We start from the raw sequence: 56,716 nt of genomic DNA, 5'->3' as shown, positions 1-56,716 counted from the left end.
AAGTACCTGAAGAAGCTCGGCATCACCGCGGTCGAGCTGCTGCCCGTCCACCACTTCGTCAACGACGGCCACCTGGCCGAGCAGGGCCTGAACAACTACTGGGGCTACAACACGCTGGGCTTCTTCGCGCCGCACGCCCGCTACAGCTCGGTCGGCGAGGCAGGCGGGCAGGTGAACGAGTTCAAGCAGATGGTCAAGGATCTGCACGCGGCCGGCATCGAGGTCATCCTCGACGTCGTCTACAACCACACCTGCGAGGGCAACGAGCGCGGCCCCACGCTCTCGTTCAAAGGCATCGATAACACCACCTACTACCGCACCGTCACCGGCAACCCCCGCTTCTACATGGACTACACCGGCACCGGCAACACGCTGAACGTCTACAACCCGCAGGTGCTCAAGCTGCTGATGGACTCGCTGCGCTACTGGGTGACCGAGATGCATGTCGACGGCTTCCGCTTCGACCTCGCCGCCACGCTCGCGCGCCAGTTGCACGATGTCTCGAAGCTCTCTTCCTTCTTCGACACCATCCACCAGGACCCGACGCTTGCCGACGTAAAACTTATTGCCGAACCGTGGGACGTCGGCGAGGGCGGCTATCAGGTCGGTCAGTTCCCCGTCCTCTGGGCAGAGTGGAACGGCAAGTACCGCGACACCGTACGCAAGTTCTGGAAGGGCGACGCCGGTCAGCTTTCGGACTTCGCGTACCGGCTTACCGGCTCTTCGGACCTTTACCAGTACGACGGCCGCAAGCCCTACGCGAGCATCAACTTCGTCACCGCGCACGATGGATTCACCCTGTGCGACCTCGTCAGCTACGACCACAAGCACAACGAGGCCAACGGCGAGAACAACCAGGACGGCACGGACAATAACGACTCCTGGAACATGGGCGCCGAAGGCCCGACCGACGACCCCGCCATCAACGAACTGCGCGAGCGCCAGACCCGCAACTTCCTCGCCACGCTGATGCTCTCGCAGGGCGTGCCGATGCTCTCGGGCGGCGACGAGGTGGCGCGCTCGCAGATGGGAAACAACAATACCTACTGCCAGGACAACGAACTCAACTGGTACGACTGGAATCTGGATGCGCCGCGCAAACGCCTGATGGAGTTTACCGGCAAGCTCATCCAGTTGCGCCGCGCCCACCCCAACCTGCACCGTCGCAAGTTCTTCCAGGACCGCACCATCCGCGGCTCCATCGTGCGCGACATCGCATGGTGCAACACGAACGGCGACGAGTTTCAGGAGGGCAACTGGAACGCCGAGTGGAACCGCTCGCTCGGCCTGATGCTGAACGGCAAGACCCTGAACGCCAGCGACGACGACGGCAACCCGCTCATCGACGACTCGTTCCTGATCCTCATCAACTCCTGGCACGAGGGCGTGGAGTTCACCCTGCCCGAACCGCCCGACGGCACACCCTGGCGGCACATCATGAACACCGCCAACATCGAAGACCCCTTCGCCGAAGCGCCGCTCGACAAGAAGATCATCGTCGGCGGCCGGTCGCTGGTGCTGTTGAGCGACGGTACGCAGACGGGCTAGGGCCGGAGCGGTTGCCGTTGCTTTTTTGCCTTTGTCGTTGATTTTCCTGTTTCGCCCTGCACGAAGTGGCGCCGCTTCTCGTCCTTTGGCGTCGGAGCCTCTACCAACTCGATTCTCCTTATGCAAGAATCAATAGGTGGATACCCCGACGCCGAACGCCCCCGAAGAACTCCTGCCCGAGACTGAAACCACCGAATCCTTTGCCGACCTGCTGCGCGAGAACGACCTCGCGCGCGCCAGCGCTGTCGACCGCTCCGGCGGCAACAAACAGATCGACGCCACCGTCGTCGCCGTCACCGCCGACGCCGTCTACCTCGACATCGGCTACAAGACCGAGGGCGTGCTGCCCCTGACCGCCTTCGCCGCGACCGAAAAGGCCGTCGAGCCGGGCGACAAGGTGCGCGTCACGGTCAAGGGCGGCATCGAGGACGGTTACTACCAGCTCACCCGCCAGCGCGTCGCGACGCCCAAGGACTACAGCTCGCTCGAAGAGGCCTTCGCGGCCAAGGGAACTGTCCTCGGCACCGTCACCGGCGTCGTCAAGGGCGGCCTGACGGTCGACATCGGCATGCGCGCCTTTCTGCCTGCCTCCCGCACCGGCACGCGCGATACGGCGGAGCTTGAAAAGCTCGTCGGCCAGGAGATTCGCGTCCGTATCACCTCGCTCGACCTGGACGACACCGGCGCGGGCAAGAACGACGCCGTCGTCGACCGCCGGTCTGTCCTGGAAGAGGAGGCGAAGGCCGCTGGCGACCTTCGGTTTGCAGAGCTGGCCGAGGGACAGATCGTCTCCGGCACCGTCCGCTCGCTCACCGACTTCGGCGCCTTCGTGGACCTGGGCGGCGCGGACGCCCTGCTGCACATCTCGGACATCGCCTGGAATCGCATCGCGAATCCGGCCGACGTTCTCTCCGTCGGCGACCAGCTCGAAGTCAAGATTCTCAAGATCGACAGCGCGAACCCGGAGAAGCGGCGCATCGCCGTCGGCCTGAAGCAGTTGCAGCCACACCCGTGGGAGACCGTCTCCGAGCGCTTCCAGCTCGGCCAGAAGGTCTCGGGCACGGTCACGCGCGACGCCGACTTCGGCGCCTTCGTCGAGCTTGCGCCCGGCATCGAAGGCCTCATCCACATCTCCGAGATGGCCTGGGGCAAGAAGGTTCGCAAGCCGTCGGACATCGTCAAGGTCGGCGACACGGTCGAGGCCATCATCCTCGGCATCGACCTCGACGCGAAGCGCATCTCGCTCGGCCTGAAGCAGGCGCTGGGCGACCCGTGGGCTGAGATGGTCAAGACCGTCGGCGTCGGCTCGGTCGTCGAAGGAACCATCTCCAGCATGACCAAGTTCGGCGCCTTCCTCGAAGTCGCCGAGGGCATTCAGTGCATGATCCACATCTCGGAGATCACCGCCGAGAAGCGCCTCAACCACCCCTCGGACGTGCTGCGCGTCGGCGAAAAGGTGAAGGCCCAGGTGCTCGAGATCGACAAGGAACGCCGCCAGATGCGCCTTTCGATCAAGCAGCTCATCCCCACCGGCCACGATGAGTTCATCGCGGAGCACAAGGTCGGCGATCTGGTCACGGGACGCATCATCGACATCGACGCCGCAGCCAACACGGCTCGCGTCGAACTCGGCGAAGGCATCCTGGCGCCCTGCGCCCTGCCCGCTACCGCAGCGCCCGCAGCCGAAGCCGCACCCGCCGCAGGCCCGGTCGACTTCTCCGCGCTCGGCTCGCTCTTCGCCAATAAGTGGAAGACCGACGTCAGCGCCAAGCCCGCCAAGGCCAAGGCGCCAACCAAACCGGCAGCCAGCAGCGACGCCCCCTACCCCGGCCAGATCCGCAGCTTCAAGCTGGTCGAACTCGAAGCCGAAGGCAAGAAGATCAGACTCGAACTGGCGTAAAAGCCGCCGCAACCAAAGCCCACGTTCACCTCGCGCTTCCGCTCGGTGAACGTGGGCTTTTGTCTGCGCATCTGTTTGGGCGCTAGGCCCACATCGAGATCGGCTCGCCGCTCTCTTCTCCCTCAACCGCCGCGGCTTTGGCGTGCTGCCGGCGCGAATGTTGATCGGGGGCGCCCTCGTTCCCCCCCGATACCCGGAACTCATCCTCTTCCAGCAAGACCGGCTGGCCGAGCAGCTTGCGCCGCACCTCGGCTGCGCGTTGCGCGTTGGCGGCTTTTTCCGCGGCCAGCGCGGAGTAGAGACTCAACTGATTCGCGTTCATTGGCGCGATGTGATGACCGTGCATAAACACCTCCAAGGGGGCCCGGGAGTAAGCTGCCAGCTCAAGCAACAGGTTCGTTCACGCCGTGCCCGAGCTGGCCGAGGTAGCCACCGGAGAGACGCCAGTGGCCTGCAGATTCAGCAAAAGGGTCGCCAGATAATCGGACAACGAGGTGAGATCAGTGCTCGTGCTGTCCGAACTCGTACCGCTGCCCGTCGAAGTTGTGGAGCTGGCCGACGACAAGCTGGCGGTGTCGGCGACCGTGTGATTCGCCGCCTTCGCCGTCGCCGCCGCGCTTTCGAGCGTGCTCAGAAAGCTCTCCACATCCTTCTGCGCCGCGCCGATATCGTTCGAGCCGAGGTCTTTGGTCAATGCCGTCAACAGCTTCCCCAACGGACTGCTCGCGTCCGAAGTTCCGCTCGCCGCGCTCGTGCCCAGATCCTTGGTCAGCGTCGTCAGGTCCTTCTGCGCAGCAGTCGTATCGCCGGCCGAGATGTCGAGTATGAGCTGAGCGAGATCCTTTGCCGCCGTCTGCTGATTGACCGCCTGCGTCGACGCGCCGAAGGTGGTTGCAAGTGAAGCCAATGCGCTGATCGCTGAACCCATCGTGATCCCCCATGCACGGCGCTGCGCCGTGCGCTCTGGGCACCAAAGTTGCAATCGACGCGCCAAACGAAAATATCGCCGACTTAGAGTTCTCTCACCCGGTTACTCCTCGCGCAGAACCTCGAGCGGCTTCTGACCCAGGATGCGGTGGCTCGCCAGCCATCCCGTACCAACCGTCAACACCGCCGTCAACAGCAGGCCGGCGAAGCTGAGTCCCCACTCCACCCCGTCCGGCACCGAGAGCGATTTGAGCAGGAAGTGGACAATCACGTCCGCGAAGAAGATGCCCACCACGCCCGCGACCAGCCCTAGCACCGCGAACTCGATCGAAAACACCGTGGCGATCCGGGTCCGCGTCGCGCCCAGCGTCTTCAGCACCACCACCTCTCGCATGCGGCGGTAGCGCGTGCCCGCGATGCTCGACGCCAGGATGACCACGCCCGCGAAGATCGAGAACGCCGCCAGAAACTGCACCACGTAGATGATCTGGATCACGACCGAACGGATCGTCTCGAGCGCCTGCGCGACATTGATGACGGTCACGGTGGGGTAGGCGGCGTAGAGCGCGCGCTGCAGCAGCGCGACCTTCGCCGGATCGGCATGGACGCCGCCGTACCAGACCACCGGCAGCCCGGCCAGCGTCTTCTCCGGCAGGTAGAACTCCGCGCGGCTGAACGCATGCTGGCCGTCGGACTTCGTAATCGCCGCCACCGTCGCGGTGAACTCGCGATCCTGCGCCGCGAAGCTGACGGTCGAGCCGACGTGTAACCCCAGCCGCTCGGCCGGGCGCTCCGCCACCGCGACCAGCGGATGCGCGGCGCCGTCGGCGGCCTGCGCGTCCGTCCACCAAGCGCCCTTCGCGATCGTCGTGCCCGGAGGCGGCGCGGCGGCCCAGGTCAGTTGCACCGTCTGCAGCATGCGTTTGGGGAAGTTCTTCAGCTTCAGCTCGCTCGCCGGCACGCCGTCCACCGCCGCGATCCGCGAGGTCGCCACCGGCAGCAGCTCCGGCGGCGCCGTGATCTCGGGCGAGGCCGCGAGCAGCTTTCGCATCCCGTCGATCTCGTCGTGCGCAATGTCGACCAGGAAGACATTCGGCAGGTTCGGCCGCGACGTAATCGCAAGCGACGTAACGACCGCATGCTGCATCAGGAAGACCATCATGATCTGCATCACGCCCATGCCCAGCGCGGCCAGCAGCGCCGCCGAGGGATTGCCCGGCCGATATAGATTCGCCAACCCATGCCGCACCGCCGACGGCAGATGCAGCCGCGTACGCGAGAGAAAGAATCGCAGCGTCCGCAGCACGACGAACGACGCGGCCAGCAATACGCCCAGCACTCCGGCCAGCCCGACGGCAAACCACTTGCCGACGACGGGCGAGTCCGACACCCGCAGCGCGATCAACGTAAGCCCCAGCAGGATGAATGCGAACGCCACGATCTGCGCGATACTGTCCCAGATCTTTTTCGCGAGCCCGGCAAGGAACGGACCATCCTCTTCGTCCATCGCGCGACGCAGAATCAGGATCGGCCGTACGTCGCGGATGTCGAGCAGCGGCGGCAGCGTGAAGAGCAGCGTCGTCAGAATGCCCGCGCCCAGACCCGCCGCGATCGCGCGCGGATCGATGTGCAGGTCGGGCGCCACGTTGATCAGGTTCTTCAGCAGGTACGGAAACGCCATCTGCACGCCCACGCCCATCACCACGCCGATCAGCCCGCCAAGCGTGCCCAGCAGCAGCGTCTGCAGCAGGTAGATCTTCACGATCTGGCCGGACTGCGCGCCCAGCGACTTCATGATCGCGATCGTATCCAGCCGCTGCGCCAGGTGCGCCCGCATCGCCATCGCGACGCCCACCGCGCCCAGCACCAGCGCGACCAGCGACATCAGCGAGAGCAGACTCGTCGCCTGGTCCAGCCCCTGCGTCAGCGCCGGGTTGGTCTCGCGATAGTCGATCACCTGCGCCTCCGGCAGCAGCGCCACCAGCCGCGTCTTCAACTCAGCCACGGCGTCGTCCGAGATGGGCGAACCGTTCTTCGGCGCGGGCACCTTGAACAGATAGCGCTCGGTCGCATGATTACCCGGCGCCAGCAGCCCCGTGCTCTCGAGCGCCGTCCGCGACATCAGCACGCGCGGACCCGCGGCGAAGCTGCCCGAGAGCCGGTCCGGCTCGTTGGTCACCACCGACGCAATGCGAAAGCTCGTGTTGCCGATCCTGATCTGATCGCCGCGCTGCAGCTTCAGCCGCACCAGCAGGTCGTCCGCCACGGCGACGTTATCGCCTTGAAGCACGTCGGTCAGCTTCGCCGCCGGCTCCAGATCGACCTCGCCATAGAACGGATACTTCGCCGCATCGACGGCCTTCACCGACACCAGCAGCGGATCCATCGTCTTGACCGCGGAGGCCATCGAGAGCTGCTCGGTCACGAGCGTCACCTCGACGCCTTCAGCCTGAATAGCGGCGAGCCCCTTCGCCTCCTCAGGCGTCGGTTCGCCCTGCATGCGCGCCGAAAGATCGGCCGCCATGATCGACCGCGCGCGCGTCAGCAGCGTCCCGCGAAAGGACGACGAGAAGCCCCGCACGCCGGTCAGCGCAGCCACGCCGATAGCCACCGAGAGGATGACGAAGAAGAACTTGCCCCGCGAAGAACGCATCTCGCGGGCGGCAATCCGGGCGGCGGTTCGATACGAAAGACTGGCCATGCATCTCGCTTTATAGTTGCCGTTGCTCTTGAGTTTGTCGTTGCCCTTTTGTTTGTCATTCCCGCAGGGAATCCGCTTCTGTCGTTCGCCTGTACCCACCACAGAAGCCTGTCATCCTGAGCGAAGCGAAGGAACCGCTTCTCGCCCGAGGCGGCACGGCCCTCACCCACTCAGATAAGTCTCATCCGAGGGTTGCACCACGGGCGCCTCATTCAACTCATCCGACACCACGAGACCATCCCGCAGCACAATCCGCCGATCCGCAAACGTAGCCAGCACGGGATCGTGCGTCACCAGCACCAGCGTCGTCCCTTCGATCTTGTTCAGATTGAGGAGCAGATCCAAAACAGCCTTGCCATTGACGGTATCGAGATTCCCCGTGGGCTCATCCGCCAGCACGATCGGCGGACGCAGCACGAACGCCCTTGCCAGCGCCACGCGCTGCTGCTCGCCGCCCGAGAGCTGCACTGGATAATGATCCAGCCTGTCCCCCAGCCCCACGCTGACCAGCAGCTGCTTCGCCCGCGCCAGCCCATCGCTCTCCGGCGCGTCGGAGTTCAGCTCATACGGCAGCAGCACGTTTTCGAGCGCCGTCAGCGTCGGGATCAGTTGATACGACTGAAAGACGAACCCAAGCGTCTTCCCGCGCACCTGCGCCAGCTTGTCCTCCGCCAGGTAGCTGATGGCGACGCCGTTCAGATGCACGTCGCCCGCCGACGGCGTGTCGAGCCCCGCCAGCAGCCCCAGCAGCGTACTCTTTCCCGAACCCGACGAACCCATGATCGCCGCGAACTGGCCCTTCGGCACGCTGAAGTCGATGCCCTTCAGAATGTCCACCGTGCGGCTTCCATTGCGGATCGACTTCCGCAGACCCACCACCGAGATCATCGTCTCACTCACGCGCAACACTCCCCTGGCGGTAGACGCCACTTACGATCCGATGCGCCCGATGCAGCTTGGACGCGGCACATTTGCTATGGTCATGGAATGCGTTCGATTTCAGCTCTCATTCTAGCGGCAAGTCTCCTCGCCCTCACCGGCTGCAAGACGGATCAGGCCTCCCACGAGTCCTCGCAGATGGATGCCCGGGCGTCTACGGCTCCCTCGCAGCCCGCCACAGCGGCAAGAGAGGCGGACACCCGGCCGCTCGTCGTCTGCTTCGGCGACTCGCTCACCGCGGGTTACGGCGCCGACCCCGGCCAGTCCTACCCGGACTATCTCCAGAAAGACCTCGACGCCCAGGGCTACCGCTACCGCGTCGTCAACGAGGGCGTCAGCGGCGCCACTACCAAGGACGGCATCGACCGCGTCGCAGGCATCGCGGCGATGCACGCCGCTGTCGTCGTCGTGGAGTTCGGCGGCAACGACGGCCTGCGCGGCCTCAAGACCGAGATCACCCGCGCCAACCTCGCGCAGATCATCCAGACGCTGCAGGCCTCGGGCACGAAGGTCGTCCTTGCCGGCATCAGCCTGCCGCCGGACTTCGGCGCGGACTACGTCAATGCCTTCACCGCCAACTACCCCGCGCTGGCGAAGCAGTTCAAGACGCCGCTGCTGCCCTTCCTGCTGAAGGACGTCTACGGCGTCCCCGGCATGATGCAGGCCGACAGAACCCACGCCACGAACAAAGGCAACGAGATCGTCGCGAAAAATGTGCTGCAGATGCTGTCGCCGCAGTTGGAGAAAAGCAGGGAGTAGGGCTCAGGGAATAACCGTGCCTGCGGCTGGCCTCATTCTCTATTCCCTACGTCCCTGTTCCCTGCTACCCCATCACCACCACCGGCTGCATCAGCGTCCCGGCCACGCGCTTCGCCACCGCGATCATCTCCGTCGGCCCGGTGAACACCTTCACCAGCGGCGCGGCTGAAAACTCCGGCAGGTTCACCTGCATGCCGTTGCGAATGCGCCCCGCCGTCTGCTCGTCGCAGGTCACCGAGGGCATATCCGGCAGCAGCGTTCTGGGATGTGGCATCAGTTGCTCAAACGCCCCATCGGTCGAGGCCTGCTTCAGCGCGTCGACCGTCACCGCCTGGTCGAGCGTAAACAGCCCCGCGCGCGTCCGCCGCAGACTCGAAAGATGCGCGCCGCACCCAGCCATCTCGCCCAGCTCATGCGCGACCGAGCGCACATACCCGCCCGCCGAGACGTGCATCGTGAAGCTCGCCGTATCGCCAGCGAGCGAGAGCACCTGAAAGTTGTGGATGAAGATCCGCGCGGGCTTCACCGGCACGGGCAGCCCCGCGCGCGCCAGTTGATGCGCCGGCACGCCGTTCAGCTTTTTGGCCGAAAAGACCGGCGGCATCTGGTCCATCGCGCCGGCGAAGTGCTTCGCCAGCTCCTGCAGTTCGTCCAGCGTGCGCGTCAAAGGTTGAGCCTCGCCCGCGGGCTTGCCCTCTGCGTCGAAGGTATCGGTCGCAAAGCCGAAGCGAATGTGCCCGGTGTAAATCTTTTCGTTCTGCCCGAAGTACTGCGCCAGCCGCGTGTACTTGCCCAGCAGCAGCGGCAACACGCCGGTCGCCATGGGGTCCAGCGTGCCCAGGTGCCCGATGGACTTCTCTCCGGCGGCCCGGCGAACCAGTGAAACAACGTCGTGCGAGGTCATGCCCGCAGGTTTATCGACTACCAAAAGACCATTCATAAGCAGGTACTAGCGTACAGGGAATGGGGACGGAAAACAGGGAACGGGAACGAAGGCGGAGGGAATGAAGCCATTCCCAGTCCCCAATTCCTCTTCCCTGCCTCTCTAGTCCCTGCCTCTCCGCACCAGCGACAGAAACTCATTTCGCGTCTGTAACTGAGTCTTGAAGACCCCGAGCATCGCTGAGGTGACGGTCGCCGAGTGCTGCTTCTCGACACCGCGCATCATCATGCACAGGTGGCTCGCCTCCATGATGACGGCCACGCCCTGTGGCTGAATCGCCTCTTCGATCGCGTCTGCCACCTGCCGGGTCAGGCGTTCCTGTACCTGAAGCCGCCGCGCGAAGACGTCCACCAGCCGCGCCACCTTGCTCAACCCGATCACCTTGCCCTTCGGGACATACGCCACATGCGCCTTGCCGAAGAACGGCAGCAGATGATGCTCGCACATGGAGTAGAACTCGATGTCCTTCACGATCACCATCTCGTCGTAGTCCACGTCGAAGAGCGCGTTGTGCAGCACCTCGGTCACGTCCATGGTGTAGCCGCGCGTCAGGTAGGCCATGGACTTCTCCATGCGCTCCGGCGTGCCCAGCAGCCCGTCGCGCGTGGGATCCTCGCCGATCCGGCTCAACAGTTCGCGGTACAGATCCTGCGTCGTTGCGGATTCGAGCGTCAGCTCCGGTGGTGCGCTTGCGATTGCCATTGTCTGCAGCCCTTCCCTACCTTGTTTGTCATCCTTCGCAAAGCGGAGGATCGGCTTCTGTCTTCGTCCTTACAACTCTATCCGCCGAACACAAACGAATTATTCCCCGTCTCCTCCACCACCACGCGCTCCAGCCGCGCAAACGGAAAATCCTGAAAAATCCGGTTCACCTCGATAGTCAGATTCTCCGTCGTCGGCACCAGCGTTAGGAAGGGCTCGAGCGTATTCAGATTCATGTGATCGAAACGCGCCAGCAGATGCTCCCGTGCGAACGCATCCAGATCGCCCAGGTTGCAGACCATGCCCGTGGCCGGATCGATCTCGCCGGCCAAAGTCACCGCGACGACATAGTTGTGACCATGCCCATGCGGGTTATTGCACTTGCCGAAGACAGCCTGATTCTCCTCAGCCGTATAAGCATCCGAGTGCAGCCGATGCGAGGCGCTGAAGTGATACCGCCGGGTCAGGTGCGCTTTCATGCGAACTCCCCATAGAAGTCCGCGAATAAGTCCGCCATCTCGTACACCCGCACGCGATGCAGCCGCGAGTTCGGAATCTTCCCGTCGAGCCGGCGCCAGATCGCCACCGCGATGTTCTCCGTCGTCGGAATCGCCGTGGCGAACTCCGGCACTTCGAGGTTCAGATGGCGATGATCGTAGACGCTCACCACCTCGCGCTCGAGGATCGCCTTCAACTCCTTCAGGTCGACGACGAAGCCCGAGACCGGGTCGATCTCGCCCGCAACCGTCACCTCGATCGTGTAGTTGTGCCCATGCCCGTTACGGTTCGCGCACTTGCCGAAGATGCGCTCGTTCTCCTCGGGCGACAGCGTGTCGTTCCAGTAGTAGTGCGCGGCAGAGAACTCGGCTTTACGGGTCAAAAAGATCATTGGACTCTCAAACGATTGGATGAGCCGAAGCCCGTGAGGTTGCAGGCCGCGTCACTCCGGCCGAAGATTCCACCAGCCCAGCCCAAAGCCAAGCACGAACGCCACCACCAGCGGCGCCAGCAGCACCGGCGTATGCACCAGGTCCGCCCCGATGCGCACCTGCCCGCCCACCTTCGCCACCCGGTTGAAGAGATAGAAGATCATCCCGAAGGCCACGATCATCACGGTCATCGTTCCCGCCGCCACCGATTGCAGAAATCGCATACGCCCTCACTCGGTCCCTCTGTGTTGTCATCCTTCGCGCAGCGGAGGATCTGCTCCTGCTTTTCTTGTCTGTCGTCCTCGAAGAGGATCTGCTTCTGTCTCTGCCTCGAAGCTGCTCACCGCCCAGTCGGATAGCTTCTGCCCTTCCACTCGACAGCCTTCTTCACCTTCACCTGCACATAACTCTGCACCAGCAGATAGATCATCAGCGGCATCCCCAGCACCGACAAGGCCACATCCCCCGCGGGAAAGTTCGACTTCGCCGCTCGCGTGTAGAAGCCCCACATCCCGCGCAGCCAGACGATCCAGATCGCCACCCTCTGCCAGCTATTGGGAAGGACCGGCCCCAGCGCCAGCAACGGCAGCGCGACCATCAACAGCAGCATCAGCGTAAATGACGCCGCCATCACCAGCGGAAACGGAAACAGCAGCGCCAGGTTCTTCGTCCAGCCCTCGATCATCTCCCCGGTCGTCCGGTACATCCGGGTCGAGAGCGCGTCCGGCGCGTAGCGGAAGCGTATCTCGCGCTTCGCCCGCTTGATCCTCCGCGCCAGTTCGACATCTTCGAGCACCTGCATGCCCACCGCGCGATGCCCGCCGACGGCGAAGTAAGCCTCCTCCGTCACCATCAGGAACTGTCCGTTCGCCGCCGCGATCGAGCTGTTCGGGTCGTTCACCTTCTTCATCGGATACGCCTTCGACAGCTCCGCGAAGACCAGCGGCATCACCACCCGCTGCGCAAGCCCCGTCGTCAGTTGCCGCGGCGAGTACGAGAGCAGGCTCGCCTCATACTTCACCAGTTCGCGCCGGGCGCGCGAGAGATCGCCCATCTCGTGGATCGTGTCCGCATCGGTAAACAGCAGCACCGACCCATGCGCCGCCTGCGCGCCCGCCCAGCAGGCGTTGTTCTTGCCGGTGAATCCGCCGCGTTCCCCCGTCAGCAGCTCCGGCGCGGCCAGCACCGTCACCCCGGCGAAGCCCTCCGCGATGGCGCGCGTCCGGTCGGTCGAGTGGTCGTCCACGACGATCAGCTCCCACTCCGTCCCCAGCGCAAACCCCGGCTCCGACTGCGCGACCAGCGATTGCAGGCACGCCGCCAGCGACTCCTCTTCGTTGCGCGCCGGCACAATCACCGTCAGCTCCAGCGCCGGCCCGCCCGTCTCCAGTTCCAACTCTTCCGCGTTATCGCTCACAGCTTCGTATTATAGGAAGTGGGAGCAAACCGTGCCGAAAGCATTCCGAACCCTGTTCGCCGCATTGACATTTCTCACCCTCGCCGCCGGTTGCGACCGCGGCGACCACCCCGGCCTCATCGGCTCCCCCGCGCCTCAGTTCACCCTCGCCGACGGAAGCCGCTCGGTCGACCTCGCCAAACTGCGCGGGCACGTCGTCATCGTCAACTTCTGGGCCACCTGGTGCCTGCCCTGCGTCGACGAGCTGCCCAGCCTGCTCGCGCTCCAGCGCCAGATGCCGAACGTCGACATCGTCGCCATCAGCCAGGACGAGGACCCTGTCGTCTACAAAAACTTCCTCGACCAGTACCACGTCGACCTGCTCAGCCTGCGCGATCCTTCGGGCCGCATCCCCGCGCTCTACGGCACGGCCAAGATTCCCGAGAGCTACATCATCGACAGGACCGGCGTCGTTCGGCGCAAGTTCGTCTCGTCCCAGAAATGGACCAGCTCCGAGATCGTCGACTACATCAACAAGCTCTAAATAACCCAGGAAGTTTGTCATCCTGAACGAAGCGAAGGATCTGCATCTGTCTTTGCTGTTGCTGCTAAAATCAAAGCCATGACGCCAGTCGATGTTCTCTACCGCTACGGCAAACTCCCGTCCGAAGCCGCCATGCTCGCCCTCGCCAAGGTTCGCGATGTCTACGGCATCCGCCGCATCGACTTTCTTGAGGTCGAGAAGACCGTCCGCATCGAGTACGACGCCACCCGCCTGTCGGAGCCTGTGGTGCACCAGTTGCTGCGCCGCGCCGGCCTCGATATCGTCGAGAACGTGCCGCTCATCGTTCCCCCGCCACCGCCGCCGCCGGTCGAGGCTCCCGCCGCCTAGCGCCGGCAGTGGAAAACTTGGGCTTGCCCTGAGGGAAAAAGTTCGATAATCTAAATCAGTTGCAACAAAGCAATGTGCGCCCGTAGCTCAGCTGGATAGAGCATTTGGCTACGAACCAAAGGGTCGGAGGTTCGAATCCTTCCGGGCGCACCATCATCGAGATTCTCTACACAATTTCTTAGACAAAAAGAAAAGAAGACCGGCGGAAGATGTGAGCACACCATCTTCCGCCGGTCTTCTTTTCTACCTTGAAGCGCATGCGAGATCTCCAGCCGCCCGTCGCGCCATACGATGCAGGCGCTCGAAAGTCCGTCTCCCACACGTTTGACACGTTGAGCGCCTCTGCGCATGCCGCACATTCCATTGATCTTGGCGAGCTTTCCGATGCAAACCGTGTGTCACTTGCCAACGGCGACCGATAGCCCCAGAGTGATGACTGGAGAACCAGCGCATGCAGCCACTCACACGACGCAGCTTCCTGACCGGCATCGCCGCCACCACCGGATCGCTCGCTCTGCGTAGCCCTGCCCAGACCGGCCCCACCTCGAAATCCGCCTACAACCTCGTCGCCAGGGTCGACCGCGAACGAATCGTCGCCGCGGCGCGGCAGTATCTCAAGGAGAAACCCATCACCGTTACCGCCTCCCATAGCCCGCGCAGTGAGGGCGGTCCGCACGATTACTTCTCCGAGGGCGACTACTGGTGGCCCGACCCGAAGAATCCCGCCGGCCCCTACATCCGCCGCGACGGCTTCTCCAATCCCGCCAACTTCAACGACCACCGCGAGGCGCTGATCCGCCTCAGCGTCCAGGCGCCGACGCTCGCCGCAGCCTGGCGGCTCACCCACGACCCGCGCTACCTCCGGCACTTCGCGCTCCATCTGCACGCCTGGTTCGTCGATCCAGCCACGCGGATGAACCCGAACCTCGAGTACGCCCAGGCCATCACCGGCGTCACCAGGGGCCGCGGCATCGGCGTCATCGATACCCTGCAGCTTGTCGATGTCGTGCGTGCGCTCCGCGTCGTCGACACGCTTGGCGGTCTGCCAAAAGACGAGATCGAACCCATCCGCGCCTGGTTCGCCGGCTACGTCGACTGGATGGCGACCTCGAAGAACGGCAAGGAAGAAGAAGAGGCGAAGAACAACCACGGCACATGCTGGGTGCTCCAGATGGCGGAGTTCTCGCAGTTTGCCCGCCGCCCGGATATGACCACCCTCTGTCGCGAGCGGTTCAAGACGCTGCTCGTCCCCGGCCAGATCGCCGCCGACGGCAGCCTGCCGCAGGAGCTTGCCCGCACCAAGCCCTATAGCTACAGCCTCTTCGACGCGGACGTCTTCGCCGGCCTCTGCCAGTCGCTGTCCACATCCTCCGAAGACCTATGGCAGTTCAAAGGTCCGAACGGCGCCGGAGTGGCCACGGCTATCGCCTTCCTCTACCCGGCCATCGCGGACAAGGCGAAGTGGTCCTACCCGAGGGACGTCGAATACTTCGACGACTTCCCCTCGCGCCGCCCCTGCCTGCTCTTTGCCGGCGAGGCCGCCCACCGGCCCGAGTACCTCGCCACCTGGCAGCGTCTCGACGCCAGCCCGACCGTGCTGGAGGTCATCCGCAACCTGCCCATCCGCCAGCCGTTGCTCTGGGTCGACCCCGTGCTGAGCGCGTAGGCTCCGAAAACTTCACTCCGCCCAAACGGCATCCTGCTTCCGGGAGGCCGTTTCCTCCGCGAGACAGCGCCCGCCGCGCCCGGTTCGCTGGCGGCAGGTGTGGCGAAGAGACCACAGTTTCCGCTGCCAGTCCGGAGCTTGAAAAACGGTTTGTCACAAGACCATAACTCCATACCTTGCAATGGTTTGAGGTAGCCACCGGGTGGCAAACCGTGTGTCACTTGTCAGGGCACTTTTCAGGGCGCAGTGTGGGTGGCGTTTTGAGATAAGAGTATTTCGCAACGTGAACCCAGCCAACTCCAATACGGGATTCAACCGCAGAGACTTTCTCCGGCTCTCCACCGCTGGTGCGACGGCGCTCGCCACGGGGTTTGCTGCTGGGCCCGCCTTCGCCGAACCGGCGGCTGCCCGTCCCGCCGCGCCCAGCCTGTACGCCGATCTGCTGCGAAGCTGGTGCGACGGCCTGATCGCCCACCAGGTGACGAACGTCTCCGATCCGGCGTCGCACGGTGCGTTCCTCTGCCCGTCCTGCGCGATGATCCACGGGCGCTGCGGCGACGCAGTCTATCCTCTGCTGGCGGCAGCACGCGCAACCGGTCAGACCAAATACGTGCAGGCGGCGATCTTTGCACACGACTGGTCGGAACGGCAGGTCAGCCAGCCGGACGGAAGCTGGATCAACGACGTCATGCTCAGCTCGTGGAAAGGGATCACCGTCTTCCGCGCCATCGCGCTGGCGGAGGCGCTGGCGCACCACGGCGACCTGCTCGACGCCGCCACCCGCGCGCGCTGGACCGGCCGCCTCGCCGCGGCGATGAAGTTCCTCGACGGCTTCATCTCCATCGAGACCGGCAACATCAACTACCCGGTCACGGCGTCGCTCAGCTTCGCGCTCGCCGGACAGCTTCTCGAAGAACAACACTACCTCGATCGCGGTCACGAACTCGCCCACGCCAGCCTCGACTACTTCACCCCCGGCGGCCTGCTCTACGGCGAAGGCCATCCGTTCACCAAGCCGAGCGCCAAGGGCTACCGCCCGGTCGACCTCGGCTACAACGTCGAGGAGTCGCTCCCCGCGCTCGCCCTCTACTCCATCGTCACGGGAGACCAGACGATCCGCGCGCGCGCCGTCTCGGCCCTGCGCGCGCACCTGGAGTTCATGCTGCCGGATGGCGCCTGGGACAACTCCTGGGGCACGCGCAACTACAAGTGGTCCTGGTGGGGCAGTCGCACCAGCGACGGCTGCCAGCCCGGCTATGTCCTGCTCTCGAAGGAGGATCCGGCGTTCCTTGAGGCCGCCCGCCGCAACACCGAGCTGATGGCCGCCTGCACCCACGACGGCCTGCTCTACGGCGGCCCGGACTACTTCACGCACGGCGATCTGCCCTGCATCCACCACACCTTCACCCACGCCAAGGCGCTTGCGACGGTGCTCGACCGGGCGGACGTCAACCTCCTCGCGAGGGATAAATATGTAGCCATTCCGAGGGATGCGGCGTTCGGCCTTAGGTCGTATAAGGAGATCGGCATGCATCTCGCCTCCATCGGAGACTGGCGCGCCACCCTCACCGACTACGACTGGGAGTACACCGAACCCGGCAGCACCAAGGCTGGCGGACACGCCACCGGCGGAGCCTTGACCATGCTCTACCACCAACGCCTCGGGCCCGTCCTCGTCGCCAGCATGACCGAGTACCAGATCGTCGAGATCTCCAACCAGCAGGCCTTTCGCGGCGGACCGCACATGGACTTGACCGCGCGCATCGAGATGCCGGGCAAACCGGCCTTCACCAGTGTCAACGACCGCTCCGCCACGCTCACCGCCAGGGCCACGCCGTCGCGGATCGACTTCGAGGCGACCGGTCGTCTCCTGACCGCGGCCCACGCCGCGCCACCCCAGGGCGACGTCCAATATCAGCTCGCGTATGCGCTGACGGCGGATGCCGTCGAGATCGCCGCGGAGATCCCGGACGCGCCTGGCGCACGCTATATCCTGCCCATCGTCTCGCGCACCGGCGAGCGGGTCGAGCGGATCGACTCGGGAACCGTACGGATACGCCGGCGGACGGGCAGCCTGGTCGTCCACACCGATGCGCCCAATGGATTCCATGCCTTCTCGGACGAACGGACCTTCAACTTGGTTCCCGGCTTCGAGTGCCTGCCTCTCGTCATCACTTTTGAGCAAGGCAGGCGGATCAAAGTTCAACTTCGGTGTCAGGATGGTTGAGACGCCACAACACTACAACCTGTAACAGGAAACACCCGGCGCCAGACCGGTGACCGCAATGGAAGTATCTTCAGGAGGCAGTAGATGAACAGCAGGTTCGGCACTAAAATCTTCACCGCAGCGCTCATAACCGCCAGCGCGGCCGGAGCGCACGCGCAACTCACGACGGCCACGATGTTCGGCAGCGTCACGGACTCCACCGGCGCGGCCATTCCCAACGCGAACGTGGTCCTCACTCAGACGCTGACCAACTTCAGCCGCACCATCGTCACCAACGGTCAGGGCGAGTACCGCGCCGAGTTCCTGCCCATCGGACCCTACACCGTCAAGATCGACGCCGCTGGCTTCAAGCAGGAGCTGCGCTCGGGCATCGTGCTCAACGGCGCCCAGCAGGTCTCGCTCGACTACAAGCTCGAGGTTGGCAGCACCGACACCTCCGTCACGGTGACCGAGGAAGTCCCGCTCGTCAACATCGGCAACTCGACCATGAGCCGCACCATCGACAACCGCGAGGTCGACAACCTGCCTCTGGTCAACCGCGACACCTACACCCTGCTGAACCTCGTTCCCGGCGTCCAGAACGTTACGCAGGAGAACTCCATCGGCGTGCCCATGGAGCATGTGATCATCAACGGCGCGTCCGACAACATGGTCGGCCAGGTGAGCTACTACCTCGACGGCGGCCTGAACATGACCGGCGTCCGCAACACCGGCAACGTCATCCCCAACCCCGACGCGATCGAGCAGTTCACCCTCGAGACCAACAACTTCTCGGCCGTCTACGGCCGCACCGGCGCGGGCGTCATGTCGGTCCTTACCAAGTCCGGCACCAACACCGTACACGGCTCCGTCTTCGAGTTCCACCAGGAGACGAACTTCAACTCCAACGCGTATCAGCAGACCACGCGCACCCCGTACCATATCAACCGCTTCGGCGCGACCGTCGGCGGCCCGATCATGAAGGACAAGATCTTCCTCTTCGGCAGCTACGGCGGCCTGCGGCAGATCACCCCGCAGAACTTCAAGACCGTCGTCCCGGACGCTCTGCAACGCGCCGGAAACTTCTCCGAAAACCTGCCCACCACGGCGCCGGCCACCGGTCTGGGCGCATGCGCCACCACGTTGAACGCGACCGATAAAGCCACCACCGCCTTTGGCGGCAAGTTCTTCGTCTGCGACCCGGTCACCCACCAGCCAGTCGCCGGCAACCGCCTCGACCTCGATCCGAACTTCGTGCCCGACCCCGTCGCGGCGGCCGTCCTTGCCCAGAACGTCCCCATGCCGACGCCCAACACCGGCAACAATAACAACTACTACATCGGCAACATCGGCCTGAGAAACCAGACCGACGAGTACCTCATCAAGGGCGACTTCCAGATCTTTCCGAAGCATCGCGTCACGCTGGACTACTTCCAGTCCATCGGCACGCAGAACAGCCTTCCCTCCGGCTCGAACCTTCCCGGCTGGGCCATCAACAACTACGTCTACCGCCAGCAGAACGCCAACATCTCGGACGTCTGGACGGTAACGCCGAGCTCGGTCAACCAGCTTTGGATCAGCTACTCCCGCATGCTCGCCGGCCGCGTCAGCACACCGGCAAAGTCGCTAGCAGCCTACGGCTCGGACATCTCCGTGCAGGGCACGCCGTCCTTGCCGGACATCAGCGTCGCCGGCTTCTTCCACCTCGCCAACGCCATCAGCGGCCCGGTCGCGGGCGATAACGTCTACGGCCTGCGGGACGTCTTCAGCACCACCAAGGGAAAACACACGATCAACATCGGCGCGGAGGTCTACCTCGAACGGGATCGCCTCGAGACGCTGCTGAACAACTACGGAACCTTCTCCTTCGCCAACACGACCGTCCCCAACACCGCCGCCGGCCAGTCCACCTATATCAAGACCGGCAACGGCATGGCCGATATGCTGATCGGCCACCCCAACACCATGGGACAGGATTCGCCCGACGACGCCAACGAACTCTACTGGAACTACGGCTTCTTCCTGCAGGACGACTACCGCGTCATCCCCAACCTGACCTTCAACCTCGGCATCCGCTACGACGTCCAGACCGCGCCGGTCGACAACCAGCACCGCATCGCGGTCTTCAGCCCGGGCACGCAGTCCAGCGTCTCGCCCAGCGCCATCCCCGGTCAGCTCTTCCCCGGCGACCCAGGCGTACCCGATGGCGGCGTCGCCACCAACTACAACCATGTCTCGCCGCGTCTCGGCTTCACCTTCGATCCCTTCAATACAGGACACACAGTCTTCCACGGCGGCGCAGGCCTCTTCTTCGACTCCGTCTCCGGCAACGAGTGGATGCTCTCGCAGAACTTCCAGCCCTTCGCCGTGCGCGAGACCGCGGCCTTCAGCCACGTCTCCAGCCTGCAGCACATCTACTCCACCGACTGCGCGGACTTCGCCGGCTGCGTCTCGCCCTTCCCCTTCTATTACAGCAAGACCAACCCGCGTTACGTCTCGCCTTCGTCGCTCGTCTTCGTCCAGCAGGGCATGCGCTGGCCGTATAACACCCAGGCAAACTTCGGCGTGCAGCAGCAGTTCACCAGGGATCTGGCGATCAGCATCAACTACGTGGGCGCCTTCAGCCGCAAGATTCCGCTCTTCATCGACCGGAACGCGCCCGTCTACAACACCGCCAACCCCAGCATGAACACGGCGACCAACTACAACTGCCGCCGTCCGTACCAGGCGCTGCCCTTCGGTACCGGAACCGCCTGCGCCAACCCCGCCGTCGGCGCCAAGTACTACTCGAACGCCTACGTCATCGAGGACGGACAGAACACCAACTACCACGGCCTGCAGATCACGCTGGAAAAACGCCTCAGCCAGCACATCAGCGTAAAGAGCTTCTACATCTGGAGCCATTCTCTCGCGAGCGCGTCGCTCCAGACCACCGGCAACATCGGCAACTCCGGCGGCACCGAGCCCGAGGACTACTACAACCTCGGCCTCGAGCGGCAGCGCAGCGACAACGATATCCGCCACCAGAGCTCGACCTCGGTCGTCTGGAAGCCGGACTACTTCAGCCACTTCAACCCCGTGGTCCGCACCCTGCTCAACGGCTGGACCATCTCCGCCATCGTCACCTTCCGCACCGGCAAGCCCTTCAACATCACCACCGGGTCGGACGACAACCTAGACGGCGACAACAACGACCGGCCCAACCTGCTGCCCGGCACGACGGCCCGCACCCTCAAGGGACCGCGCTCATCGGAGATCGCAAAGTACTTCGACACCTCGGTCTACTGCAAGAACGGCGCGGCAGGATGCCCGGCGGGCGCAGGCCCCTCGGGACTCGACGGCACCGTCCGGGAGAACTCCCTCAGCGCACCGGGCTTCCGCAACGTCGACGCCTCGATCTTCCGCGACTTCCCCATCTACGACCGGGTGAAGTTCCAGTTTCGCGGCGAGTCCACCAACGTCTTCAACCTCGTCAACCCCAACGCACCTGGCGGAACGCTGGGCACCAGCACCTTCGGCGTCATCAACTCCGGCGCCAACATGCGCCAGATTCAGGTGGGTGGACGCCTTCTCTTCTAACAACCTCGTGTGAACAAATGAGCAAATGAAAAGCGCCGCGAATCTCGCGGCGCTTCTTTTTGCATACCCTGATAGCGTGTCATCCTAAGCATCGTGTGTCATCCTGAGCGAAGCGAAGGATCCGCTTCTCGAATCGCCACCGGCCTCAGTGCCCAACCGCCTCCGGCTCAGGCCCAGGCTTTTGATTCTTCAGCATGGAAAGTTTGTCGATGTGGATCGTCATCGCCACCTTATCCATGCTGCCCGTAAACTCCACATGGTGTCCCTCGTGCCCCTTCACCACATCCGGGTTGTCGATCCGCCATACGTTCTTCGACTTATCGTCGACGAACACATAGGGCGCGCCGCCCGCAATGCTCTTCTTCACATCCGTGGAAGACGTTCCCGCCGTATGCACGATGCCATCTTCAATCCAACCGTGAACCGCCGCAGCCTGCTGCGCAAACGCAGAAGCCCCCAACAACCCAACCGCCAAGACCGATGCAAGAATTTTCATCCGGATCCCTCCCCAATCTAGGATGCGTGGATCGTTGTACAGCGATGCCCGGCCATGTGTGATGGCGGTCACAGCGCCGTCGCTTCACAGGGAGTTCAATCGTACTCGGGACGCGAGTTCACCACGTCCGCGAGGTGTCTATGCCCGTCATCGCAGAACAAGTCTCGATCACCGTCGACAACATCCTGGTCGCCACCGACTTTTCCATGGTCTCCCACAAGGCGCTCGCCTATGCGAAGGCGCTTACCCGCCGCTTCGGGTCCACACTGGAGGTCGTCAACGTCTTCGACCCAGCCAACGTCATCACCTACGAGGAGGCCATCATGGGCTTCCCCGCCGACTACCGCCAGCGCGCCGCCGCGGAAAATCTTGAAGCGCTCGAGTATGAGCTCTCCGCGGACGGCATCAAGGCGGAGGCAGTCACCGCAACCGGCCACCAGCCGACCAAAGAGATCCTCGCGCTGGCGAAGACTCACGCCGCCGGACTCATCGTCGCCGGCGCCCACGCCAAGTCCGGCCTCGAAAAAATGATCCTCGGATCCACCTCCGAGGAACTCATCCGCAGCGCGGAATGCCCCGTTCTCACCGTCGGCCCGCTGGCCCGCGACCCCAACGAAGACCCACTTGTCTTCCGCTCCATCCTCTACGCCACCGATCTCTCGCCGCAGGCAGCCAGGGCCGCCGTCTACGCCTTCTCCTTCGCCGAGGACAGCAACGCAAAGCTCCATTGCTGCTTCGTCGCGAAGAACCAGCCGGAAGACCCCGCGCAACGGGAGGCCGGCTGCGAGATCGCGATGAAGGCGCTGCAGAGCATGATCCCGGAGGACGTCTACGACTGGTGCGATCCAAAATGCGTCGTCGCCTCGGGCGACCCGGCGGAGGCCATCCTGAACCTCGCCGCCAGGGTCGACGCCGACCTCATCGTCGTCGGCTCCCGCCGGTCCAGCTTCTGGCTCAAGCACGTCGAGCGCGGCCTGACCCCGCGCCTGCTCGCCGAGGCCACCTGCCCTATCCTCTCCATCTCGTAGCTCGAGATCCGGGAGTTCCGCGTCTCGCTTCCGGGACGTGGAACTCCTTTGGAGAGAAGCCTCACTTCGAATCCCCCGGCAAAATGAACTGTGGAATATCTGTAATGACCGGCGCACCGCCGCCCGCCGGCCAATCGATCCGCCAGATGCGATCGAACTGCGTATCCGGCCACGGCGTATACGGCGGAGTCACGCCAAACTCCTTCGCGAACTGCGGCAGCACCCCGTGATGCCAGGCCACCAGCACCACCTTGCCCGCGTACTGCCCGCTCAGCAGCAGCCGGGCCAACGCCGGGTAATCCTCCTCCAGATACTCATGATTCACCGGCAGATTCAACGCCTGACCCAGTGGAGCGACCGTCTCATACGGTCGGTCGCTGTGCTTGCTGCGGTGCGTCGCGAAGATCGCATCCGGCTTCGGCAGCGCAACCCGCCCGCTCGCCGCCGGAGGGTTGAAGAGCAGCGGAATCAGCCCAGCACGCTTGAACCCAACCGGCGTCAGGTTGATATCCTCCTTGCCCGCCGGCTTCTCGGCATGGCGAATCAGATAGACGGTCGCCGGCGGTTTGCCCGCCTGGGCTACTCCGGCGCCGGTTCCAAGCCCCAGCAACACCGCCAGCAAAACTACTCCGAGAGACACTTTGCGCAACCAACGTTTGTCCATAGCTCCAGCATCACCCAAAAACTGTTCTGGTTTGTGAACACGCTGCAAATTCCATCGCCGCGGAAATTGACGACCAATTTGGTCCGCATTACACTTAAATTCGGACCGAAGATCTCCTACACCGCTTCGGCAAACTGCTTTACCGCAAGGCCAACCGCCGCTCCAGACCCCATCCGAGCGGCCCGAAAGTACGGGGATTCGCAATGTTGCAGGCATTCATTATCACGCTCCGCGAAGGTGTGGAAGCGTCCCTGATCGTGGGCATCGTCTTCGCCTACCTCACCAAGATCGGCCGCCAGGAGCTGAAAAAGACCGTCTTCTGGGCGCTCGCCGCAGCCATTGCAGCCTCCGTCGCCGGCGCCGTCGTACTCGCCCGCACCCAGTTCAACTCCGACATCTTCGAAGGCTGGGTCATGCTCGTCGCCGCCTTCTTCGTCGTCAGCATGATCTGGTTCATGCACAAGACCGCCCGCTCCATGAAGGGCGACATCGAATCGAAGGTCGCGAAATACACCGGCGGTGAGAAGGGCGTCAGCCAGATCGGCCTCTTCTTCTTCGTCTTCCTGCTCGTCCTGCGCGAAGGCGTCGAGACCGTTCTGATCCTATCGGCCGTCTCGCTGAACTCCTCCGAGATCCTCAGCTTCACCGGCACACTCCTCGGCGTCGCCGTCTCGGTCGTCTTCGGCGTGCTCTTCATCCGTGGCAGCGTCCGCATCAACCTGCAGCGCTTCTTCCGCGTCACGACCGTCATTCTCTACTTCGTCACCTTCCAGCTGGTCGTCAGCGGGCTGCATGAGCTATCCGAGAACGGCGTCCTGCCCAGCAGCACCGCCGAGATGCGCTATATCGGCCCCATCGTCCGCAACGATCTCTTCTTCTTCGTCACGATGCTCGCGCTCGCCGGCCTGATGATCCTGATGGAACAGCGCCGCCGCCAGCCGGTAGCCCTCGCCGCCGACGCCACCCCGGCAGACAAGCGCCGCGCCGAGTGGACCGCCCGCCGCGAGAAGATGTGGATGACCGCCGTCGTCTCGACCAGCTTCCTCTTCATCTTCCTCTCGACCGCCGAGTTCATCTACGCGAAATCGAGCACCGCCCTCAGCCCGACCTCGGCCGTCACCCTCGTCGGCCAGCAGGTCACCGTGCCCACGGCCGACATCAACGACGACAAGCTGCACCGCTACGGCGTCCACGTCGACGACGGCAAGGGCGGCTCCGTCGAGGTCCGCTTCCTGCTCTTCAAAAAGCCCGACGGCAACATCGTCTCGGTCGGCGACGCCTGCCAGATCTGCGGCCCGGTCGGCTTCTACATCGGCTCGCAGGGCATCACCTGCAAGATGTGCGCCAGCCCACTGAACGCCCAGAGCATGGGCACGCCCGGCGGCTGCAACCCCGTCCAGCTGAAGAGCACCAACGAGCACGGCCAGATCACCATCGCCGCCGCCGACCTTAAGACGCTAGTCCCGGTCTTCGAACGCTAATGCCATCACCCGCGACACGGTCCTGCTTAAGGGCACGGCTTCAGCCGTGCCGTAGAAGCCGTGGAGGTTTGCGGCTTCAGCCGCTGAGGTACGCTTTCATCTCCACAGGCAACGGTCGCCGCCCAGGCCCTCAGCGGCTCAAGCCGTGCGACTCGACCAGCGGTGTCGGCACGGCTAAAGCCGTGCCCTTAACTTTGCCGTTGCGCCTTTTTGTTTGTCATTCCCGCAGGGAATCTGCTGTTGCTTTTCAGGAGGCCGCATAAGATGTTCCTCCGCCTCCTCTACGAATCCTTCGCCCGCCAGCGCCGCCGCAAGCTCCTCGCCGGCCTTGCCATTCTGCTCGGCACCACCGCCGTCACCGCAATGCTCGCCCTCGCGACCACCATCGGCGACCGCATCCACCAGGAGCTGGCCGTCTACGGCGCCAACATCGTCGTCACCCCCAAAGCCGACCAGCTCGCCGTGAAGATTGGCGGAGTCGACATCAAGCCTGCCACCGGCGGCGCCTATCTGAAAGAGTCCGACCTCGCCAAGCTGAAGACGATCTTCTGGGCCAACAACATCACCGGCATCAGTCCGGAACTGCCAATTAAAGTCGATCTCTCCATCTACGGCGGTGCTACTGCGAACGACTTACTTGGAATTGGCCTATGGTTCGATCACCCATTGACAGGCGGCACGATGACTGGCGCGCCGCAACTGCATCCATGGTGGAAAATCGAGGGCTCGTGGCCAAAAGGCCCCGGTCAGTTGGTCGTAGGACGTGCGTTGGCAACCAAGTACAACATTCATGTCCCCATGAGGGCGGGACTAGCGATTCCGGGAGCACAGAACGGAATTGACGATGTGGTTATCTACGGCATTCTCGATTCTGGTGACGACTCCGAGAACAAAGTTTTCATGACATTGAATACCGCCCAAAATCTCAACGGAACTCCCGACGCTATCTCCCGCGTAGACATCTCCGCCCAAACCAAGCCAGAAGACGCCTTCGCCCGCCAGGACCCCGACACCCTCACCCCGGCCAAGCGCGAGATCTGGTACTGCCGCCCCTACGCCAACTCCATCGCGTACCAGATCCGCGAGGCCATCCCCGGCGCCGACGCCCAGCAAGTCCGCAAAGTCGAGCAATCCGAGGGGACAGTCCTCGAACGCATCTCTGGACTCATGTGGCTCATCAGCGCAGCCGCCTTGCTCGCCGCCGGATTCGCCGTCTCTGCCGCCATGGCCACCGCCGTCCTCGAACGCCGTGGTGAGATCGGCCTCATGCGCTCGCTCGGCGCCAGCCGCACCGCCATCGCGCTGCTCTTCTACGCCGAAAACGGACTCCTCGCCATCGTCGCCGGAGCCATCGGCTACCTCGCCGGATCGGCCCTGGCCTACACCCTCGGCGCACACATCTTCAGCGGTGTTTCGACCACCCACGCGCTAAACCCCGTCCTGCTCCCCATCGTCGTGGCCCTGGCGCTCATCGTCGCCATCGCCGGCAGCACGCCCAGCATCCGCGCGGCCCTCAAGCAGGACCCGAGCGCCATCCTCCGGGGGGACGCATGAAGCTCACCCTTGGCAGCATCATCCGCCGCTCGCTCATCCACCGGCGCTCGCGCAGCCTCTCGGCCCTCACCGCCATGACCGTTTCGGCCGGCGTCGCCACCGCGCTCCTCACCCTCTACGCCAGCCTCGACACCAAGCTCCACAAGGAGTTCCGCAGCTTCGGCGCAAACATCGTCGTCACCGCACCGGCCAACACCCCAAACCTCGCCGAGCAGGTAAAGAAAGCAGCCGGACCCGAAGCCCTCACCGCGCCCTTCGCCTACGCCGTCGCCACCACCGACCGGGGCACGCCTGTCGTCGTCGCCGGGGTCGACTTCCCCGCCGTCCGCGCCATCGATTCCACCTGGCAGGCCGACGCCTGGCCCACCGCGCCCAACGCCGCCCTCGTCGGCCAGAAGGCCGCGAACTTCATCGCCGACGAACGCACCCTCGCACTCACCTTCGCCGGGCAGAAGCAGACCTTCGCCAGCGCCGGACACTTGCGCACCGGCGGCGACGAGGACTCCCGCATCTATATCTCACAGGCAGATTTTGCGGGTTGGACCCACGCTTCCCCCACCGTCGTGGAAGTCCAGATTCCCGGCGGCGCCCCACAGGTCGAAGCCGCGCTCGGCCGTCTCCGCGCCCAGCTCCCAGGCCTTGAGGTCGAGCCCGTTCGCCAGCTCGTCGAGGGCGAGTCCCGCATCGTCGACAAGACCCACGCGCTCATGTTCGGCGCGGTCCTGCTCATCGCGCTCACCGTCGGCGTCTCGGTCCTCGCGACCCTCTCGGCCAGCGTGCTCGAACGCCGCCGCGACTTCGCCCTGATGAAGGCGCTCGGCGGCACCCAGCTCCAGATGATGGCGCTCTTCCTGCTTGAAACCGTACTGCTCGCCAGCGCCGGCGTCGCCACCGGCTGGCTGCTCGGCTCGGCCGCCGCATGGGCCATCAGCGAGACCAACTTCCATACCGCCACGCTGCCCCGTCCGCAGGTGCTGCCGCTGGTCCTGTTGCTCAACCTCGCCATCGCCGCCATGGCCGCGCTCCTCCCGGCGCGCGCCCTCAGCACGCTGGAACCCGCCTCGCTCCTGAAGGGCGAGTGAGAGAATAGAAGAGTCATGGCAGAAGTCGTCACCACCAGCCTCAACGAGAACCAGACCCGCGCCGAGTGCGCCGTCATCGCGCTCGAGCACGTCAGCCGCGAGTACACCGGCCGCGGCGCCTCCGTCCGCGCGCTCGACGACGCCACCTTCTCGATCGTCGCCGGGGAGTGGGTCGCGATCACCGGCCCCTCGGGCTCCGGCAAGTCAACGCTGGTCAACATGCTCGGGTGCCTCGACCGACCCACCGCCGGCACGCTGAAGATCGACGGCGCCGACCTCGCCGCCATGAGCCCCACAGAGCTCGACCGCTTCCGCGCCGACAAGATCGGCTTCATCTTCCAGCAGTTCCACCTGATCCCGTACCTCTCGGCGCTCGAAAACGTCATGCTGGCCCAGTACTTCCACTCCATGACGGACGAAAAAGAGGCCCGCGCCTCGCTCGAACGCGTGGGCATGGGCCACCGCGCGCAGCACCTGCCAAGCGAGCTCTCGGGCGGCGAACAGCAGCGCGTCTGCATCGCCCGCGCGCTGATCAACAACCCGCCGATCCTGCTTGCCGACGAACCCACGGGAAATCTGGACCAGGCCAATCAGAAGATCGTCGCCAACCTGCTCAAGGATCTGCACCAGACAGGCCACACCATCGTCATGGTCACGCACGACCCCGAGATGGCCGCGCTCGCGCAACGCAAGATCGCCCTGAGCCACGGCAAGGTCTTCTGCCACCCCATCGGCGGGCCAGTAGTGTCGCTAAGGCGCTAGACGACGCCCAGTCCGCAAGGATTGTCATCCTTCGTGCAGCGGAGGATCTGCTTCGGCTGTTGCACTGGCCTTTCTTATTTGTCATTCTCGAAGAGAATCTGCTTCCAACAGGCTTACGTGGAGTCCATGAAATCACGCCTGTTGATTTGATCTCGGGCATAATGTGGATGGAGGTAAGGCTATGACCATTACTCTCGACATTCTGCCGGAGATGGAGCAAAGACTTGCTCAACAGGCGGCAGTGCGCGGATTGGAAATCGACGCGTATGCTCTCAGCCTGCTTGAGGACGCGACACGCAAGGATGTCTCCTCCACTGTTTCACACCCCGAAACGAAGAGCTTTGTCGAGCTTTTCGCGCCGCTGAGGGGCCTCAATATCGATTTTGAAGCCGATCGAAAGAGCGACTTTGGCCGAGACATCGACCTGTGAAGCGCTTTCTCGTCGACACAAACATCCCCTCCGAACTTACACGTGAAAGGCCCGATCTGCGGATTGCAGACTTTCTCAATCGAACTCCTCAGGGGAACATACTCCTCAGCGTGATGACCATCGGAGAGATCTGCAAGGGCATCGACACACTCCCTGTAAGCCGCAAGCGAACGGAGCTGCAACAGTGGCTCGATGGTGACGTACGACATTGGTTCGCCGGTCGTATACTTCCGATCACAGAAGAGGTCGCAGAACGATGGGGCAGGCTGGCTGCCGACGCCAAACTTTCAGGAAGACCTCTGGCGCTCGTGGACGGTCTTATCGCCGCCACCGCGCTCGAACACGACCTGGTGCTGGTAACCCGCAACACAAGAGACTTCGCCAACCTTGGCGTCGATCTCCTCAATCCCTGGGAACTTTAAGCAGCCTACCGAACGCCCCACTTCAGCTTCGACCGCAGCACATTGAACAACCCATTCGGCCGCAGCCTCAGCAGCCGCACGCTATACTCCGACTTGCAGCAGTGGATCTGGTCGCCAAGCTGCAACTCCACCGCCTCCTGCCCGTCGACCGTCAGGAAGGTCTGGTTCGGCACGCCATCGATCTGCACGCTGATCGTCGACGCCGCCGGCACCACGATCGGCCGGATCGTCAACAGGTGCGGGCAAATCGGCGTCAGCATCATCGCATCCACGCTCGGCATCATGATCGGCCCGTTCGCCGCCAGATTGTAGGCAGTCGAGCCCGTCGGAGTCGAGACGATGATGCCGTCCGCGCGAAAGGTCGCCACAAACTGCTGGTCGATGTTGACCGTGTAGTCCGCCATGCGGGCGATCGTGCCCTTGGCGACGACCACGTCGTTCAGCGCGTCCCAGCAGCGGATCATCTCGCCGCCGCGAAACAGCTCCGCATGCATCATGAAACGCGCGTCGATATCGGCCGTTGCGTCCAGCCATGCCTCGAGCGTCGCATACAGGTCGCTGATCGGAATCTCCGTAAGGAAGCCCAGCGAGCCGAGGTTGACCGACAGGATCGGCATCTCCATGCGGGCGAACGCGCGCGAGGCCGACAGCAACGTGCCATCGCCCCCCAGCACGATGATCAGGTCCGGCGCGAAGGTCGCCATCTGCTTGCGATCCACGCCATGCGGCGAATGGATCGACGCCGCGCTCTCGCGATCCATCAAAGGCTCGCATCCATGGCCATCCAGCCAGGACAGCAGATCCGGCAGAAGCTGCGCCACTTCGGGCTTCTGCGGTTTGGAGATGATCGCAACCTTGGGCATCGTCTCTCCAGTGTAACGGCTTTCGGCCACAGACCCTATTCCCTAAGCCCTATTCCCCGCTTCTCCGAACTTCACATACAGCAGATACTCGTGATTGCCTTCCATCCCCTTGATCGGCGAATCGATCAGTTCCAGCTCCGTGCCTCCCAGATCGAGCGCCGCATGGCAGACCCGGTCGATCGCCATCTGCCGCGCCGCCTGATCCCGCACGATGCCGCCCTTGCCGACGTTCTCCTTGCCCGCCTCGAACTGCGGCTTGATCAGAATCACCGCGCCGCCACGCCAGATCTCGTCCTCCGCGGCCAGCGCCTTCAGCACGGAGGGCAGCACCAGCGTCGCCGAGATGAACGAGACATCCATGGCAAGGAACCTGATCGCCGGCTCGATCACCAGATCGCCCGCGCCCAGCAGCCGCGCGTTGCAGCGTTCGCGCAGCGTCACCCGCGCATCCTGTCGCAGCTTCTCCGCCATCTGGCCGTAGCCCGTATCCACGCCCAGCACCTGCGCCGCGCCCGCCTGCAGCATGCAGTCGATGAACCCGCCCGTCGACGTCCCCACATCCAGACACGACAGCCCCGCCACATCGATCTTCCAGTGCGCCAGCGCCTTTTCGAGCTTCAGCCCGCCGCGGCTGACGTACTTCAGATCCTCGCCCAGCATCCGGACATTGGCCTCTTCCGAGACCGGCGTCCCCGGCTTTTCGACCTTTTGCTCTTCCACCAGCACGCGCCCAGCCAGAATCAGCGCCTGCGCCCGCTCCCGCGACGCCGCCAGCCCCAGGTCGACCATCAACTTATCCAAACGAATCTTCACGCATTTCCTCGCAAGACTCATCTTCGCAGATACGACCCCATCAACGCGCGGCGCCATGTGGATCGAGAGGACTACCGTATCCGCATGCATCTCCGGTAAAGTGGGTAACATCGTGTAATCTTCGAGTCGGCGTCTGCCCGTAAATTTGGAAGAGTTGCCTGATGTATAAAGTGTTTACTCCGAACGGCAATCTGCTTTCACCATAGGTGCGTTTTATGTATAGAGAGACGGGAATGCTGAACACGCCGCCGGCGTCGCCACAAGACGACGCCACGTTGCTGGCGCTGGTCCAGCGAGGTGACGAGCAGGCGATGGCCTCGCTGTTCGATCGCTACTCCAAGGTGGTTTACTCCGTGGCGTTGCGCGTGCTGCGCGATCCGGCATCGGCGGAGGACGTTTTACAGGAGATTTTCATGCAGATCTGGCGCAATCCGGAGAGCTTCATCGCAACACGCGGCAGCCTGGGCGGCTGGCTCGCGGTTGTGTCCCGGAATCGTTCGATCGACGCCCTGCGCCGCAAACGGCCGTCGGATTCGATCGACGATGTCGCCCTCGCCGCGCCCTGCAACCTCGCCGACGAGGCCGAGCGCAATATCATGATCGAGCGCGCCAGAACCCACATCACCGTACTGCCCCCCGAACAGCGCAAGACGCTTGAGATGGCCTTTTTCGACGGACTCACGCACTCCGAAATCGCAGAGATGACCGGCGACCCATTGGGAACAGTAAAAACAAGAATCCGCAGCGCCTTGCTGACTCTGAGAAAGGCCTTCCAATCATGATCCCGGTCAAACATATCGATCCAGAAGATCTGCCGCTTTACGCGATGCAACTGCTCTCCCCGGAGGAGACCGCGGAGATCACGCTGCACCTGCAGCACAGCGCCGAGGCGCGCCGCGTACTCGCCGAGATTCAGGGCGACCTCGCCGCGCTCGCGCACACTGCCGAGATGCACTCGCCGCCGGCGCTTGCACGCCAGCGTCTGATGAAGCACGTCGCACGCGAGAAGAAGCCGGTGCCGATCGACCGCTTCGCGCCCGTGGCCACCTACGCGCCGCGCGAATCCACCCTGCTCGACGATGAGCCGGTCAAGAAGTCCGCTGCCGCCCGCGTGCTGCCCTGGGTGGGCTGGGCCGTCGCCGCCGGTCTGGCGGTCGAGGCCAGCAGCCTCTACCAGCAGCGCCAGAGCCTGCGCACCACCGTCACCTCGCAGAGCACGCAGCTTGCAAAGCTCTCCACCGACGCCGAGCTCTCGAAGAACGTCCTCGAAGCCATCCAGGATCCGTCCGCGGTGCGCTTCTCGCTCACGGCAACCGGAGCCAAGGCGCCGCCGGAGGGACGCGCCGCGTACCTCGCCGACAAGGGCTCGCTGGTCTTCATCGCCAGCAACCTGGAGCCGTTGGAGCCGTACAAGACCTACGAGCTGTGGCTGGTTCCGGCCGACAACCACGACCCCATCCCGGCGGGCATCTTCAAGCCCGACATCCACGGCAGCGCCACGGTCGTCTTGCCCACGCTGCCGAAGGGCGTCCAGGCCAAGGCCTTTGCCGTCAGCATCGAGCAGGATGGCGGAACCAGCGCGCCGACCAAGGGCGCTGTGGTTCTGCAGGGTTTGGCGACCTAAAGACAGCGAACAGGGCCTGGGGAGCAATCTCCGCCCTGTTCCCTGCAACTTCAAACAGGCAAGGGCCCGGCGATCATCTCGCCGGGCCCTTGCTTTTCCCGTTTCCGTGCCTTTACTGGGCTGTCACCCGAACCATCACACCCGTCCCGCCGAGCGGCAGATGCGTCTTCACCGTATCGGTATCGGTTTCGATGATCGTCAGGTCGGTCGAGTTCCCGGCCGTCACGTAGACCTTGCCCGTAGGGGTGCCGGTCGTGGCCGCAAGGAAGTTCGGATTGCCGTGAACCAGCAGGTCCGTCGCCGTCACCGTGCTCGCGTTCGAGGCCGGAATCGTCACCGTGACCGTATTCGAATCGAGGTTGATGACGCTGACCGAGCCCTGAATGCCGGCAGCCGCGTTGCCCTGGTTGCAGACGAACGCCTGCGTTCCATCCTGCAGCACCGCGATCACCGACGGATTGATCCCCACCGGCACCGTCGCCAACACCGTGCCGAAGCCGTTCGCGTCGATCGGATTGGTCACGTCGCAGTTCGGGTTCGTCACCAGCGTCGTCTGCGAGCAGAGCGGCACGCTGATGATGCTCACCGAGCCGGCCGTCGTGCCGTTGCCCGCGTTCAGCACCAGCATCTCCGACCGTGTCGGGGCAAAGTCCGCCCAGACCGGCGCCGTGCCCACCGGAATCGTGCTGCCCGCAACGCCCAGGCTATTGGGGAACGAGTCGAGCTGGTTGGTCTGCGCATTGATGACCGACACCGTGTTCGATCCCTTGTTCAGAATGAACGCCCGCCGCGCATCCGCGCTCATGACGCCGTATACCGGCTGCGACCCGACCGTGATCGAGTTCGTCGCCGTATTCGTGCTCGTGTCGATGGCGGTCGCCGTACCCGCCGGGTAGACGCCGCCGGTCGCCGTGCCCTGGCTCAGCGCGTACACACGCGGGGCCGAGGCGATGCCCACGGTATAGACCGTGCCGGCGCCGGTCGAGATCTCCTGCCGCAGCGCCGGTGGCGAACCGGTCATCTGCGCAATCGAGTTCCGTCCGCTCTGCGCGACGTAGTCGTAGGTGCCCTCCGGAAAGATGCTGACCGGCGCCGCGCCCGAGAGCAGCGTCGACTGCAGCACATTGCGCGTCTGCAGGCTGGTCGAGATGCTGAAGCTGTTCAGCGTGCCGTCCGCATGCAGCGTGAAGCCGGTAACGCCGCCCGAATCGAGCGCCAGGTACTGCGGATTCGCCGCGATGTTGGGCGTGACCATGATCGTGTCGCCCGAAAAATCGACGAGCGTCACCTGGCCGGGGGTCGTCGAACCCGGGTTCGAGATCGCCACCGCGTACTTGGTCGGCTGCGCCGCCGGACCCACCGGATTGATCGCGCTGACCACCGGACGGTAGTTATTTCCACAGCCGACGGCGGCCAGAGCCACCGCCGAAAGGGCCAAACCTGCAATCTGTCGACGAATCCGCCCGGATGTAACGGTGGACCGCGTGGCCGCGCCTTCTACGTGCATATCTACTCGAATCAAAACTGCTCCCACGGACGTGCCGATGTTGGCTATGCTCAAGTCACGATTCTAAATCAATGCGGACAGGGACGGACGTTGGACTCTCAAATGACACAGGACGTAAGCCCAATCCCCGAAGCCAGACCGTGGAAAAAAGCGATCCCCGAGGCAAGAGACCGGCTCCAGTCGAAGATTCTGGTGTGGATCGCCGTGCCAGTGTTGTGCTGGCTGGCGTTTGAGACCAGAACGGAATCGTTCGCCGATCACCGGACGGTGGCCTATCTGGAACAAGTCTTTGCAGTCAGCATCTTTTTTGCGCTGGCTACGTGGCGCATGCGAGCTGCCACTTGGTTTGCCGCCTTCACCGGGGCCGTAATTTGCTTTCTGATCACGCTCTACACCGGCCCGCTGGTGGGACTTTTCATGCATGGCGGGGGCTCCATCTTCCACTCCTGCCTCACCCCACTTATCTTTCTCTTCCTGCTCACGTTCTCCGCAACACGCTTCCGGCGCGAGCGAAAATCCGAAGCCAGTTCTGCGGAACACCGCAGAGGCCGGACGACCGCGCAGATTGTGGCAAACCTTGGCGTAGCTGGAGCCTTGAGCTCTTACTGGGGTTTCTTCGGAGTCTCTCTCGTTATGGGTTACGGGGGAACCATCACAGGCTCGTTGCACTCCGTTTTAGATGGGATGGTGATTTACAACCTGCCGGTCCTCGCTGCCCTCGCTGAGGCCACCGCCGATACGGTCTCTTCCGAGATCGGACAAGCCTTCGGCGGAAAAACCTACCTGCTAGCAAGTTTTCGCCAAGTGCCTCCGGGAACCGATGGCGCGGTCAGCCTGATCGGGACGACCGCCGGAATCATGGCCGCAGCCATCGTAGCCTATGTAGGAATTCCGGCTTCCGGTCTAGATCTCTCCAGTTGCACATTGGTGTTTGCTTCGGGCGTCCTGGGCCTGCTCTTCGACAGCGTCCTGGGAGCCACAGTCGAACGCAAGGGCTGGCTGGGAAATGATCTGGTGAACTTCACCTCAACCGCGTTCGCCGCCCTTGTCAGCATGATTGGCATCCGGCTATTCGACGGACTGATGCGGTAGGACAAAGCCCGGGTGCCCCAATTTTTCGGCTTTATCGAAAGGGTGGGACGTAAGACGCTCGAACTCCGGGCTTTTGACTTCCCACCCTTCGCAAAGGCGCGAAGGATGGGGCACCCGGGCTGCCGTGGTTGAGCGCGCGAAAGACGGAAGCAGATTCCCTGCGGGAATGACAAACAAAAAAACAAAGCTTTAGCTGTAAGCTGAAACGCTTAGAGCTTACAGCTCTCGAATTAGCCTTTTGCCAAACTCAATCCGCCTTACCCTCAAGCCACCGATGCAAAAAGCTGGCATTCAACCCCAGCGCCAGTGACGTGTAGCTCAGCACCTCGTGCATGTACCGCATGAACAGGTCGTACGAGCCGATGTGGCCCAGCGGCGGTCGGGGCGAGGTGTAGACGTCCAGCCCGGCGTCCTCGCACAGCCGCTTGATGCGGAAAAGATGGGTGCCGTCGCTGACCACCACGATGTGCTGGAAGTGGTTCTCGCGCGCGATCTCGGCGAGGCGGTTGACCTGCTGCTCCGTATCGACCGACCGCGTCTCCGCGATGATCTTGTCGAAGGGCACGCCGTTCGCCAGCAGGTAGTCGCGCCCCACCGCGCCCTCCGTGTTGCCGGAGTCCTTGTCGCTGCCGCCGCCGAGCGTGACGATCACCGGCGCGATCTGCCGCTTATACAGCGTCACCACGTGGTCCAGTCGCGCATGCAGCACCGGCGACGGATGCCCGAGATACTCCGCCGCGCCGAAGACCGCGATCGCATCCGCCGGCTGCGCCTGCTCCTGATCGGCCACGGCGTTGATCTCGTGGACGACCCACAACGTCCAGACCAGCGCGACCAGCAGCACCAGCCCCAGCAGCCGCCGCAGGAACGCGCCGCCGCGTCCTGGCGCGCGCGCCGGCACAGAGCTTCGCGAATTGGCAGTCGAAGATGCCATGAGTGTCTTTGAAAAAAGCCGCGAGATTCCCCTATCTTATCGGGGATTCGACGGTCTGCAATAGGATGCGCAAACGTTCCCGCTGGAGGCAGAGCCTTTAGCGCGGGGAGACAAAGCCTTCAGCGGGAGAGACAAAGCGCGATCTCGTGCGTCGGAATCGCGCCCTCGCGCAGAATCATCCACGAGTTGCCGCCGCCCGACAGGTCGACGATCGTCGTCGGCACCGCGCGCGCCGTCGGACCGCCATCCACGATCAGCGGAATCTTCTCGCCAAGCTGCTCCCGCACGCAGTTCGCGTAGGTACACTCCGGCATCCCGTGCAGATTCGCCGAGGTCGCCGTGATCGGTAGCCCCAGCTTCTGGACGACCGCCCGCGCGATCTCCGCCTCCGGCACGCGCAGCGCGACGTTGCCGGTATTGGCGGTCACACGCAGCGGCAGCTTCGAGCCCGCCTTGACGATCAGCGTCAGCGGCCCCGGCCAGAAGCGTTCGGCCAGCCGGTCGAATGCCGTGTCCAGATTGCGCGCCAGCTCGTACGCATGCGCCACATCGCCGATCAGCAGCGACAGCGGCTTATGCCGCGCGCGGTTCTTCAGGTCGTAGATCCGGTCGACCGCCTGCAGGTTAACCGGGTCGACTGCAAGACCGTAGAAGGTGTCGGTCGGCAACGCCACGACGCTGCCTCCGTTCAGGCTCTTCACGACATAGTCGATCAAGGTCGGTTCCGGTTCGTCCGGATCGATACGCAGAATCTCTGCCGTCAAATGGCTCGCTCCCTCTTCCCAAACATCTTCGCACCTTAGCATAACCCCTGACTGCCCGGTCAAACCTGTAAACTGCAGCAAGATGCCAGCCCCGACCTACGTCATCACCAGCCGCGCCAATCCCTCCGTCAAGCAGCTCCGCGCCGCCTTCGCCGGACAGGCTCGCCTCTCGGGCGGCCTCGTCGCCATCGAAGGCGACCACCTCGTCCTGGAGGCGCTGCAGAGCGGCATGGTGCTCAAAACCGTCTTCATCAGCGAGCGCCGGCCTGTACCGGACGAAGTGCCGAAGTCGGTCGAAGTCCTCCGCCTCGCGAACGACGTCTTCCGCAGTTGCGTCGAGACGCAGTCGCCGCAGGGCATCGCCGCGCTGCTCGTACCGCCGGTCGGCAGTGTGGAAAAGATGCTCCGAAATACCCCGCTGATCCTGGTCGCCCAGGCATTACAAGACCCGGGAAATCTTGGCACGCTCGTCCGCTCGGCCGAAGCCTTCGGCGCGACCGGCGTCCTGACCACGCTGGGCGGCGTCAGCCCGTGGAACCAGAAGTGCATCCGCGCCTCCGCCGGCTCGGTCTTCCGCCTGCCGGTCGCACAGGCCGACGAAGCAGCCGTAGCGCTGCTGAAATCGCACAAGGTCCAGTTCCTCGCCGCAATGCCCACCAACGCCATCCCCATCGAGCAGGCCGACCTCAAGCTGCCCACCGCGCTGCTGATCGGCAACGAAGGCGCGGGTCTCGACGCCGAGTGGACCGCGCTCGCCGACCGGCGCATCACCATCCCGACGCCAGGCCGCGTCGAAAGCCTGAACGCCGCCGTCGCCGGGTCGCTGCTCCTCTACGAAGCATCCCGGCAAAGAGCTTCCAGGTAGGCCAAGGCTTCAGCCTTGGCATCCAAATTCTTGGCGGGAAAAGGGGCTTCAGCCCCTGGGGTATGCACTCTCAGACCGCCGCAAAAATATCGTACGATCCTTTTACTGTTTCCGTAGCTTGCGAAAAAAGAGCATACCCCAGGGGCTAAAGCCCGCATTGTTACCGACGTTGAGTGCCGAGGCTAAAGCCTCGGCCTAGAAGCAAAAACGGCAACCGCAGCATTCGTAAACATACTCCAGAACGCATGAGCCTCTTCGACACCGAGCACGCCCAACCCGCGAAGACCACCAAACAGACGCCACTCGCCGAGCGCATGCGCCCTCGCACGCTCGACGAATACACCGGGCAGGTGCACCTGCTCGGCTCCGGCAAGCCGCTGCGCATCGCCATCGAGCAGGACGACTCCGCCTCCATGATCTTCTGGGGTCCGCCCGGCGTCGGCAAGACCACCCTCGCCAAGATCATCGCGCAGGTCACCAGCGCGAGCTTCATTGAGTTCTCGGCCGTGCTCTCCGGCATCAAGGAGATCAAGCAGGTCATGATCGACGCCGAAAAGGCCGCCGGCTTCGGTTCGCGCACCATCCTCTTCGTCGACGAGATCCATCGCTTCAACAAGGCCCAGCAGGACGCCTTCCTGCCCTACGTCGAGCGCGGAACCATCCGGCTGATCGGCGCGACGACCGAAAATCCGTCCTTCGAGATCAACGCCGCGCTGCTCTCCCGCTGCCGCGTCTACACGCTGGTCGCGCTCACCGAAGACCAGATTATCGCCCTGCTGAACCGCGCCCTGACCGATCCGGAACGCGGCCTCGGCAAACTGGCGCTTGAGGCCGACGACGAAGCTCTCGCGCTGATCGCCAGCTACGCCAGCGGCGACGCACGCAACGCGCTGAATGCACTCGAAGTCGCCGCGAAGCTCGCGCAGGGACGCGGCGAAACCACCATCGCCAAGCCCGTCGCCGCCGAGGCCATGCAGCGGCGCATGCTGCTCTACGACAAGCAGGGCGAGCAGCACTACGACATCATCTCCGCGCTGCACAAGTCCGTGCGCAACTCCGATCCCGACGCGGCGCTCTATTGGTTGCTTCGCATGTTGGAAGCGGGAGAGGACCCCATGTATGTGGCGCGCCGTGTCGTCCGCATGGCGGTCGAGGACATCGGTTTGGCCGCGCCGGAGGCGTTGAACCTCTGCCTCTCCGCGCGCGACGCGATGCACTTCCTCGGCCAGCCGGAGGGCGGTCTCGCGCTCGGACAGGCGGTCGTCTACCTTGCGCTCGCGCCGAAGTCGAACGCCGTGTATACGGCCTACAACGCCGTTCAACAGGACATGCGCAACACCGTCGCCGAGCCCGTGCCGCTGCACCTGCGCAATGCGCCCACGAAGCTGATGAAGTCGCTCGACTACGGCAAGGAGTACCAGTACGCGCACGACGTGGAGGGCCGTGTCGCCGACATGGTCTGCCTGCCGCCCTCGCTCGCGAACCGCCGCTACTATCACCCCACGCAGGAGGGCCGCGAAAAGCTGCTCGCCCAGCGCATGGAGGAGATTGCGCGGATCAAGGCCTCGAAGCGGCAGGGCTAAGAATTTAGAAAGCCCCCAAGCCCTCCGACCCCTGAGTCCTGGCCCCAGGAGCCTGCTTCGCAGCCGTTTGGACGATCGCACGCGCGGGCGAGCCGCTCCGCCGCAGCCGGTACACGTAGAAGTGCTCATCCTCGACGTAGCCCCGGTCGAATTGCGCCAGCAGATCGGCCTCGACCTCTCCGTTCGCCAACGCGTCCGTCTCCTGCGCGCTCAAGGTGCGGTTCATCAGAAACAGCACCTCGGGCGCATCGAGCCGCCTCAGCCCTTCGATCACGCCCGCCGGCACATCCCGGTGCATCACCATCCAGTCGCGTCGTCCCGCGAAGGTCATCACGCGGTCGACGCACTGGCATTCGATCTGGTAGATCGGCCGTTGCAGCCGCTCGGGGACGCCGATCACATGCGTATCCGGCTCTCCCATCAGCGGCTCGTTCTCCAGATGATGCGCCACGATCCACTGCGCCGCGGCCTGGTCGTCGGTATACGGCCTCCCCCACTGGCGCGCCACCTCGTATCCACTCGAGATGACGATCAGCCCCAGCAGCACGTAGCTGGCGGCGGAGACCTGCTCGTGACGGTAACGCATCATCCACAACGCGACCAGGAACGCGATATACATCACGCCCACATGCCGGATGCCGGCTACGCCGCTGACCTGCGAAAACAGCACGCCGATCGCCAGGACGCTGCCGACCATCATTCCCAGGTGGCGCTGCCGGCGGAACATCAGGTACAGCAACACCAGCGCGATCGGTACGAAGAGCGAAGTCGGCCACACGGGATCGCCACCCCAGAAGCTCACCGGGTCCGACACCTGCGGAAACCACGCCACGCCCGCCCACTTCGCGAAGCCCTCGCCCAGGTGCTCGAGATCCCAGAACTGCGAGAATGCATGGCCGGTCGAGGTCCAGCTGATGTCCTTCGCCGGGCAAGCCGTAAACATCGCCAGCGCAATGCCAGCCGCATAGACCGCCGCCGCCGAGACATAACGACGCGCCTCAACCCGGCCCGCAGCCCGTTGCGCCCGGTAGCGTTCGACCCCATACTCCAGCAGCAGGCCCGATCCCAGAATGGCGCCGGTGATATCCACATTCGCGATCAGCGCGAGCCATAGCGTGTTCCGCACCATCCACTCCGGACGCCGCATGCGGAACCAGACATAGACCAGCGCGAACAGCAGCTCCAATCCGTACATCCGGCACATGACCGTGTATTGAAAGAAGACATAGTAGCCCATGAAGATCAGCGCCAGCTCGCGCAGCCGGAAGGGCGTCGTCAGCGCGAGCATGAGGTAGATCGCGGTGCCGATCACGCCCTGCACGACCTTCAACATCCACGGCTCGCGCGTGATGCGGCTGGCCGCGTAGCAAAGGGTGTACCAGAGCGCGGGATGCGCTTCGTAGTGGACGCGCCGCAGCAGCTCCGCGTAGCTCTGGCTGACGCACGCGATGCCCCACACATTGATCTCGTCCCGCCATAACTGATGGTGGACGAGCTGCACATAATACAGGCCCAGAAATGGAATCAGCAGCAAGACCCGCGCAGGCTTCGGCCAGCGTTCCAACAGAAAACCCATGAACTCCCCAGGACATCCGGCGATTGCGGTCGGCAGGCTTTCCGCCGCTACGATACCTTTCGATGTCTAACAGGTTGGTTGGGGCTGTATCGGGTTCGGTTTCAATTTGCGCGCGCTTTTCCTCCGGCGGGCAACGGCATCCGCCGCAACGCCTGCAGACGCAGGTGGACGCGAGCGCCAGGGGCGAGTCGCCGGAGCATGACCTATAGCCGATCCAATCGTCAGAGGGACTGTAACTATCACGACCGCAGGAGACCGGCCATTCGCACCTTGATTCTCTCGCTTGCCCTCTGCCCCGCCGGCTTGCTTGCCGCTCAAACTTCGTCCGCTAAACCGCAGGCTCCGAAGCCCGATCTCAGCGCGCATCCGGAGTGGCCGAAGGCAGATCCGGCCGACGTCGCAACCATCCAGAGCACCGTGCATGCGTTTTACAGCGCCATCTCCGCGCCGGCCGGAGGCAAGCTCGATCGGACCCGTCTGCGCTCCCTGTTCACTCCAGGCGGACGCATCGTGGTCGGCCTGGCCGCCCGCGGCTCCCGCCCCGCGGACGTGATCTACCTGACGCCGGAAGAGTACGCGGCGGGCTCCAACGCAGCGACCGCGCAGAAGGGCTTCTTCGACCGCAGCCCCGCCAACCAGATCGAACAGTTCGGCGTCATGGCGCACGTCTATTCGACCTACGAGTCGCGCAATCGCGAGGACGAGCCCAAGCCGATCGCGCGAGGCATCAAATCGTTCGAACTGCTCCACAGCGCAGGCCGCTGGTACATCGTGCAGATCTACTGGGACTGGGAGAGCCCCGAGAATCCGCTGCCGGAAAAGTACCTGCACAACAACGGCAAATAGCTATCTTTCCGCGTCATGGATGATGTCGTGTCGTGGTCCAGCTTCCAGGTAGGCCAAGGCTTCAGCGTCTTTGTTTCGAGGTAGGCCAAGGCTTCAGCCTTGGCACACGAACCCTGCAAAGAATGGGCTTCAGCCCCTGGGTAAGCCTTCCTCTCCATCGCGGCACTCTCATTCCATGCGCTCCGGGAGTGAAGCTCACTCTCCACGACCTGCCAAACCTCGCAGAATGTCGAGACGATTGGCGGGAGCATCGGATGACAGGAAGGCGAGGATCGTATCCGCCGTGCGCTTTGGACGTGTCAAGAATTCGACAGGCCACTCAGTCAGGCGCACGTCTTTTATGTGCTGATACTCCCCCGGCTCGTCCTCTGCCAGATACTCTAACTGCCGAATCAGCGCGACAGGCTCTTCCGCGCCTTCGATTCTCTTTGAGGCTGCAACTGCCTCAGCATAACTGGCATACGCATAGTAATAGTCATTGCCCTCATGTTCGTCTGGAGCACCACCTTTAGGATGGCACCATACTCGGTACTCTAAGACCTCATCCCAGACGTAGCCTCCCCCATTCCAGACGACCGCCGGGTATGACCCAACCAGACTCACGTCAATCGCGTCTGGATATGGCTGAGAGCTCATCTTCTACTTGCCCGCGTCCTTCTTGATCGCGTCGAGCACAATCGCCTTCGTCAGCACCTCGGGCAGCACATCCGGCGCGCCGGAACCAGCGGGATAGATCACGTACGTCGGTACTCCGCTGCGACCCACGGCCGCCAGCGCCTGCGTGATCGTCTCGTCGTACTTCGTCCAGTCGGCCTTCAGCAGCGTCACCTTGCGGTCGCGCAGATCCTTCTGGACCTCGTCCGACTTCAGCACCAGCCGCTCGTTCACCTGGCAGCTCAAGCACCATGCCGCCGTGAAGTCGATGAAGACCGGATGCCCGTCCTTGCGCGCCGCGTCCACCGCCGCCTGCGAGTACGGCGCCCACGTCAGCAAGCCATCCTTCGAAGCGGAGCTTCCGGCCTTCGTCGCCGATGGCCCCGCATCCGCCCGCTGCGAGAGCGGGATCGCCAGCCCGACCAGAATCAGCACGCCGGCCACGATGGCGCTCGACCACTTGCCCGGCCAGCGGCCCATCACCCAGCCCGCGATCGCCAACAACAGAAAGCAGGTCAGCAGCATCGCCAGGTGGTTGACGCTCTCGCCGGACTCGCCCGCGAAGAGCTGACCGTAGACCCACGCGAGCCAGATCACCGTACCGAAGAGCGGCACCGCCGTCGCCTGCTTCAGCGTCTCCATCCACGCTCCGGGACGCGGCAGAATACGCGTCCACGCGGGCTGCAGCGTCAGCAGCAGATACGGCAGGGCCAGCCCAAGACCGAGGGCGGTAAATACCGCAAAGGTCACGCCCGGCGGCTGCGCCAGCGCGAAGCCGATCGCCGCGCCCATCAGCGGAGCCGTGCAGGGCGTGGCGACAATCGTCGCCAGCACGCCGGTAAAGAAGCTGCCCGCGAACCCCTCCTTCTTCGCCAGTTCGCCGCCGACCGAGGTCATCGAAAGCCCCATGTCGAACTGTCCCGCCAGCGACAGCGCGAAGAAGAACAGCCCCGAAGCCAGCACCGCGATAAATACCGGCGACTGCAGTTGGAAGCCCCATCCGGCCTGACTGCCGCCCGCGCGCAGACCCAGCAGCACGCCGACGATCACCCAGAACGAAACCAGAATCCCCAGCGTGTAGACCAGTCCATGCGACCGCATGCGGCCGCGTTCCTCGCCCGACGACTGCACCAACGCCAGCCCCTTCAGAAACAGAACCGGAAAGACGCACGGCATCAGGTTCAGAATGATGCCGCCGACGAACGCAAGACCGATCGCGCCGATCCAGGTCACACCGTCCGCCCCGGCAGGTGCGCCGGGCTTGCTCGAAGAGATGGACATTCCGGCCGAAGGCGCAACCTCGCCTGCCGTCACCGGTCCATTCACCTCATACGAGAGCGTGTCCGAAAATTTGACCACGCCGTGCAGCGTCGCGGGCAGCGCCGTCAACTCCGGCGCGCGCTTCACGCGAATTCGCACGCCATCCTTAATACCCTCTCCCATCTGCGGGGCGGCGTTCGCGATGATATCCGGATCGATGGGATAAAACTCCGCATCCGTCTCGTCGTGGCCGGTCAGAAGGGTCAATACCAGATCGGTCTTGCCGCCCACGACCGAGAACTTCATCGCCGGCGTCATCGGCTTCGGAATCAACGAGATGGCCGTGCCAAGCGCGCCTGCCGCTTGCCCCGCGGGCGCGTTCGGCTGAACGTCGAGATCCAGCCCCAGGTGCGCCTTGCCGGGGATACACACCTGCGCGCAGACCAGCCAGCTTACCTTCGCATCCAGATGCACCTTGCCCGGCTTCACGTCCGGCGCAACCGAGATCGTCAACGGAAACGCCGCCGTCTCCTCATATCCGAAGTCCATCAGCGGCCCGAGCGGTAGCCGCGACGGCGCCGCGAACTGCATCGGGCCGGCGGTCACACCTGCCGGAAGCGTCCACACGATCTTCGGCGGCTCGCCCGAATCCCCGGCGTTGAGCCAGTAGACATGCCAGTGCTCTTCAAGCGCCAGCACCAATCCGACCTGCACCGTTCCGCCCGGCGAAACGGCGGGCGCCAGGGAAACCAGCTCCGCCGTCAGATGCTGCGCCTTCACCGGCCCGGGACCGCCATCGCCCACCGCCGCAAACTGCGCCCGCGCGATACCGGCAAGTAAAAACAGCACCGCAAAGAGGCGAAGAGACAGGCGATTTGGCGTACGTATCATATCCATCGATTGTAGGGGTTCGACGCGCGGCGCCCCAAGCCGGTTACAAAGTCCTTACAACCGGTGCGCATGCTCGACCATGATGCAGCGATCCATCACAACGCGGATGCCGCCCGCCTCGGCCTTTGCCGCGGCTTCGGCGTTGACGATGCCCTGCTGCAACCACAGGTCGGTCAACCCGAGCGTCAACATCTCATCCACGATGGCCGGAATCGCCGCCGGCAGGCGAAAGACGTTCACCACGGCGGGCTTCTCGGGCAATTCGCTCAGCGACGCATAGGACTTCTCGCCCAGTACGCTTTCGACCGCCGGATTCACCGGCAGAATGCGGTATCCATGCGCCTGCATGTAGGCCGACACGCGATAGCTCGCCTTGGCAGGATTGTCCGACAGCCCCACCACGGCAATCGTCTTCGCCGTCAGCATCGATTGGATCGTTCCCGACTCGTTCACGCTATCCCCTCTGCTATTTGTGCCAGCAACCCAGCAACCGCCGCAGCACGATCAGCTCGCCCAGATGATACGCATTGTGGTCGGCGATCAGCAGAGCCTCGCGCAGCAGGTTCTGTCCTTCGCCCCACATGAAGGGCTTGTAGAGATCGACGTTCGGCTTCGTCAGCAGCGCCTCGAACTTCGCGCGATCCGCCCGGATCTCCACGATCGCATGGTCCCATGCATGCGCCGACGGCGGCTCCGGAGACTTCGGCCAGTACGCGTCCGGCCAGGCATGATGCTGATATCCACCCGTCGGCGGGGCGCTGAAGTCCAGAATATCCCGCTGCGTGAACCGCATATGCTCGAGGATCTGCCACGCCGAATACGGCAGCTTATCGACCACGACCCCACGCAGCTCGACAGGAAAATCCTTCACCGCCGTCTCGAAGTCCGCGTGCGCCTGCCCGCCCTTCAGCAGCGCGATAAGCTGCTTCACCAAACCCGCATTTGCATCCGCCATCGGTCCGTTCTCCTCACCGATAGGATGCAGGCGGACAGACACCGGTTCACAAACAGGAGCTACAGATCGTCCGCGTCGTCCACCGGCGCCGGCATATGGCCCTCGCGCCGCATCTTCAGATAGCCGCGGATAAACGGCTCCAGCGCGCCATCCAACACCTTGTCCACATCGCCGACTTCCACGCGCGTGCGCAGATCCTTCGCCATACGATACGGCTGCAGTACATAACTGCGAATCTGCGAGCCGAAGCCGATGTCCAGCTTCGAGTCCTCGATTTTGCGCGTCACGGCCTTCTTCTTGTCCAGCTCATACTCGTACAGCTTGGAGCGCATCATCTTCATGGCGCGCTCCTTGTTCTTGTGCTGCGAGCGCTCGTTCTGGCAGCCGGTCACCAGGCCCGTCGGGATGTGCGTAATGCGTACGGCGGAGTCGGTCGTATTCACATGCTGTCCGCCCTTGCCACCCGAGCGGTAGGTATCGATGCGCAGGTCTTCGGTCTTGATGTCGATCACGATCGTGTCGTCGATCTCGGGCGAGACGAAGGCGCTGGCGAAGCTGGTATGCCGCCGCTTGGCCGAATCGAAGGGCGAGATACGCACAAGGCGATGCACGCCCGTCTCCCCGCTCAGCAGGCCGAAGGCGTAGTCGCCCGTGATGGTGAACGTGGCCGACTTGATGCCCGCCTCGTCGCCATCCTGAATCTCGTTGATCTCGGTCTTGAAGCCTTCGCGCTCGGCCCAGCGCAGGTACATGCGCATCAGCATCTCGGCCCAGTCCTGGCTCTCCGTGCCGCCGGCGCCGGGGTGGACGGTGACGATGGCGTTCAGCGGATCGGTCTCCTCCGAGAGCATCGTCTTCGACTCCAGCTTTTCGACGAAGTCGCGCAGCGCAGGAATCTCGCGTTCGAGCTCGGTCGCCATCTCCACTTCGCTCGCAGGATCTTCCTTCGCGAGGTCGAAGTAGGCCTGGATATCGTCGGCCCGGCGTTCGATCTCGCGGTCGTCCGCGAGCAGCGTCTCCAGCCGCTTGCGTTCGCGCATCAACGGCTGCGAACGCGCGGCGTCGGCCCACACGGCGGGGTCGGCGATCTTCTCTTCAATGCTTGCCAGTTCACGCTTCAGGCGGGACGAGTCAAAGATACTCCCGCAGATCGCGCACTTTGTCGCGGACCGGGGAGTAGGCGTATTCAAGATCGGTAATCATAGAGTTCGATTCTAGCCCATTCCGGAAGACAGTTCCTCATTCCCTGTTCCGTGCCTCTGGACTCCCGGCTAAGCCCGTTCAGATATGGGAGTTATACTGCCCTCAGCGTTACGAGGCGCACGTCGATGCCAGATGCGGATGTCCTGTTGAAACCGAGCGAAGCGGCCGCCGCCCTGGGCGTCAGCTACCCCACGCTAAAGCAGTGGATACTCGCCGGAACGCTGAAGACCATCAAGACCCCGGGCGGTCACCATCGCATCGCGCAGAGCGACCTGAAGCCCTTTCTAAAAGCAGCGCCAGGCGAAGGCAGCAGGTCCTCCCGCGAGCGTTTCCGCAACGTCAGCGGACGCAATCAATTAGTGGGCACCATTATCGAGGTGAAGATCAGCGGCCTGCTGGCGCAGGTCGTGCTGGAGATAGGCGACCAGCGCATCACCTCCATCATCACCTCCGACGCAGCCCGCGAGATGCAGCTCCGCAAAGGCCAGACCGCAGCCGCGTTGATGAAGGCGACCGAGGTCATGATCGTCCGAGCCTGACTCCCCCACGCTGTCATCCTGAGCGCAGCGAAGGACCTGCGTTTGTACTTGCCAATCCTCTTGTTTGTCATCCTCGAAGAGCATCTGCTTCTACCTTTGTCTGAGTAAGTCGAGCCCATCCGAGCCCCGCGAGCGTAACGCACAGACAAACCCACGCAAACCAATCTCCGTGGCGCGTATAGAAAGTAACTCTCGACTTATACTCGAACGGCATCGCATATGCCCCACGCACATGCCGCGGAGCCTCCAACATAGTACGCCCGAAAGGATCGATCGTTGTCGTCACCCCGGTATTCGTATCCCGAATTACCCAACGACGATTCTCGATTGCCCTCATTCGAGCCATATTCAGATGCTGCCACGGAGCACCGGTATCCCCATACCATCCATCGTCGGAGATATTGACCAATACCTCGGCGCCATTCTTCACAAACTCCCGCACCTCATCCCCGAAGATCGACTCATAGCAGATGAAAACACCATAAACATGGCCCCCGGCGTGAAAGAGATCGCGCCGTGAACCGGGGTCCATATTGCCTACGCCCGCAGTCAATTTACCGGCAAAGAAGAATAACTCCTTGAACGGCACATACTCCCCCCACGGCACCAGATGAATCTTGTCGTACCGCCCCTGAAAGCCGCCGTCAGGAGCAATCAAAGCCGCCGAGTCGTACAGCTTGTACCCGCGCTGGACCCCGGGATCGCGATCCACGCCAAGGCTGCCTGCAATCACCGGCGCCCTTGTGGCGCGCGCCACATCGCCCAAGATGCCGCGAAAGCGTTCGTCGGAAGTAAGAAAATCCGCTGGCGCTTCTGGCCAGACGACTAAGGCAGGTGCAGGAGCAGGCTCGGCCTGTTGCCATGCCGCAAAGCCATCGGCGGTCGCCGCTGGAGACCAGAGCGGATGCTCGCTCAACCGGGAAAATTCGCGATACTTCTCCTCCATGGTCAATGGCGCGGCTTCCTTACCCACCGCTCCAACTTCCAGATTCTCTTGCAACAGAACAGCCGTCGAAAATTGATGCTTATTCAGCAATGGCATATCGAGCGGCGGCAAAACTGTCAGCCCGCCAGCCACGAGAACGAACACCGCCGCCAAAGACAGGCGAAGCCGGGTTCTCTGGAAAAATACGGAGGCGACCGATGCATTCACCCCAGCCACGACAAAGCTGACGGCCATCACCCCAGCGAAAGGAGCCAAATGCGACGGCAATGCATTGTCCACCTGCGAGTTCCCCAGCAGATCCCACGGAAACCCCGTGATCCTCGCCCTGGCCAGCTCCACCGCGACCCAGCAGAACGGCGCCAGCGCCAGCGCCCAGCCCGTCCCAAGCCGCCGCAGCCCGGCCATCAGCGCGCCGAACAGCGCATGATAGAGACCCAGGTACATCGCAAACAGCAGCAGAATCACCGCAGCCACCGGCTTCGGCAGACCGCCGTAGAGATACATCGTCTGATAAATCCACCAGCAGTTGCCGATATACCAGACAATGCCGCAGGCATACCCAACCGCCGCGCCCTGCTTCACGGTGAGCGCCTGGCCCTCTGCGTTCGTGTCCAAAAGTGCAAGCAGCAGAAAAACAGGCCCCGCCCAGGCCAGCACAGGCCACCCTTGTATCTGCTGGGTGAGCGGAAACGCCAGCACCTGCAGAACGCCCGAAACCACCGCCAGAAGCCAAAGTCGCACAGGAATTTGTCGCATCGCAACGAAGTCTAACATTGCCAACTGCATCCAATCATTCGCGCCGGCGCCGGAACATTCACGCACACGCTGCAATATCGGGAGTTACAATAAAAATATGGATTCGCTGCTACACGTCATCGCATCGGCCGTCGTGCCCCTCTTCTTCCTCGGAATGGCCGGCAGCGCTATCGTCATCGTGGTGAGCTTCGCGGAAGACATGAAGGAGCTATTCGGAGACGAAGACTAGGCCAGCACAACCGGCCGCTCCGCCCGCCCGCACCGACCCAACCATGGCATCTAAATCAACCATCCCACTTCCCGCCACTCCTGCCGCCCAGACACGCGTCCGCCTCGTCATTGCATCTTCCGTGATGCTGACCTTCATCTCCTTCTGGCGCGCTGCGGCTATTGTTCTCAATGATTTAGGATCATCGGCCTTCTACGCCGGCGGCATCGCGGAGGAGGCCGTCGGCAAGTCCGCGCCCTGGTTCATCCTCGGCGTGATGCTGTTTTCCTTCGCCGTGCGCGCCGTCTACGTCGAATCCTGCTCGATGTTCACCCGCGGCGGAGTCTACCGCATCGTCAAAGAGGCGCTCGGCGGAACCTTCGCCAAGCTCAGCGTCTCGGCGCTGATGTTCGACTACATCCTCACCGGACCGATCTCCGGCGTCTCCGCCGGACAGTACATCATCGGTCTCTTCAACGAACTGCTCCGCCTCGGCAGCAGTCAGCACTGGCTGCACGGCGCCTTCACCCACGCCTCCGGGGCGGCCCGCCAGTTCCCCGTCGACGGCGCATCCGCCGTCATCGCGGTCATCGTCACCGTGTACTTCTGGTGGCAGAACATCAAGGGCATCGAGGAATCGAGCGATAAGGCCCTGAAGGTCATGAAGATCACGACCGTCATGGTCGTTTTGCTGCTCGGCTGGGGCATCTTCTCGGCCATCCACCTCGGCGCGCACCTGCCGCCCTGGCCCACCCCGGCCAACCTGCACTTCAGCAAAGACGCCCAGGGCTTCCTCTTCCATACCGGCTTCATGCGCACCGTCGGCCTCTTCGGCGTGCTGATGGCCTTCGGCCACTCGGTGCTCGCCATGAGCGGCGAAGAATCGCTCGCGCAGGTCAATCGCGAGATTCGCCACCCCAAGCTCAAGAACCTCAAGCGCGCCGCGATCGTCATCGCCATCTACAGCACCATCTTCACCGGCCTGGGCTCGCTGCTGGCCGTCATGCTCATTCCGGACGCCGTCCGCGTGCCCGTCTACCGCGACAACCTCATCGCCGGCATGGCCATGTACATGGTCGGGCCCATGGCGATGCGCATCGCCTTCCGCGTCTTCGTCGTCATCGTCGGCTTCCTCATCCTGGGCGGCGCGGTCAATACCGCCATCGTCGGCTCGACCGGCGTGCTGATGCGCGTGGCGGAAGACGGCGTCCTCACCGACTGGTTCCGCAAGCCACAGCATAAGTTCGGCACCAGCTATCGCATCGTCAACTTAGTCGCGGGTCTGCAGTTATTCACCATCATCGTCACCCGCGGCGACGTCATCATGCTGGGCGAGGCCTATGCCTTCGGCGTCATCTGGAGCTTCACCTTCAACTGCCTCGCCATGCTTGTCCTCCGCTGGAAGTACAAGGGCGAGCGAGGCTGGAAGGTGCCGCTGAACCTGAAGATCGGCAAGACCGAGCTACCCCTCGGACTTATCTCCGTCTTCCTGGTCCTGCTCACCACGGCCATCGTCAACTTATTCACCAAGTCGGTTGCAACCGTAAGTGGCGTACTCTTCGCCGCTACGTTCTTCGTCATATTTTCGCTTTCCGAGCGCGATAACAAGCGTCGCCACGATATGACCAAGCGCCAGATGAAAGAGCACTTCCAGCTCGAGCATCAGGACACGGTCGGTCGCGAGGCGCTCGACATTCGTCCCGGCTCGGTCATCGTCACCATGCGCGATTCGACCGCGCCGATCGCGCTGAAGTGGGCGCTGACCCATACCAATACGGTCGAGCAGGACTTAGTCGTACTTGCCGCGCGCATGACCGGCGCCGGCGGACCGGACTATCTCGAAGCCACCGAGCAGCTCTTCAGCGAGCACGAGCAGATGCTCTTCACGAAGGCTGTCTCGGTCGCCGAAAGCTTCGGCAAGCATATCTCGCTGCTGGTCGTACCCGCGGGCGATATCTTCGCCGCCCTGGCGCAGACGGCTAACTCGCTCGACTGCGCGGCGGTCGTCTCCGGCCAGTCCACCAAGCTCACCGCGCACGAACAGGCTTACCACGTCGGACAAGCGTGGGAGGCGCTGCCCGAACCCAAACGGCAGTTCACCTTCTATGTCGTCAAGCCCGATGGCGAGGCGCTCAGCTATCACATCGGACCGCATGCTCCCACCATCAATCCCGACGAGGTGCAACTCGTACACCGGCTCTGGCTCAACCTGCGCCGCATGCCGCAGATGCACGACTTACATCACAGCGACATTATCACCTACGCCCTCACCAACATGGCGAAGGAGTTCGCGGACAACCAGCAGCACACGTTGAATGGCCTGAAGGAGTGCATGCAGAAGCCCGCCTCCAAGCCTCATCTCGGCTCTTCGCGTTACGACTCGGTCGAAGATGCAGGACCGGGTTACTCTCTGTCGAAGCCGGCCGTGGATCCAACGAAGGAGACAAAGGTACTCACCTAAATCAGTGATTTATACCTACTTTACTTTCACCTAAGCCAGGGCTACCGCCCTGGCTTTGTGCTGGGCAGATTTATTCCACGCCGCGATCGAGCGTGGAAAGCTCGTCTTACCTCGTCGCGGCAGATTATTTCCCACCCCAGGACGGATTACCTTTTGCTGGCGAGCAGCCCCAACTGCCTGTCATCCTGAGCGTAGCCGAAGGACCTGCTTTTGTTCTTGCTGTTGCTTGCCTTCCGCCTCTGACTCGAGCATGAACAGGCAACGACGAAAGCCTGAAGCAGATCCTTCACTTCGTTCAGGATGACAAGCATTGCGGGCTGCTGCTTGAGATCTAAAGGTAATCCGCTCTAAGTCCCAGGCTCAATTTGTCTGGCTTGAAAAAGATGGGGCAATCCTTCGTTCTCAATCGCTATTTTGTATATAGAAAAGATATCTCCCATTTGCGCTGGGATATTCTTTGTCTGTATCTTGAAAGCTGTTGTATTGCCCGGCAGGTACGGTACAGAGCTCCCCACTGTTACCTAGCTTGGCTTGCACGGGAGGACATAGTGGAAGTCAGCAAAATCATCGCAGAACTCGATTCACAGATATCGAAGCTGCAGCAGGCGCGCGCGCTGCTTGCAGGCACAGAGGTCGTCGCTGCCGCCGACAAGCCGAGACGCGGCCGTCCCAAGGGCAGCAAGAACGCCACCACCAAAGTCCCGACCAAAGCCCCCGCGGTCGCGAAGAAGGCAAAGCGTGAACTGACCCCCGAAGGCCGCAAGGCGATCGCGGACGCAATGAAGCGCCGCTGGGCCGCACGACGCAGCGCAACCGCCAGCTAACTCACCGAATAAGGCAACAGGCAAAGAAGAACGGCGCGGGAGATCACTCTCCGGCGCCGTTCTTCTTTCTACACCTACTCGCATGCAATATTCACCGCGTCACCATCACCTCGCGCAGAGCGTCCTTCGCAAGGAAAAACCGGTAGCTCGCGTACTCCTTCAGCATCTGTTCGACCTGCCGGTTGGTGAAGGTCTGCAGCACCGTAAATCCTCCGACGCGCTGCATCGACACATCCTCGGTCTCGGTCAGGTGATAGCGGGTAAAGACCGTCTCGGGCCCATCGGGCTTCGAGTGGAAGTACGCCAGCATCTGCGCGCCCGGCGTCATCACCTCGAGCAGGCGCGCCAGCGTCGGCGCCACCAGCGGCTCCGGCAGATAGTCGAGCGCATCCCACAGCATCACCACATCGAAGACGCGACCCGAAAAGCTGAGGTTGTGGCTCAGGAAGCCGTCCACATCGTACTCGACGCCGTCGGCGCCCTCGCGGCGAAACTCCGCCGCCTCCGGCACGACGCTGGCCATGTAGATGCTATGCCCAAGCCCCGTGAGGAAGTTGATATTGCTCGAAGAGGTTGGACCAATGTCCAGCACACGCAGCCCGTCGGTCGACTTCAAATGCTTCAGCATCTGCGCCCAACCGCTGGAGTGGCGTGAACTGCGATCCTGCGCCGGGCGCGAGCTACCGCCGTCTTTCCTGCCGAAAAGACTCATGGCCCGTTCCCTACTGCGCCGCGTCGAGCTTGCCGCCGGTCAGCTCGACCCGTCCGCGAATGCTCGCACTCTCTTCCACCGACAGCCGCGCGGCGTGGATATCGCCGTTTACCACCGCGGTCTGGCGCAGCTCCATGCGGCCCGAGGCCATCACGTTCCCGTCCACCTGCCCGTATACGATCAGGTCGCGCACGGCGATATCGGCCTGGATCTTCGCATTCGGACCCACGGTCAGGCGTCCCTCCGCGAGATGGATCGTACCTTCGATCACCCCGTCCATGAACAGATCCTCGCTGCCCGAAAGCTCCCCACGAATCGTAACGGACTTCCCAATGACGGTCGAACCCTCTGCTGGCTTCATCGATCCTCTTTTCCCCGCGGCGTGCTCCGAAGAGTCGCCGCTCGTTGCCCTAACTCTACCCATCCACAACCATCGAGGCAAACCGTAAAACTTTCGCTGCGTCTGGCGCGTCGAATACCCTGAGCTTGATACTAAGGGGAAAGCGAGGGGCCGCGTGCGAGAAACCGGGAAAGAGCCAGTGACGTCCATGCGCCGCCACCCCCGCACCCCATTTCGTACGCTGGCCGGCCTGGTCCTGATGCTTGGTTCCGCGCTTCGCGCTCCGTCGCAGATGACACCCGAGGCCGCGCACGACCTGATCGCGCAAGCCGCGAAACATGAACTCGAAATCATCCAGTTCAACGGCGTCTTCGTCCGCTATCGCGTCCACATCGTCAACGGCCACGGCGACCAGTACCGCGACGTCATCGAATCGAAAGACGGCACCGTCGCGCGCCTCATCTTCAAGGAAGGCCGCCCGCTCACGCCCGAGGAGGATCAGGCCGAGCACGAGCGCCTGAAGGCCATGATCGACTCGCCCGCCGCCTTCGCCAAGCACGTGCGCGGCGACGTCACCGGCAAGAAGCTCGCGGTCGACCTGGTCAGTCTGATGCCGGACGCCATGACCTACACCTGGGTTCCCGGTCAGCCGCAGTTTCCCATGCCGGGCAGCTCCTCCGGTCAGGTCGTGCTGGACTTCGTCCCCAATCCCAGGTGGCATCCGCCGACCATGACCTCCGAAGCGCTCACCGGACTGCGCGGACGCGTCTGGATCGACCCGCAGAGCCACCGCATGCTGCGGCTCGACGCCGACATCTTCCAGGGCGTCAACTTCGGCTGGGGCATGCTCGCGCATATCTATCCCGGCGGACACGTCATCCTCGAACAGACCGATGTCGCCGCCGCGGGCAGCCCGAATCAGCGCTGGATCTTCTCGCACTTCATCCAGCACGTTACCGTCCGCGCCCTGATGGTCAAAACCGTGCGCGAGAACAGCGAGATCGCCGCCTCCGGCTTCCAGGTGATCCCGTCGATGCCCTACCCGGACGCCATCCGGCTACTGCTCGCAACGCCGCTGCCGGCGAAGCTCCAATGACCTGAGCGACCAGACATCTCTAGCCGATGAACGAACTTGTGCGCGCCGCTGCAATCAACGTCCGCCGCCGCACCGTGATCTTCTCGATCCGGTCGCGACGCACCTCGTAGCCGCTGCCCGGCGTCGTCGGCACGACGATCTCGCCCTCCGCGCTCACCGTCACCGCCGGCTCGATCACATCCTCCGCCCAGTAGCGCGCGGAGGCGGACACATCGCCCGGCAGCCGGAAGTTCGACAGCGACGACAGCGCCACATTGTGCGCGCGGCCGATTCCGGTCTCCAGCATGCCTCCGCACCACACCGGGATTCCACGTTCAGCCGTCGCATTATGGATCGCGATCGCCTCGGAGAAGCCGCCCACCCGCCCAACCTTGATGTTCACAATCCGGCACGACTCCATGTCGATTGCCGCCAGCGCATCGCGCCGGTTGCGAATCGACTCGTCCAGGCAGATGGCCGTCTTCAACCGCTTCTGCAACATGGAGTGGAAGTAAAAGTCGTCGTACCAGAGCGGCTGCTCGATCATCAGCAGGTTGAACCGGTCCCAGTCCACGATGTGGTCGAAGTCCTTCATCCGATAGGCCGAGTTGGCGTCGCAGCTCAACAGAATCTCCGGCCAGCGCTCGCGCACCTGCTCGAAGATCTTCGTATCCGTACCCGGCTGGCACTTCAGCTTGATGCGCTGATAGCCCGCCGCCAGCTCCGTCTCGATCTTCTCCATCAGCAGTTCGGGCGAGTTCTGCATGCCGATCGAGACGCCGCAGGCGATCTTCTCCCGCGTGCCGCCCAGCAACTGCGCCAGCGGCACACCCTGCCGCTGCGACTCCAGATCCCACACCGCGTTCTCAAGCGCCGCCTTGGCCATTCGGTTGCCGCGCACCTGCTTGAAGACGTCAGGACAGCTTCCGCCACCCTTCAGCTCCGCTCCCAGCAGCTTCGGCGCAAGCTCATGCTCGGTGATCGTCCACGCGGTGTCGATCATCTCCTCGCTGAAGTAAGGGTGCTCGCCCGCGACGCACTCGCCCCACGCGGTCAGGCCGTCGCTTTCGATCTCGACCAGCAGGATGCGGCGTTGCGTGGTCAGACCAAAGCTCGTCCGAAACGGATGAGCCAGCGGCATGTTGATCTCTCGGAGATGAATGGCATCGATCTTGAACATCGTTCGTCCTTGCTTTCCTGTTTGTCATTCCCGCAGGGAATCTACTTTGCTTCGGTTTGCACCAAAACCGCTACAAATCCGTCCTGCCGATCAAAAATCGCCCATTCCGCTCGCCATCGAGAGCATAACCCACAACCGCCAGCCCGCGCACGAAAGAATCCTGCAAAGCCAACCGGTTCAACCGTTGCAGGTCGGCGGCCAGCCCTCTGTCGGCCTCGCTCTGCTTCCAGCGATAGACCGCGGCCGGCACCTCGATCGTCTCGATTGCGTCGATGGCCAGTGGAGCGCCGGCCAGCACGGCCTTCACGCGCGGCGAACGCAGCCACCACTCCGCGCACAGCCGGTCGGTCGGCAGGCCGCCCTGCAGCGGCGAACTCGAAGCCCCGTAAAAGTCCGGCTCGTACCGCCGCGCGATCGCGCCCAGCTTCGCGATGTTCAGGTACGCGTTCTTGATCTCCAACGGGTCGAAGGTCCACTCCATCAGGTCGAAGCCGCGCTCCAGTGCCACGTCGCGCTGCGCCAGCTTCAGCCGCCGTCCGATGCCCGCGTTGCGATACTCCGGCAGCACGGCCAGCATATGCGAGTGCAGATACGGCACGCCCTTGCGGAAGCCCGGCAGGCCCATCGCGAAGCCGATCATGACGTCGCCGTCGAACGCCCCCAGCACCATGCCGCCGATCTTGTGAGCCACCAGAAACATCTTCCGCGGAATGACGTCGCCGCCATCGTATCCCCAGGTGGCAAGCTGTAGCTCTACGCAGCGCTCGAAGGCGGGAAGCGTGTCGAGCACTTCGATTCGAATCTCTGGAGTATCTTGCATTTTGGCTGTCGTCCGCAAATCGTCTGTCATTCTGAGCGAAGCGAAGAATCTGCTTCCGTCTTTGTCTTCGCCTTGGCAACCACCCAAAGCGCCTCCAGTTCGGCCGCCGAAAGCTGTTCCAGCGCGGACGCTCCACCCGCCAAAGCTTCCATCGCGCCAAACCGCGCACGAAACTTCGCATTCGCGGCGCGCAGGGCGAACTCCGGATCGAGCTTCAGATGGCGTGAAAGATTGACCGCGGTAAACAGCAGGTCGCCCAGTTCGTCGAAGGCTCGCTCCGATGAACCGGGCGCAAGCTCCGCCTTCAGCTCGCCGATCTCTTCATCCAGCTTGTCGAATAGCCCCGACACATCCGGCCAGTCGAAGCCCACCTTCGCGGCCTTCGAGCCGATCTTCGCCGCCTCGATCATCGCCGGCAT

General features: G+C 63.3%; 55 protein-coding genes and 1 tRNA gene (2 of these 56 only partly in view). 27 read left to right on the top strand and 29 right to left on the bottom strand.

All coding sequences use genetic code 11. The annotated features are described in order from the left end of the window. Nucleotides 1-1,548: the 3' portion of a glycogen debranching protein GlgX gene (glgX, locus tag CHB87_RS10810; RefSeq protein WP_089408438.1), read on the top strand. It extends 579 nt beyond the left edge of the window; 1,548 of the gene's 2,127 nt are visible here — the last part of the coding sequence; the start codon falls outside the window, past its left edge; its stop codon occupies nucleotides 1,546-1,548. Between the two features lie 136 nt (nucleotides 1,549-1,684). After that, nucleotides 1,685-3,448: a S1 RNA-binding domain-containing protein gene (locus tag CHB87_RS10805; protein ID WP_089408437.1), complete on the top strand. Its 1,764-nt coding sequence runs from the start codon at nucleotides 1,685-1,687 to the stop codon at nucleotides 3,446-3,448. An 82-nt stretch (nucleotides 3,449-3,530) separates the two neighbouring features. Here CHB87_RS10805 and CHB87_RS10800 read toward each other — a convergent pair whose 3' ends face one another. From CHB87_RS10800 to CHB87_RS10785, 4 genes are all read right to left on the bottom strand, one after another. Then, nucleotides 3,531-3,794, bottom strand: a complete 264-nt coding sequence (locus CHB87_RS10800; RefSeq protein WP_142988304.1) for a hypothetical protein — start codon at nucleotides 3,792-3,794, stop codon at nucleotides 3,531-3,533. A gap of 54 nt (nucleotides 3,795-3,848) precedes the next feature. Continuing rightward, nucleotides 3,849-4,355, bottom strand: a complete 507-nt coding sequence (locus CHB87_RS10795) for a hypothetical protein (RefSeq protein WP_089408435.1) — start codon at nucleotides 4,353-4,355, stop codon at nucleotides 3,849-3,851. 123 nt (nucleotides 4,356-4,478) lie between these two features. Beyond that, nucleotides 4,479-7,076: an ABC transporter permease gene (locus tag CHB87_RS10790; RefSeq protein ID WP_089408434.1), complete on the bottom strand. Its 2,598-nt coding sequence runs from the start codon at nucleotides 7,074-7,076 to the stop codon at nucleotides 4,479-4,481. Nucleotides 7,077-7,238: 162 nt separating this feature from the next. After that, nucleotides 7,239-7,964, bottom strand: a complete 726-nt coding sequence (locus tag CHB87_RS10785) for an ABC transporter ATP-binding protein (protein ID WP_089408433.1) — start codon at nucleotides 7,962-7,964, stop codon at nucleotides 7,239-7,241. 189 nt (nucleotides 7,965-8,153) lie between these two features. Here CHB87_RS10785 and CHB87_RS10780 point away from each other — a divergent pair, with 189 nt between their 5' ends. Next, nucleotides 8,154-8,774, top strand: coding sequence for an arylesterase (locus tag CHB87_RS10780; protein WP_245817934.1), 621 nt, complete (start codon nucleotides 8,154-8,156; stop codon nucleotides 8,772-8,774). 64 nt (nucleotides 8,775-8,838) lie between these two features. On the opposite strand, the gene truB is transcribed toward CHB87_RS10780, so the two are convergent. The 6 genes from truB to CHB87_RS10750 form a co-directional block, all read right to left on the bottom strand. Then, the gene (gene truB, locus CHB87_RS10775; RefSeq protein WP_089408431.1) at nucleotides 8,839-9,714 is read right to left on the bottom strand and encodes a tRNA pseudouridine(55) synthase TruB; all 876 of its coding nucleotides are present in this window, start codon (nucleotides 9,712-9,714) and stop codon (nucleotides 8,839-8,841) included. A gap of 105 nt (nucleotides 9,715-9,819) precedes the next feature. Further along, nucleotides 9,820-10,419, bottom strand: a complete 600-nt coding sequence (gene folE, locus CHB87_RS10770; RefSeq protein WP_089408430.1) for a GTP cyclohydrolase I FolE — start codon at nucleotides 10,417-10,419, stop codon at nucleotides 9,820-9,822. A gap of 77 nt (nucleotides 10,420-10,496) precedes the next feature. Next, nucleotides 10,497-10,898 carry a 6-carboxytetrahydropterin synthase gene (locus CHB87_RS10765; RefSeq protein ID WP_089408429.1) on the bottom strand — a complete coding sequence of 134 codons (402 nt, stop codon included), beginning with the start codon at nucleotides 10,896-10,898 and terminating at the stop codon, nucleotides 10,497-10,499. Next, nucleotides 10,895-11,308, bottom strand: a complete 414-nt coding sequence (locus tag CHB87_RS10760; protein ID WP_089408428.1) for a 6-pyruvoyl trahydropterin synthase family protein — start codon at nucleotides 11,306-11,308, stop codon at nucleotides 10,895-10,897. The genes CHB87_RS10765 and CHB87_RS10760 overlap by 4 nt, the downstream gene beginning before the upstream one ends. 51 nt (nucleotides 11,309-11,359) lie before the next feature. Continuing rightward, complete coding sequence (locus CHB87_RS22250) at nucleotides 11,360-11,572, bottom strand: hypothetical protein (protein WP_089408427.1); 213 nt, start codon at nucleotides 11,570-11,572, stop codon at nucleotides 11,360-11,362. 116 nt (nucleotides 11,573-11,688) lie between these two features. Further along, the gene (locus tag CHB87_RS10750; RefSeq protein ID WP_089408426.1) at nucleotides 11,689-12,765 is read right to left on the bottom strand and encodes a glycosyltransferase family 2 protein; all 1,077 of its coding nucleotides are present in this window, start codon (nucleotides 12,763-12,765) and stop codon (nucleotides 11,689-11,691) included. A 31-nt stretch (nucleotides 12,766-12,796) separates the two neighbouring features. Here CHB87_RS10750 and CHB87_RS10745 point away from each other — a divergent pair, with 31 nt between their 5' ends. The 6 genes from CHB87_RS10745 to CHB87_RS10720 all read left to right on the top strand — a co-directional run bounded on the left by CHB87_RS10745 (nucleotide 12,797) and on the right by CHB87_RS10720 (nucleotide 21,087). Next, nucleotides 12,797-13,288, top strand: a complete 492-nt coding sequence (locus CHB87_RS10745) for a TlpA family protein disulfide reductase (RefSeq protein ID WP_089408425.1) — start codon at nucleotides 12,797-12,799, stop codon at nucleotides 13,286-13,288. 78 nt (nucleotides 13,289-13,366) lie between these two features. Continuing rightward, nucleotides 13,367-13,636: a hypothetical protein gene (locus CHB87_RS10740; RefSeq protein WP_089408424.1), complete on the top strand. Its 270-nt coding sequence runs from the start codon at nucleotides 13,367-13,369 to the stop codon at nucleotides 13,634-13,636. Nucleotides 13,637-13,712: 76 nt separating this feature from the next. Further along, a tRNA-Arg gene (locus CHB87_RS10735) sits at nucleotides 13,713-13,789 on the top strand. A 298-nt stretch (nucleotides 13,790-14,087) separates the two neighbouring features. Then, entirely contained in the window at nucleotides 14,088-15,302 is a 1,215-nt protein-coding gene (locus CHB87_RS10730; protein ID WP_089408423.1) for an alginate lyase family protein, read from the top strand. Nucleotides 15,303-15,585: 283 nt separating this feature from the next. Beyond that, nucleotides 15,586-17,529 (top strand): ulvan lysase-like protein, encoded by a 1,944-nt coding sequence (locus CHB87_RS10725; protein WP_089408422.1) that lies wholly within the window; start codon nucleotides 15,586-15,588, stop codon nucleotides 17,527-17,529. 84 nt (nucleotides 17,530-17,613) lie between these two features. Then, complete coding sequence (locus CHB87_RS10720) at nucleotides 17,614-21,087, top strand: TonB-dependent receptor (protein WP_089408421.1); 3,474 nt, start codon at nucleotides 17,614-17,616, stop codon at nucleotides 21,085-21,087. A 145-nt stretch (nucleotides 21,088-21,232) separates the two neighbouring features. Here the strand turns inward: CHB87_RS10720 and CHB87_RS10715 are convergent, their stop codons facing one another. Next, nucleotides 21,233-21,583: a hypothetical protein gene (locus CHB87_RS10715; RefSeq protein ID WP_142988302.1), complete on the bottom strand. Its 351-nt coding sequence runs from the start codon at nucleotides 21,581-21,583 to the stop codon at nucleotides 21,233-21,235. 140 nt (nucleotides 21,584-21,723) lie between these two features. On the opposite strand from CHB87_RS10715, the gene CHB87_RS10710 reads away from it, so the two are divergent. Continuing rightward, on the top strand, nucleotides 21,724-22,611 hold the full coding sequence (locus CHB87_RS10710; protein WP_089408419.1) for a universal stress protein: 888 nt from the start codon (nucleotides 21,724-21,726) through the stop codon (nucleotides 22,609-22,611). A gap of 61 nt (nucleotides 22,612-22,672) precedes the next feature. On the opposite strand, the gene CHB87_RS10705 is transcribed toward CHB87_RS10710, so the two are convergent. Beyond that, nucleotides 22,673-23,260, bottom strand: coding sequence for a histidine phosphatase family protein (locus tag CHB87_RS10705; RefSeq protein WP_142988301.1), 588 nt, complete (start codon nucleotides 23,258-23,260; stop codon nucleotides 22,673-22,675). 218 nt (nucleotides 23,261-23,478) lie between these two features. Here CHB87_RS10705 and CHB87_RS10700 point away from each other — a divergent pair, with 218 nt between their 5' ends. The 6 genes from CHB87_RS10700 to CHB87_RS10675 all read left to right on the top strand — a co-directional run bounded on the left by CHB87_RS10700 (nucleotide 23,479) and on the right by CHB87_RS10675 (nucleotide 29,006). Further along, nucleotides 23,479-24,756: a Fe-S-containing protein gene (locus tag CHB87_RS10700; RefSeq protein WP_089408417.1), complete on the top strand. Its 1,278-nt coding sequence runs from the start codon at nucleotides 23,479-23,481 to the stop codon at nucleotides 24,754-24,756. A 264-nt stretch (nucleotides 24,757-25,020) separates the two neighbouring features. Further along, nucleotides 25,021-26,310, top strand: a complete 1,290-nt coding sequence (locus CHB87_RS10695) for an ABC transporter permease (RefSeq protein WP_089408416.1) — start codon at nucleotides 25,021-25,023, stop codon at nucleotides 26,308-26,310. Then, a complete protein-coding gene (locus CHB87_RS10690) occupies nucleotides 26,307-27,392 on the top strand; it encodes an ABC transporter permease (RefSeq protein WP_089408415.1) in 1,086 nt (361 codons plus the stop codon). Before CHB87_RS10695 ends, CHB87_RS10690 begins: the two co-directional genes overlap by 4 nt. Nucleotides 27,393-27,407: 15 nt before the next feature. Next, nucleotides 27,408-28,154: an ABC transporter ATP-binding protein gene (locus CHB87_RS10685; protein WP_089408414.1), complete on the top strand. Its 747-nt coding sequence runs from the start codon at nucleotides 27,408-27,410 to the stop codon at nucleotides 28,152-28,154. A gap of 181 nt (nucleotides 28,155-28,335) precedes the next feature. After that, nucleotides 28,336-28,584, top strand: a complete 249-nt coding sequence (locus CHB87_RS10680) for a hypothetical protein (RefSeq protein WP_089408413.1) — start codon at nucleotides 28,336-28,338, stop codon at nucleotides 28,582-28,584. Beyond that, entirely contained in the window at nucleotides 28,581-29,006 is a 426-nt protein-coding gene (locus tag CHB87_RS10675; protein WP_089408412.1) for a type II toxin-antitoxin system VapC family toxin, read from the top strand. The genes CHB87_RS10680 and CHB87_RS10675 overlap by 4 nt, the downstream gene beginning before the upstream one ends. A 5-nt stretch (nucleotides 29,007-29,011) precedes the next feature. Here the strand turns inward: CHB87_RS10675 and CHB87_RS10670 are convergent, their stop codons facing one another. Beyond that, complete coding sequence (locus tag CHB87_RS10670) at nucleotides 29,012-29,869, bottom strand: NAD(+)/NADH kinase (RefSeq protein ID WP_089408411.1); 858 nt, start codon at nucleotides 29,867-29,869, stop codon at nucleotides 29,012-29,014. Nucleotides 29,870-29,911: 42 nt separating this feature from the next. After that, nucleotides 29,912-30,682: a TlyA family RNA methyltransferase gene (locus CHB87_RS10665; protein WP_089408410.1), complete on the bottom strand. Its 771-nt coding sequence runs from the start codon at nucleotides 30,680-30,682 to the stop codon at nucleotides 29,912-29,914. Nucleotides 30,683-30,915: 233 nt separating this feature from the next. Here CHB87_RS10665 and CHB87_RS10660 point away from each other — a divergent pair, with 233 nt between their 5' ends. Beyond that, nucleotides 30,916-31,464: a sigma-70 family RNA polymerase sigma factor gene (locus CHB87_RS10660; RefSeq protein ID WP_245817933.1), complete on the top strand. Its 549-nt coding sequence runs from the start codon at nucleotides 30,916-30,918 to the stop codon at nucleotides 31,462-31,464. Continuing rightward, nucleotides 31,461-32,306, top strand: coding sequence for an anti-sigma factor (locus CHB87_RS10655; protein ID WP_089408408.1), 846 nt, complete (start codon nucleotides 31,461-31,463; stop codon nucleotides 32,304-32,306). Before CHB87_RS10660 ends, CHB87_RS10655 begins: the two co-directional genes overlap by 4 nt. Nucleotides 32,307-32,418: 112 nt before the next feature. On the opposite strand, the gene CHB87_RS10650 is transcribed toward CHB87_RS10655, so the two are convergent. Beyond that, nucleotides 32,419-33,813, bottom strand: coding sequence for a YncE family protein (locus CHB87_RS10650; RefSeq protein WP_089408407.1), 1,395 nt, complete (start codon nucleotides 33,811-33,813; stop codon nucleotides 32,419-32,421). Nucleotides 33,814-33,915: 102 nt separating this feature from the next. Between CHB87_RS10650 and CHB87_RS10645 the strand changes: the two genes are divergently transcribed. Next, nucleotides 33,916-34,905 carry a DUF92 domain-containing protein gene (locus tag CHB87_RS10645; protein ID WP_089408406.1) on the top strand — a complete coding sequence of 330 codons (990 nt, stop codon included), beginning with the start codon at nucleotides 33,916-33,918 and terminating at the stop codon, nucleotides 34,903-34,905. A 247-nt stretch (nucleotides 34,906-35,152) separates the two neighbouring features. Here the strand turns inward: CHB87_RS10645 and CHB87_RS10640 are convergent, their stop codons facing one another. Beyond that, a complete protein-coding gene (locus tag CHB87_RS10640; protein WP_089408405.1) occupies nucleotides 35,153-35,839 on the bottom strand; it encodes a YdcF family protein in 687 nt (228 codons plus the stop codon). A gap of 119 nt (nucleotides 35,840-35,958) precedes the next feature. Further along, the gene (locus tag CHB87_RS10635) at nucleotides 35,959-36,603 is read right to left on the bottom strand and encodes an L-threonylcarbamoyladenylate synthase (RefSeq protein ID WP_089408404.1); all 645 of its coding nucleotides are present in this window, start codon (nucleotides 36,601-36,603) and stop codon (nucleotides 35,959-35,961) included. A gap of 82 nt (nucleotides 36,604-36,685) precedes the next feature. On the opposite strand from CHB87_RS10635, the gene CHB87_RS10630 reads away from it, so the two are divergent. Both CHB87_RS10630 and CHB87_RS10625 read left to right on the top strand, forming a co-directional pair. Next, complete coding sequence (locus CHB87_RS10630) at nucleotides 36,686-37,468, top strand: TrmH family RNA methyltransferase (protein ID WP_089408403.1); 783 nt, start codon at nucleotides 36,686-36,688, stop codon at nucleotides 37,466-37,468. Nucleotides 37,469-37,713: 245 nt separating this feature from the next. Next, on the top strand, nucleotides 37,714-39,051 hold the full coding sequence (locus CHB87_RS10625; protein WP_089408402.1) for a replication-associated recombination protein A: 1,338 nt from the start codon (nucleotides 37,714-37,716) through the stop codon (nucleotides 39,049-39,051). 4 nt (nucleotides 39,052-39,055) lie between these two features. On the opposite strand, the gene CHB87_RS10620 is transcribed toward CHB87_RS10625, so the two are convergent. Next, a complete protein-coding gene (locus CHB87_RS10620; protein WP_089408401.1) occupies nucleotides 39,056-40,627 on the bottom strand; it encodes a hypothetical protein in 1,572 nt (523 codons plus the stop codon). Nucleotides 40,628-40,897: 270 nt separating this feature from the next. Between CHB87_RS10620 and CHB87_RS10615 the strand changes: the two genes are divergently transcribed. Then, entirely contained in the window at nucleotides 40,898-41,473 is a 576-nt protein-coding gene (locus tag CHB87_RS10615; RefSeq protein WP_089408400.1) for a hypothetical protein, read from the top strand. Between the two features lie 195 nt (nucleotides 41,474-41,668). Here CHB87_RS10615 and CHB87_RS10610 read toward each other — a convergent pair whose 3' ends face one another. The 5 genes from CHB87_RS10610 to prfB form a co-directional block, all read right to left on the bottom strand. Further along, nucleotides 41,669-42,109 carry a GCN5 family acetyltransferase gene (locus tag CHB87_RS10610; RefSeq protein WP_089408399.1) on the bottom strand — a complete coding sequence of 147 codons (441 nt, stop codon included), beginning with the start codon at nucleotides 42,107-42,109 and terminating at the stop codon, nucleotides 41,669-41,671. A 3-nt stretch (nucleotides 42,110-42,112) separates the two neighbouring features. Beyond that, entirely contained in the window at nucleotides 42,113-44,278 is a 2,166-nt protein-coding gene (locus tag CHB87_RS10605; RefSeq protein ID WP_089408654.1) for a protein-disulfide reductase DsbD family protein, read from the bottom strand. Between the two features lie 54 nt (nucleotides 44,279-44,332). Further along, nucleotides 44,333-44,731, bottom strand: a complete 399-nt coding sequence (locus CHB87_RS10600; RefSeq protein ID WP_245817932.1) for a CoA-binding protein — start codon at nucleotides 44,729-44,731, stop codon at nucleotides 44,333-44,335. A 13-nt stretch (nucleotides 44,732-44,744) separates the two neighbouring features. Then, on the bottom strand, nucleotides 44,745-45,233 hold the full coding sequence (locus CHB87_RS10595; RefSeq protein ID WP_089408398.1) for a DinB family protein: 489 nt from the start codon (nucleotides 45,231-45,233) through the stop codon (nucleotides 44,745-44,747). 59 nt (nucleotides 45,234-45,292) lie between these two features. Beyond that, a protein-coding gene (gene prfB / locus CHB87_RS10590; RefSeq protein ID WP_217897029.1) for a peptide chain release factor 2 occupies nucleotides 45,293-46,436 on the bottom strand; the annotation gives its coding sequence in 2 pieces (ribosomal slippage) (nucleotides 45,293-46,366 and nucleotides 46,368-46,436; 1,143 coding nt in all). A 125-nt stretch (nucleotides 46,437-46,561) separates the two neighbouring features. On the opposite strand from prfB, the gene CHB87_RS10585 reads away from it, so the two are divergent. Beyond that, entirely contained in the window at nucleotides 46,562-46,975 is a 414-nt protein-coding gene (locus CHB87_RS10585) for a TOBE domain-containing protein (RefSeq protein ID WP_089408397.1), read from the top strand. A gap of 67 nt (nucleotides 46,976-47,042) precedes the next feature. On the opposite strand, the gene lnt is transcribed toward CHB87_RS10585, so the two are convergent. After that, a complete protein-coding gene (gene lnt, locus CHB87_RS10580; RefSeq protein ID WP_245817931.1) occupies nucleotides 47,043-48,707 on the bottom strand; it encodes an apolipoprotein N-acyltransferase in 1,665 nt (554 codons plus the stop codon). A 67-nt stretch (nucleotides 48,708-48,774) separates the two neighbouring features. Between lnt and CHB87_RS22745 the strand changes: the two genes are divergently transcribed. From CHB87_RS22745 to CHB87_RS10570, 3 genes are all read left to right on the top strand, one after another. Further along, on the top strand, nucleotides 48,775-48,906 hold the full coding sequence (locus CHB87_RS22745; protein WP_281252328.1) for a hypothetical protein: 132 nt from the start codon (nucleotides 48,775-48,777) through the stop codon (nucleotides 48,904-48,906). Between the two features lie 43 nt (nucleotides 48,907-48,949). After that, a complete protein-coding gene (locus CHB87_RS10575) occupies nucleotides 48,950-51,346 on the top strand; it encodes an APC family permease (protein WP_176441695.1) in 2,397 nt (798 codons plus the stop codon). A gap of 548 nt (nucleotides 51,347-51,894) precedes the next feature. Next, nucleotides 51,895-52,170 (top strand): hypothetical protein, encoded by a 276-nt coding sequence (locus CHB87_RS10570; RefSeq protein WP_089408395.1) that lies wholly within the window; start codon nucleotides 51,895-51,897, stop codon nucleotides 52,168-52,170. Between the two features lie 91 nt (nucleotides 52,171-52,261). On the opposite strand, the gene CHB87_RS10565 is transcribed toward CHB87_RS10570, so the two are convergent. Together CHB87_RS10565 and CHB87_RS10560 are read right to left on the bottom strand one after the other, a co-directional pair. Further along, nucleotides 52,262-52,882, bottom strand: coding sequence for a class I SAM-dependent methyltransferase (locus tag CHB87_RS10565; protein ID WP_089408394.1), 621 nt, complete (start codon nucleotides 52,880-52,882; stop codon nucleotides 52,262-52,264). A gap of 10 nt (nucleotides 52,883-52,892) precedes the next feature. Then, nucleotides 52,893-53,243: a bactofilin family protein gene (locus tag CHB87_RS10560; RefSeq protein ID WP_089408393.1), complete on the bottom strand. Its 351-nt coding sequence runs from the start codon at nucleotides 53,241-53,243 to the stop codon at nucleotides 52,893-52,895. Nucleotides 53,244-53,430: 187 nt separating this feature from the next. On the opposite strand from CHB87_RS10560, the gene CHB87_RS10555 reads away from it, so the two are divergent. After that, nucleotides 53,431-54,318 carry a hypothetical protein gene (locus CHB87_RS10555; protein WP_089408392.1) on the top strand — a complete coding sequence of 296 codons (888 nt, stop codon included), beginning with the start codon at nucleotides 53,431-53,433 and terminating at the stop codon, nucleotides 54,316-54,318. Nucleotides 54,319-54,337: 19 nt separating this feature from the next. Here CHB87_RS10555 and menC read toward each other — a convergent pair whose 3' ends face one another. From menC to mazG, 3 genes are all read right to left on the bottom strand, one after another. After that, entirely contained in the window at nucleotides 54,338-55,477 is a 1,140-nt protein-coding gene (gene menC, locus CHB87_RS10550) for an o-succinylbenzoate synthase (protein ID WP_089408391.1), read from the bottom strand. Nucleotides 55,478-55,547: 70 nt separating this feature from the next. Further along, complete coding sequence (locus tag CHB87_RS10545; RefSeq protein WP_089408390.1) at nucleotides 55,548-56,297, bottom strand: GNAT family N-acetyltransferase; 750 nt, start codon at nucleotides 56,295-56,297, stop codon at nucleotides 55,548-55,550. Between the two features lie 26 nt (nucleotides 56,298-56,323). Beyond that, on the bottom strand, nucleotides 56,324-56,716 hold the 3' end of the coding sequence (mazG, locus tag CHB87_RS10540) for a nucleoside triphosphate pyrophosphohydrolase (protein ID WP_089408389.1). 417 nt of this gene lie beyond the right edge of the window; 393 of the gene's 810 nt are visible here — the last part of the coding sequence; its start codon lies off the right edge, out of view; the stop codon is at nucleotides 56,324-56,326.

The sequence above is a fragment of the Granulicella rosea genome (assembly GCF_900188085.1).
GTDB classification, from domain to species: Bacteria; Acidobacteriota; Terriglobia; order Terriglobales; family Acidobacteriaceae; genus Edaphobacter; species Edaphobacter rosea.
The sequence above is the reverse complement of the archived record's forward strand: the minus strand, read 5'-3'. Positions and strand labels throughout refer to the sequence as shown.

Bases quoted from the DNA above. Each gene is read 5' to 3' on its own strand.
- CHB87_RS10555 (WP_089408392.1), top strand. From the start codon at position 53,431: ATGCGCCGCCACCCCCGCACCCCATTTCGTACGCTGGCCGGCCTGGTC.
- CHB87_RS10720 (WP_089408421.1), top strand. From the start codon at position 17,614: ATGAACAGCAGGTTCGGCACTAAAATCTTCACCGCAGCGCTCATAACC.
- CHB87_RS10740 (WP_089408424.1), top strand. From the start codon at position 13,367: ATGACGCCAGTCGATGTTCTCTACCGCTACGGCAAACTCCCGTCCGAA.
- CHB87_RS10625 (WP_089408402.1), top strand. From the start codon at position 37,714: ATGAGCCTCTTCGACACCGAGCACGCCCAACCCGCGAAGACCACCAAA.
- CHB87_RS10685 (WP_089408414.1), top strand. From the start codon at position 27,408: ATGGCAGAAGTCGTCACCACCAGCCTCAACGAGAACCAGACCCGCGCC.
- CHB87_RS10765 (WP_089408429.1), bottom strand. From the start codon at position 10,898: ATGAAAGCGCACCTGACCCGGCGGTATCACTTCAGCGCCTCGCATCGG.
- CHB87_RS10760 (WP_089408428.1), bottom strand. From the start codon at position 11,308: ATGATCTTTTTGACCCGTAAAGCCGAGTTCTCTGCCGCGCACTACTAC.
- CHB87_RS10565 (WP_089408394.1), bottom strand. From the start codon at position 52,882: ATGAGTCTTTTCGGCAGGAAAGACGGCGGTAGCTCGCGCCCGGCGCAG.
- CHB87_RS10700 (WP_089408417.1), top strand. From the start codon at position 23,479: ATGTTGCAGGCATTCATTATCACGCTCCGCGAAGGTGTGGAAGCGTCC.
- CHB87_RS22745 (WP_281252328.1), top strand. From the start codon at position 48,775: ATGGATTCGCTGCTACACGTCATCGCATCGGCCGTCGTGCCCCTCTTC.
- CHB87_RS22250 (WP_089408427.1), bottom strand. From the start codon at position 11,572: ATGCGATTTCTGCAATCGGTGGCGGCGGGAACGATGACCGTGATGATC.
- lnt (WP_245817931.1), bottom strand. From the start codon at position 48,707: ATGCAGTTGGCAATGTTAGACTTCGTTGCGATGCGACAAATTCCTGTG.
- CHB87_RS10785 (WP_089408433.1), bottom strand. From the start codon at position 7,964: ATGATCTCGGTGGTGGGTCTGCGGAAGTCGATCCGCAATGGAAGCCGC.
- CHB87_RS10605 (WP_089408654.1), bottom strand. From the start codon at position 44,278: ATGATACGTACGCCAAATCGCCTGTCTCTTCGCCTCTTTGCGGTGCTG.
- CHB87_RS10790 (WP_089408434.1), bottom strand. From the start codon at position 7,076: ATGGCCAGTCTTTCGTATCGAACCGCCGCCCGGATTGCCGCCCGCGAG.
- CHB87_RS10640 (WP_089408405.1), bottom strand. From the start codon at position 35,839: ATGGCATCTTCGACTGCCAATTCGCGAAGCTCTGTGCCGGCGCGCGCG.
- CHB87_RS10650 (WP_089408407.1), bottom strand. From the start codon at position 33,813: ATGCACGTAGAAGGCGCGGCCACGCGGTCCACCGTTACATCCGGGCGG.
- menC (WP_089408391.1), bottom strand. From the start codon at position 55,477: ATGTTCAAGATCGATGCCATTCATCTCCGAGAGATCAACATGCCGCTG.
- CHB87_RS10800 (WP_142988304.1), bottom strand. From the start codon at position 3,794: ATGCACGGTCATCACATCGCGCCAATGAACGCGAATCAGTTGAGTCTC.
- CHB87_RS10695 (WP_089408416.1), top strand. From the start codon at position 25,021: ATGTTCCTCCGCCTCCTCTACGAATCCTTCGCCCGCCAGCGCCGCCGC.
- CHB87_RS10585 (WP_089408397.1), top strand. From the start codon at position 46,562: ATGCCAGATGCGGATGTCCTGTTGAAACCGAGCGAAGCGGCCGCCGCC.
- CHB87_RS10715 (WP_142988302.1), bottom strand. From the start codon at position 21,583: ATGAAAATTCTTGCATCGGTCTTGGCGGTTGGGTTGTTGGGGGCTTCT.
- CHB87_RS10655 (WP_089408408.1), top strand. From the start codon at position 31,461: ATGATCCCGGTCAAACATATCGATCCAGAAGATCTGCCGCTTTACGCG.
- CHB87_RS10620 (WP_089408401.1), bottom strand. From the start codon at position 40,627: ATGGGTTTTCTGTTGGAACGCTGGCCGAAGCCTGCGCGGGTCTTGCTG.
- CHB87_RS10780 (WP_245817934.1), top strand. From the start codon at position 8,154: ATGGATGCCCGGGCGTCTACGGCTCCCTCGCAGCCCGCCACAGCGGCA.
- CHB87_RS10710 (WP_089408419.1), top strand. From the start codon at position 21,724: ATGCCCGTCATCGCAGAACAAGTCTCGATCACCGTCGACAACATCCTG.
- CHB87_RS10595 (WP_089408398.1), bottom strand. From the start codon at position 45,233: ATGGCGGATGCAAATGCGGGTTTGGTGAAGCAGCTTATCGCGCTGCTG.
- CHB87_RS10670 (WP_089408411.1), bottom strand. From the start codon at position 29,869: ATGCCCAAGGTTGCGATCATCTCCAAACCGCAGAAGCCCGAAGTGGCG.
- folE (WP_089408430.1), bottom strand. From the start codon at position 10,419: ATGGCAATCGCAAGCGCACCACCGGAGCTGACGCTCGAATCCGCAACG.
- CHB87_RS10545 (WP_089408390.1), bottom strand. From the start codon at position 56,297: ATGCAAGATACTCCAGAGATTCGAATCGAAGTGCTCGACACGCTTCCC.
- CHB87_RS10560 (WP_089408393.1), bottom strand. From the start codon at position 53,243: ATGAAGCCAGCAGAGGGTTCGACCGTCATTGGGAAGTCCGTTACGATT.
- CHB87_RS10730 (WP_089408423.1), top strand. From the start codon at position 14,088: ATGCAGCCACTCACACGACGCAGCTTCCTGACCGGCATCGCCGCCACC.
- CHB87_RS10575 (WP_176441695.1), top strand. From the start codon at position 48,950: ATGGCATCTAAATCAACCATCCCACTTCCCGCCACTCCTGCCGCCCAG.
- truB (WP_089408431.1), bottom strand. From the start codon at position 9,714: ATGAATGGTCTTTTGGTAGTCGATAAACCTGCGGGCATGACCTCGCAC.
- CHB87_RS10680 (WP_089408413.1), top strand. From the start codon at position 28,336: ATGACCATTACTCTCGACATTCTGCCGGAGATGGAGCAAAGACTTGCT.
- CHB87_RS10690 (WP_089408415.1), top strand. From the start codon at position 26,307: ATGAAGCTCACCCTTGGCAGCATCATCCGCCGCTCGCTCATCCACCGG.
- CHB87_RS10645 (WP_089408406.1), top strand. From the start codon at position 33,916: ATGACACAGGACGTAAGCCCAATCCCCGAAGCCAGACCGTGGAAAAAA.
- CHB87_RS10630 (WP_089408403.1), top strand. From the start codon at position 36,686: ATGCCAGCCCCGACCTACGTCATCACCAGCCGCGCCAATCCCTCCGTC.
- CHB87_RS10660 (WP_245817933.1), top strand. From the start codon at position 30,916: ATGCTGAACACGCCGCCGGCGTCGCCACAAGACGACGCCACGTTGCTG.
- CHB87_RS10610 (WP_089408399.1), bottom strand. From the start codon at position 42,109: ATGAGCTCTCAGCCATATCCAGACGCGATTGACGTGAGTCTGGTTGGG.